Source organism: Paraburkholderia sp. J7 (assembly GCF_905220155.1).
Lineage (GTDB): Bacteria > Pseudomonadota > Gammaproteobacteria > Burkholderiales > Burkholderiaceae > Paraburkholderia.
In genome coordinates, this window is sequence record NZ_CAJMYZ010000017.1 from 115,344 (window position 1) to 169,643 (window position 54,300).

The window sequence follows — 54,300 nt, forward strand, 5'->3', positions numbered from 1 at the left end:
ATCACCGAGCAATCCCGATAGCGCTCTGCGTGTGAAGAGGGCTCTTCCTGCATGGACGGCCTCATCGAGTGCGGCGAAAAGCGCGTCGATCTCTGTCGTGCAATCGGGGAATCGGGATTTCAGTTCACCCTCGAGCGCAGCCCTCGGGCGTGTGAACGGCACGGTGAAATTGTCGGGGAAATGGACGATATCGTAGGCGTTGCCTAGTGGCGCGAACGTCATGGCCCCGCCGGTGAGCCAGTCGAGCACGTTGCGCGCTTCGCCTTCGGGACCCATCTCGCCGAGATAATGAAGACCTACGTCCCACTGAAAGCCGTCGCGGCTGAATGACTGGGTCAGGCCGCCGGCGACGTGCTGCCGTTCCAGCACCAGGGCGGCTTTACCACATCGCGCCAGGGCGGCGGCGCAAGCCAGGCCGCCGATTCCCGAACCAATGACGATCACGTCAAAGCGATTCCAGCTTGATGACATGTTCCTCTCCGTCACGGGCCGAGGCGAGGCACGTTGCCACCCTTCAAGCCAGTATCGGAACGCTATGTCAGTTGAAGGCCGAAACAATTGATTCATATCAATTCGCGGTGGGCCCAGGGTTCGGAATCCCGCAGGAGCGCGCGCCGCGCAGGTTAATGGCTCGGCGTGTCGTGCCGAGCCGACGCTTTGTGGCGGCCCGCGCGTAACTCGATGCGGGCGAGCCAGAAGCCGGGAAGCATGGGCAGCCAGAATGTGAAACCGCGCAGTAACAGCGTGGCCGCGAGTGCCGCTTCGATCGGCACACCCAGCAGCTTCAACATGCCGACCGATGTCGCCTCGAAGGTGCCGAGCCCGACGGGAACAGGCCCGATGGTCGCCGCCATCGAGGCGACCGCGAAGCTCGCGAACGCCACCCAGAACTGCGTTGGGGCGCCGACGGCGCCAAGGGACACCCACAAGGTGCCTGCATCGAGCAGAAAGATCGCAAGTTGCAGGGCGACCATGCGCGTGAGAAGGCGTCGGTTCAGCAGGAGATCGAGCGGGACCTCGCGAAACGATTCAATCAGGCGCGAAAGATGAAGCCATTTGCCGAGCACCGCGACGCGCGGATCGCCGTTCCACCGACGCAACGCGACCAGAAAGGCAGGGACGAGCAGGAGCACCAGCAGGAATACCGCGATGCCAACGAAAAGCGTGGTGCCCGCGGCGTGATGCAGCCACAGGATCGCGGCGCTCACGAACACGACGATCAAAAAAGCGATGTCGCGCGAGAGCAGGCTCGACAACAGTGCGGTCAACGCAATTGAGCGCGGGATGCCGTGGCGCAGCAGCCCGCGAATCGCCATCAGGCTTCCGCCAAGCCCTGCACTCGGCAGCGCCTGATCGGTAAAGACCTTCACGATGCCAAGACGTACGAGCACGCGCATCGGCAACGCATTGCCGGAATCCTGAAGCGGTTGGCGCCACACGAGCGCGGCGCTCACGTAGGTTGCGACCTGGGCCGCGAAAGCGATCAACAGCCAGCCCGGGCGCGCTGCGCGCGCGAGCGCAAGACTGCGTTCGAGTGACCCGGCATGGACGACTACGAGCACCAGCACGAACAAACAAAGGAGACCGACTGCCCAGGCAGCCCGCGCGCGCGCATTTTGCCCGGGCGCAACGCCGACGAGCCTCGCCACACGTGGCGCGAGGCGCCCGTCTGTTTGCAGCGTAGCCGGTTCGCCATCTGCATGGCGCTCTGAGGGCGAGGGGCCAGCGTTCATCGAAGCCTGTGTCGGGGATGAGGCACTGACGCGATGCGTCGTGATCGCGCTTTGGCACACAGATTGTCCATACGCGCGTTCCATCGGGCTTGATTCACATCAACCTGGCGGCCGCGGCCGGCTTGGGCGGCCCCGCGCAGACCCGAAAGGACCGAGGCACGCGTAAATCACAGTGGCGCGAGTGTTTCCCACCCGAATCAGCCGTTCAGCGCGGAGACGCGGACTTCGAACGTTCTGGCGAACGACGTAAGGATCCAGTCGCGGAGCAGTTTGCTGACCAACAGCGTGAAAATGACTTGAACGGCACGAGCCGGGTTGCGGATACAGGCATCAATCTGGTCACTCTTCGCTTGCCCGACCACACACCAGAGACAGAGATGTTCACAATTGTTGGTGAGCAATCGGTAGTTTTGTTCGCCGAGGCGGGATACCGCGCGGCGAGCTACCTCGAACCCCGTGTATCGCGCGTGTGGGTGCGAAACGACCTGGACCCCGGATTTCGCCGAAAACTGCTCGATTGAAACCACCTCGACCGGGCCGCGACCAATATGGCTCGAAAGGCCGGCGTAGTGAATGACTCGGCCGCTCCCGATGTAGATGCCGTGATGCATATAGCCCGGACGCTTCGTGACGAGGTGGGCGCCGATTGCCAGATCGCGCGTGGATGCGCCGTCTGCGAAGCTGGATTGTTCGTGCTGGCTCATGACTCGCTCCCGGGCACTGCGGCGGTGTCTGACCAGTGGGCGCAGCGCCTCCGATGCTGGATTGGCTTGCCGCGTGACCACCGAACACTTCTGCACTCGCCACGCCTGAAGTATTGGTTTTGGCCCGGATGACAACAATCAGCCCCGGCTGAGATTGATGTGTGATCTGTGCGCGGTGTGTCAGAAAAGACTGACACGAGGAGGGCGAAATGCTGAGTCGATCGGGGCGCCGGTTCGCGGGGGGCGATCTTCCAGTTGATGCAGATCAGTCGCAGAAATGCGCTTCATGTCAGGCTCGCCTCAACGGCCCGCGTTGGGCCATTGGATGGAGGCGACAATGAAGACCGATTTGCAACTCAAGCATGACGTGGAAGCAGAGCTGGAATGGGAACCTGCAGTGACCGCCGCGAATATCGGGGTCGAGGTGAAGGACGGGGTTGTGACGCTCGCTGGGCATCTCGCAAGCCTTGGCGAGAAGATCGCGGCCGAACAGGCGGTGCGCCGTGTAGGCGGCGTGCGCGCCCTGGTGGTCGAATTGGATGTGCGCCTGCCGGGCGACGACGTCCGCACCGACGAGGATATCGCGCACATCGCGCGTTCCGTCTTGCGTTGGACGGCCGGACTGAGCGCGGACGCGGTCCAGGTGGAGGTCGAGCACGGTCACGTGGCGCTCAGGGGCACGGTTGACTGGCCGTGGCAGAGCCAGACCGCCGTGCGCGCGATTGCCCAGTTGCGCGGCGTCGCGGGCGTGACGGATCACATCGAAGTTCGCAATAAGGTGGCGCCGGAAAAGATCAGCCATGACATTCTGGACGCGATGCGGCGGCATGCCGACCGTGAGGCGCGGCATATTCAGGTCACTGTGCATGAGGGGACGGTCAGGTTGTCCGGCAAGGTTCACTCGTTCGCCGAACGCTGCGTGGCGCGAGGGGCGGCATGGGCTGCGCCGGGCGTGCGCGCTGTGGTGGACGATCTGACTGTGGAGTGAGGCGGCGGTTGCTGTCTTGTGTGTCTTGTGCGCGTGCCGATGAGCACGAATTTGCCGACGGCGCGCGCTAGCTAGTGCGAGACAGCGGGCGAGACGGCGCGATTTTGCGAGCGGTTGAGCGGCGAATGCCAACGGTCACAAACGGTCACAAACGGTCAACGTGGTGCGCCACTGCGCAAGCGACGTATTTCGTGCGCAGCACGGGCAAGCCCGCGGCTTGCGCGAGAAGGGCGCGGCCACGCGGATGCGCGCCAACGGCGGCGATGACGAAGAACGAACCGGGCAGTGCGAGGATGACCAGGAAGATCAGTCGCTTGTACATGATGGATCTCGCTAACGGGGCAACGAATATGAAATCAGCTTAGGCATGGAGCGAGTCTTCGGCTTGACCTGTATCAGGGGAAAACCAGCTCGCTGCGCCGCCATCGTCGCGCGCAGTCTCATTCCCGCACAGGGCCAACGTGGCAACACGGTGCAGCGGCACGGCGCACGAGCGTCGGGAAATCGAACTGGACATTCGTGCCTTGACGCGCATTCACGAGCACGACGCGAGTCTGCCTCGTTCCCGCCGCGTACGTGGTGACCTGGTACCTGCCGGCTGGCAGCGAGACATAGAGGAACGGACCGAGCGTACGCGTATTGAGTACCGAAGCCCCGGAAGGCCCGATGATCTCCACGTCCACGTCCGAGAGAAATTGGCCGCCTTGTGTCAGGAAGGTCATCCTCAGGCTGTATTGGCCTGCCACGCTGCGCATCGCGGCCGCTTCATCGCTGCCCACTCCCCCGGTGACATAGGCGACGCCGTTCTGCACGGTACGCGTCGCAGCCGCCTCTGTTTCAGCGGGAGTGCTCTGCGCCGCGCAATAGTTAGGTCCAAGGCTTGTTGCCGCGACGAGGGCGACGGTCAAGGTAATTTCACAGGCAAGTTTCACGGAACTCTCCTCGCACGGGAAGCGGCCGGGTTGGCACGGCAACCGCATCATCCCGCTCCTGGCATTGCCGGATCTGATGTAAATCAAGCTATGCCGATGCCACGCGATCGGATGTCTCTTGATGCAAATCAATCGTGTGATGTGGCTCGCTCCGAAGATGTGCGTCAGGCAACGCGATGTGGTGCGGGATATTCCGCGGGTCAGGAGGCGGAGCATGTACGAGAAGATTCTGGTTGCATTCGATGGTAGTGAGACTTCGAAGCTGGCCCTCGCCGAGGCGCTGCGCATGGCGCAACTGACCGGCGCCCGGCTTTGCGTCGCGCACGTGATCGACGTCGTTGCGCCGTTCGGCATGGGGCTAACCTACGTTCCGGTCGAGCTGCTCGCGTCGTATCGCGAAGAGGCCAAAGGGCGGCTCGCAGCGGCACGCTCCGAAGCGAAGGCGGCGGGTGTGGACTGCGAGACGCAACTCGAGGAAGTGGGCGGCGTCACGCAAAGCGTTGCGGACTGTCTGCAAGCCTGTGCGTCGCGTTTTGGCGCGCAGCTCGTGGTGCTAGGCACGCATGGCCGGCGCGGCGTCAGGCGCGCCTTCCTCGGCAGCGTGGCCGAGGAGTTCGTGCGCAATGCGCCGTGCCCCGTGCTGCTCGTGCGCGGCGAGCCCGCGTGAGCCGCGGCGGCCCGCATTCGTTGTGTCGATGTCTTCCCATCTCTACGCGGAGCAACTCATGGAATGCGCTTCCTCGTCCGTTGTCTCGCTCGCACAGGTCACGCGCGCCGATCTTGCACGCGTGGGCGGCAAGAATGCCTCGCTCGGCGAGTTGATCGCGAAACTCACGCCGCACGGGGTCAAGGTGCCCCCCGGCTTCGCCACCACGGCGCAGGCCTATCGCGACTTTATCGAAGCAAACGGTCTCGCCGACGTCATTGCCAATGCGCTCGACGATCTCGCCGCTCACCGCCGCACGCTAGAGGAAACGGGTGCGCTGATCCGCGCGGCATTCCTGCGAGGCGTCTGGCCTGCTGCGATCGCTCAGGGCGTCCGTGTCGCATACGCGGACCTTTGCCGCCAGACCGGCAACGAGAGACTCAGCGTTGCCGTGCGCTCGAGCGCGACGGCCGAAGACCTGCCAGAGGCCAGCTTCGCGGGCCAGTTTGAAACGTTTTTGAACGTGTGCGGTGCCGACGCGGTGCTCGACGCCTGCCAGCGCTGCTACGCGTCGCTCTATACCGACCGGGCGATCAGCTATCGCCAGGCCAAGGGCTTCGACGCGCTTGAGGTCTCAGTCTCGGTTGGCGTGCAGCAGATGGTGCGCGCCGATCTGGGCGGCGCGGGCGTGATGTTTTCGATCGATACCGAAACCGGGTTCGACCGCGTCGTGCTGATCAACGCGGCCTGGGGGCTGGGTGAGAACGTGGTGCAAGGCATCGTCGACCCCGACGAGTATGAGGTCTTCAAGCCGTTGCTGGACGATCCTGCGTTGATGCCCATTGTCGGCAAGACGTGCGGCGCGAAGACGCTCAAGATGACCTGCACGCGTAGCCGGATGCAGCCGACGAAGAATGTGCGGACCTCGCGCGCGGAGCGCACGGCGTACGTGCTGAGTGACGACGAAATCCTCCATCTGTCGCGCTGGGCATGCCTGATCGAAGCGCATTATGGCTGCCCAATGGACATGGAGTGGGCAAAAGACGGCATCACCGGGGAAATATTCATCGTGCAGGCGCGTCCGGAAACCGTGCAGTCGCGCCGCGATGCCGGGGCGCTCAAAACGTGGCGCATTGGCAAGACCGGGCCGAAGCTGCTCTCGGGCGTGAGTGTTGGGGAAGCCATCGGCGCGGGCCAGGTCTGCGTGATCGAGCAGCCCCGCGACATGGCGCGCTTCGTCGACGGCGCGGTATTGGTCGCGCAAACGACCGACCCCGACTGGGTACCGATCATGCGGCGCGCTTCGGCGATCGTCACGGATCACGGCGGCCGTACCTCGCACGCGGCGATCGTGAGCCGGGAGCTCGGCCTGCCGGCGATCGTTGGAACCGGCAACGCGACACGCGTGCTGCGCAACCGTCAGGCGGTCACGGTGAGTTGCGCGCAGGGCGAGGAAGGCATGGTGTATGAGGGCATCGCGGAGTTTCACGCTGACGAGATTGACTTCTCGAACCTGCCGCCTACGCGCACCGGCATCATGCTCAATCTCGCGAATCCGGCGGCGGCGTTTCGCTGGTGGCGTATCCCGGCCGATGGGGTAGGGCTCGCCAGAATGGAGTTCGTGATCAGCAACCAGATCCGCGTGCATCCCATGGCGCTCGTCCACTTCGACAAGCTGAAGGACGAACCGGCGAAGCGCACTATCCGCGATCTGACCGCGGGTTATGAGGACCGCACGGAGTACTTCGTCGAGAATCTCTCGCGCGCACTGGGGCGCATTGCGGCCGCGCAATATCCGCGACCCGTCATCGTGCGCATGAGCGACTTCAAGACCAACGAATACGCAAATCTCGTGGGCGGCGCCCAGTTCGAGCCGAAGGAAGCGAATCCGATGCTCGGCTTTCGTGGGGCCTCGCGCTACTACTCGCCTTTGTATCGCGAAGGTTTCGCCCTCGAATGCCGCGCGATCCGCCGCCTGCGCGAGGCGATGGGATTCACCAATGTCGTCGTGATGATTCCGTTCTGCCGTACGCCCGAGGAAGCCGACCGCGTGCTGGCGGTGATGAGGGAGAACGGCCTCGAGCGCGGGGACCAAGGTCTGGAGATCTATGTGATGTGTGAGATTCCGTCGAATGTCGTGCTTGCGCGCCAGTTTGCGCAGCGCTTCGACGGCTTTTCGATCGGCAGCAACGATCTTACGCAACTCACACTGGGTGTGGATCGCGACTCGGCGCAGCTCTCCGGGCTCTTCGACGAGCAAAGCGAAGCGGTCAAATGGATGGTGCGCAGGGTGATCGCCGAGGCGCATCACGCCGGCGCGAAAGTCGGCTTATGCGGCGAGGCTCCCGCGCATCATCCCGAGTTCGCCGCTTTCCTCGTTGAGTGCGGCATCGACTCGATTTCGGTGAGCCCCGACAGTTTCGTTGCTGTCAAGCGGCGCGTCGCGGACAGCGAGCCGGCGCTCGATGCAGATGCTGGCATGCCTGTGACCCTGGCGGAGCGCTTGCCGTTGTGACCTGCGCATGCTGAATCGTGTCGGGTGTCGGCGTTTCCCACGTTCTCGTGGTGCGCAGCGGCTGTCACATCGATCGCGGCGTAAGACGGATAGCCGTCTTGCGCCGCGCGAAGCTCCAGTTCAACGTGTCGTCATGGCGTCACTGCCTGTCAGGCTGTGAGCGGCCAACGGTGGTTCCACGGGCGCGGCCTGAGCCCCTGCATCAGGCTCGCCGCATTTCGCGAGGAGCGCCGAGCGGGTACGCTCACGCAAGCTGACCATCGCGCGGAAATCGCTTCCCTGTGCGTAGATCGGGTCCAGCATTTCGATCTCGATTTCGCCGCGCTCCGGTATCCAGCTTCCATCGCGCAGCGCAGCGCGTGTGCCGCGCAGGGCGACGGGCAGAACCGGACGGCCTGCCAGGACAGCCGCGCGAAACGCGCCCAATCTGAACGTCCGCAACCCGGCGGCGGCGACGAATGTCCCTTCCGGGAAGAACAGCAGCGTTTCGCCGGCGCGGGCGCATTCGACCAGCTTCGCTTCGTCGGCCAGGCTCTGGCCGTAGTCCTCGCGCGCGACGAAACGGGTGCCCAGCGCGCGCAGCAGGCCGCCGACAAACGGGCGCCGTGCGAGGTCCCGCTTCGCGACGAAATGCACTGGCTCAGGCAGCATGGCCAGCAGCACGACCACGTCGAGATAGCTCGTGTGATTGGTGGCCAGTACGGGATGCGTTGCCGCGTCGAGATGTTCGGCGCCACGCAGCGTCGTGCGCAGGCCGACCGCGCGCAGTACCATCCGGCACGCGCGAGCGGCCGTGCGCCAGCGGCGCGCGGGCTTGCGATCGAGCGTGACCAGTAGCCAGACCGCCGAAAACGCGAGTCCGACGATCGACCAGCACCAGGTTCCGCGGACAGCGCGCCGTAGCCACGCGCCGACCGCATGCACGAACGGAACTGCGTTGGCGGCGGCGAGAGCGAATGTCCGACGCCACGGCGAGAGCGCACGCGTCGGCTGCTCAGGGGCACCGCCTTGGCGCAGGCGCTCGATTGTCGCGGCGCGACGGATCTTGCCACCCGGCGTTCTCAGAATGCTTTGTGGTGCAACGAGCAAGACCCGCTCGGCGGGCGCGCCGCACAGGCGCCTCGCGACAGCGTTGACTCGGGCCTGAAGGTCAGCGCGCCCGGCGGCCTCGTTCATCGACGTTTCGACGATCAGGACGAGGCGCTCGGTGCCTGCCAGGGGATCCGGCTCGCCGCAGGCCGCCACGCCGCCTGGTTCGACTCCGCTCAGCTGCCCGAGCGCATGTTCCAGCTCATCGGGGAAGATGTGGCGGCCGGCGCGAATGATGAGATCCTTCGTCCGCCCCGTCACAAACAGCTCGCCATCGGCGAGATAGCCTAGATCCCCACTGTCGAGCCAGCTATTGTGCGCGAGACGTGCCGTTTGCCCGGGATTACGGTAGTAGCCCGTCGTCGCGCTTGCGCCGCGAAACTCGATATGCCCGATACGGCGCTCGGCGAGCGGCTGCCGGTTGTCGTCCACGATGCGCAGCCCGGTATCCGCGAGCGGATAGCCGCACGCGACAAGCGCAAGCTGCCCGTCTTGTGCGCCCGCCGTTATGGCTTCACCGCACATGCTGAGCGCCTCGCGCTGCACGAGGTCGACGCGCAGGCCACGCGACGGCGCAGGGAACGTGACGGCGAGCGTGTTTTCGGCGAGCCCGTAGACCGGCGTGATGGCGCGCGCGTCGAACCCGAACGGGGCGAAGCGCTCGGCGAACGCCCGAAGCGTGTCGGGATTCACCGGCTCGGAGCCGCAGAACGCAAATCTCAATGACCCAAGATCGAGCCCGGCGAGCTGGCGCTCGGGCACGCGCCGCGCACACCACTCGTACGCGAAGTTAGGCGCAGCGGTGATCGTCGCACGGTATTGCGAGATCGCTTCCAGCCAGGTCGCGGGACGCGCGAGGAACGCAAGCGGCGACATGGCGACGAGCGGAAAGCCGAAGTAGAGCGGGGCGAGCCACGCGCCGATGAGTCCCATGTCGTGATAAAGGGGCAGCCAGCTCACCAGTTTGTCGCCGGGCTGCACATGCATGCGCTCGCCCATCGCGCGGATGTTTGAAAGCAGGTTCGCATGGCTCAGCATCACGCCCTTTGGCTCACCTGTGCTGCCGGAGGTGTACTGGAGCAATGCGAGGTCGTGCGGTGCGGTTCTGACGAATGGCGCGGGCTCGTCACTTTCAGCCGGGGACGGGACAAGCGCCGCGCTGGTGACGAGTTGACGCAGCGTCGGCACGTTCAACCTGAGGATTTGTGCCACTGTGCCCAGCGATGCCGAAGCGATCAGCGCCGAGACTTGCGCATTGGCAAGGATCAAAGCGTAGCGTTCGACGTGTTCCTCGACCTGCGCGAGGCTCGTGGGCGGATAGATGGGCACCGGCACGGCCCCGCAGAGGATCAGCGCAGCGAAGACAACGAAATAGTCGGCGCCGGTTGGCAGCATGAGCGCGACTCGCGCGCCGGGATCGACGCCGAGCGCGCGCAGGGCATTGGCCGCGTGCGAGGCACGCCGAAAGATCGCGCCATAGGAGAGCACCGTAGAAGCGCCGTTCTCGATCAGCGTGAGATGCAGCCGGTCAGGGTGGCGGAGCGCGTGCCAGCGAAGCACGTCGGCCATCGTCTGGGCCTGCTCGGGCACCGCCAGCGTGGGTTCGTCTCGCACTTCGGCCTGCGCCTGGAAATGCGGCGCAGCCGCATGCGGCACGCACTGGGCGCCTTGTTCGATCGCCTTGAGCAGGTCGGCGGGCGTGTCGGCCGCAAACGCGTCGGGCGGCAGGCGCACGGCGAAGGTTTGTTCGATCCTCTCTGCGAGTTCGGCGCGCGCGAGGCTGTCGAAGCCAAGATCCCGTTCCAGCTGCGTCGTCATCGAAACGCGCGCCGGGTGCCGCGCTTCACCATGCAGCTCCGCGGCGAGCGTATCGACAAGACGCAGAAGGCGCACCGCGAGGGTGTCGTCGGGGAGTGTGTTCATGGGGCCGTTGGGGAGGGATTGTCTACCGGGATACCCAGTACATCCCGTCGCGGACGTACAGGCGCTTCACGGCCGCCCACGCAATCCGGCGGGCGGCTTCCTCCCGGCGCGGGTCCAGGGCGTGGTCGGCATAGGCGCGATTGAATGCGGCCCGGAAGATGTCCTGGGCATGCAGCGGCAAATGATTGCGTACGCCCAGAGGCAAGTCGCTATTGGTCGGATAAGGCATGGTGGTGAGGCGCGGGTCGCGCGCATGTCAATCGGAGCAATTCAAAGGCTCGCGCGCCCGGGCACGTCTGCTTCTGATTCAAATCAAGAGAAGCCGGATCCTGTCTGCGCACCTGCGCCGCTAACCCGCCCCCAAAAACTTCTGATGCAGGTCAATTGCGCGCGAAGCGCCCCCATTAGATTGGAGGAGGAACCCGGGGCGCCGTGCCATGCCACGAGCGGTAGATCAGGCAACGGTGCTCAATCGACCAGGAGATCGACATGAAAGACACCCCTCAGAGCACGCAGTTTGCGCCAATGTGCATGATGAGCGCGGGCACGCGCATGGTGGAGCTGGGTCTGGAGGAGCTACAGGCCGCGCTGGGGCTGCAGGCGAAGTGCGTGGAGCGCGACCGTGTGGCCGCGCAACGCGCCTGCGAGGCCCTTCTGGATGCCCGCACGTACGAATCGGGGGCGTTCGTGCAGACGTGGCAAACCTTGATGCGCGAGTACTTCGCGGCCAGCACGGCGCTATGCGAGCAAGGTCAGGATCTGACTGCGCGAAGCCAGGCGGCATACGGGGCCTTGATGCGAGAACTAACGGTCGACTTCGAAAAAGCGTGCGTGCGTGCGCAGGCCTCGCATCCGGCAGCCGCCCTGCCGCCGGCGGCCGACTGGATGACGTATCTCGGCCAGTTCGTGGGCTTGCGCCCGAACGGCGAGGCAATACCGGCGAAACCCGCAGGCGGCTCCGCCTCAGCGAGTGCCTGATCATCAGGAGACCGATTCGATAGACGACGCCCGCGCGAGCGCACCATGAAATCCGATACGCAACTGAAGCAGGACGTGCTGGATGAACTGACGTTCGACTCCGCGCTCGACGCATCGCGCATCCGTGCCGAAGTGGCGAACGGCGTCGTGACGCTTATGGGATCGGCTCCGTCGCTTGCCCAGACACATGCCGCCGAACGCGCCGCATGGCGCGTGAGCGGCGTGCGTTCCGTTGTCGCGCGTACACGGGTCGACGTGCCGGTTACCGACCCGCCCGGCGACGAAGAGATCGCGGATATGGCGCGCGCCGTCCTGCACTGGACGGCAGGGGTGCCGCAACGGGCCGTGGAAGTCGAGGCGGTGAATGGTCATCTTTTCTTGCGGGGCGCTGTCGAATGGGAGTGGCAGCGCGAGCTTGCGATCCGCTCGCTCGTGCGCTTGCGTGGCGTGACGGGGATCACGAGCCGTGTGGCGGCGCACCGGCGTATGGACGCCCGCAAGATCAGCGAGCGTATCGGTCGGGCGCTGCTGTACTACGCCGAGGACGAAGCCACTCGCATCCATGTCGAGCTGAGCGACGGCGTGGTGACGCTCAAGGGTACTGTTGCCTCGGAAGCCGAACGTGCCGTGGCGCGCGGTGCGGCGTGGGCACAGCCTGGCGTGAGCGCGGTCATCGACGAACTCGTGCTCGCATGATGCCGCGGAGAAGCCCTGTGCCCAACAACCATCCCTCGAACGAGACTGCGGCATCTGCCCTGCACGCCGTCGGGCGCGTGAGCGCGTTGCGCGGCGCGGTGCTGGACGTCATGTTCGAAGCTGGGCCGCTGCCACCTGTCGAAGACGCGCTGTCGATCATTCGCGACGACGGCACTCGCGTCACCGCGGAAGTGGAGGCGCATCTCGGCGCCACCGTGCTGCGCGCGCTCGCCTTGCAGTCCACGGCGGGGTTGCGCCGCGGCGCGCGCGTCGAAGCGCACGGCGGCCCGCTCGAGGTTCCCGTGGGCGACGCGGTGCTCGGCCGGCTGCTCGACGTGGGCGGCACGGTGCACGACGGCGGCGCGCCGCTCGATGCAGGCGTTTTGCGCCGCCCCATTCACCGCGCGCCGCCGCCGATGGCGGCGCTGCGCGGTTCCACTGAGATCTTCACGACCGGCATCAAGGTGATCGATCTGCTCGCGCCGCTCGCGCAGGGCGGCAAGGCCGCGATGTTCGGCGGCGCGGGCGTCGGCAAGACCGTGCTGTTGATGGAGTTGATACATGCGATGGTCGAGCGCTACCAGGGCATCTCGGTGTTCGCGGGGGTCGGCGAGCGTTCGCGCGAGGGCCACGAGATGCTCTCGGATATGCGCGGATCGGACGTCCTCGAACGTACGGTGCTGGTGTATGGCCAGATGAACGAGCCACCGGGGGCGCGCTGGCGCGTGCCGCTCACGGCGCTCACGATCGCGGAGTACTTTCGCGACGAGAAGCGCCAGAACGTGCTGCTGATGATCGACAACGTGTTTCGCTTCGTGCAGGCGGGGGCGGAGGTGTCGGCGTCGCTCGGGCGCATGCCGTCGCGGGTCGGTTATCAGCCGACGCTCGCGAGCGAAGTGGCCGCGCTGCAGGAGCGCATCGTCTCGGTGGGCGATGCGGCGGTGACGGCCGTTGAGGCTGTCTACGTGCCTGCCGACGATTTCACCGATCCCGCCGTGACGACGATCGCGGCGCACGTGGACAGCATGGTCGTACTCTCGCGCGCCATGGCGGCGGAGGGCATGTATCCGGCCATTGACCCGATCGCGTCGTCGTCGGTACTGCTCGATCCACTCGTGGTGGGCGCGGAGCACGCGGCGGTTGCGATCGAAGTGCGACGGCTCATCGAGCACCATCGCGAACTGCAGGACGTGATCGCGCTGCTCGGTGTCGAGGAACTGGGCGCCGAAGACCGTCTGCTCGTGCAGCGCGCGCGTCGTTTGCAGCGCTTTCTCACGCAGCCGTTCGCGGTCACGGAAGCATTCTCGGGACAGCCGGGCCGCTCGGTCTCGATCGCCGACACGCTGGCGGGCTGCAAGGCAATACTCGCCGGCGAGTGCGACGACTGGCAGGAGCGATCGTTCTTCATGGTCGGCACGCTCGACGAAGCGCGCGAGAAAGAGCGCGTTTCGGCAACAGCGGCAACTGCGCCCGCACTCACATAGGGGCAAGCATATGGCCGCGTTACTCGACCTGACGATCGCCACGCCGCTGGACATGGTGGTCAATCATGCGGCCGCCGGCTCGTTGCGCGCCGAGGACGAGAGCGGCTCGTTCGGCATACGTCCGGCACACGCGGACTTCATCACGATGCTCGTGCCTTCGGTGGTGCGCTGGATTGGGCCGGACGGCACGCGGCGCTACTGCGCAGTTGACGGCGGCCTCTTGACGGTATCCGGCGGACGCACGGTGGCCGTTGCGTGCCGCGAGGCGATCGTCGGCGATTCGCTCGAGCGCCTCGAGCGCGAGGTAGCCCGTGTGCGCGCGGCGCAGGTCGACGCCGAGCGGCGCATGCGCGTGGAGACTGTGCGCCTGCATGCCCAGGCGGTGCGGCAGATGCTGCGTTATCTGCGCGGCCCAGCGATGCCGGACGGACAGGAGATTACAGCGCCGCAGGAGCGAGGGCGATGAGCGATCCGTCAGGGGAGCACAACCACATGGCGCGGGCCGCACGCGACGCCGCGCAGCGCGAGGCGCGTGGCCGCGCGCAACCCGAGCCGTCGCTCGGCAGTCGGCTCGGGCAGATCGGCATTCTCGGCTGGACGATCGTGTTGCCGACGCTGGCGGGGCTCGCGATCGGCCACATGCTCGACCGGTTTTTCGGTACGCGCGTGTTCTTCTCGGCGCCGCTGCTCATGCTTGGCGCGGCGGCGGGTCTTTGGTTCGCATGGAAATGGATGCATCGACAGGAGCGGGGTCACCAGAATGACTGAGCACTCGACGATCTGGGCATGCGCGGCGGCTCTTACCGCGGGAAGTGCGGCCGGGGCGGCGCACTTCGCCGCGCTGCGCTGGAATGCGCGCTATTTTGCGGTGGGCCGCCTGGGTGTTGCGCTCGGCGCACAGGCCGTGCGCTGCGTGCTGACCGCGTTGCTCCTGTTCGCACTCGCGCGCGCGGGCATTCCGGCGCTGCTCACAGGTATGGCCGGCCTGCTGCTCGCTCGCCATGTCGTGCTGCGCCAGGCGGTGCGGACATGATGAAAGCCTCGCCGCTCGCCACCACACCGCTCTGGCACATTGGCGCGCTCTCGATCACGGCGCCGGTCGTGGTCACGTGGGCCATCATGGCCTGCATGGCCGCCGTCGCGGTCCTGCTCACGCGGCGGCTCGCGCTTGCGCCTTCGAAGACGCAGACCGTGCTGGAACTGCTCGTCACGACACTCGACGCCCAGATTCGCGACACGATCGAAGGCGACCCCGCTCCCTACCGCGCGCTGATCGGCACGCTATTCGTGTTCGTGCTGGCGGCGAACTGGTCGTCGCTGTTGCCGGGTATCGAGCCACCGACCGCGCATCTCGAAACCGACGTCGCACTCGCGCTGATCGTGCTTGCAGCGACCGTCTTTCACGGCTTGCGCACGCGCGGGCTGCGCGGCTATCTGGCGACCTTCGCCGAGCCGACGTGGGTCATGATCCCGCTGAACGTCGTCGAGCAACTCACGCGCACCTTTTCGCTCGTCGTGCGCCTCTTCGGCAACGTGATGAGCGGTGTGTTCGTGGTCGGCATCGTGCTCTCGCTCGCGGGGTTGCTCGTGCCCATTCCGCTGATGGCGCTCGACCTCCTCACCGGCGCCGTGCAGGCCTACATATTCGCGGTGCTGGCGATGGTGTTCGTCGGCGCCGCGGCGGCCGGCGAGCGCTCGGGTTCCGGACATCGCGCACAGGAAAAGCCATGAATCTCATCGAAATCGTCAGCATTGCGGCCGCCGCGCTCGCGGTGTCGTTCGGCGCCATTGGCCCCGCGCTTGCCGAAGGCCGCGCCGTTGCCGCCGCCATGGACGCCATCGCTCGGCAGCCCGATTCCGCGGGCACCGTCTCGCGCACGCTGTTCGTCGGCCTCGCGATGATCGAAACCATGGCGATCTACTGCCTCGTGCTGGCGCTTCTGCTGCTGTTCGCCAATCCGTTCGTCAAGTAGCGGGGCAGCACCATGCACATCGACTGGTCGACGCTCGCGCTGCAGACGATCAATGCCCTCGTGCTGGTCTGGCTGCTCGCGCGATTCTTGTTCCGCCCGGTGGCGGATATCGTTGCAGCGCGTCAGAAAGCGGCGCAGGCGCTGCTTGCGGATGCGGAGGCAAACCGCCGGGCAGCGCAGGCCGAGCACGCCGCCGCACGTGACGAAACCACGCGGCTCGCGGCCTCGCGTGACGCGGCGCTTCGGGCCGCGCAAGCGGACGCCGAAACGCACAAGGCGGCCCTGCTCGTGCAGGCGCGGGCCGAAGCCGCGCAACTGCGCGCGCAAGCTGAGAGCGAAATCGAACGCGGGCGCGCTGCGCAGGCGCGCGACATCGAGGACGACGCCGTACGGCTTGCCGTCGAGATTGCGGGCCGTCTTCTCGATCGCATGCCACCGGAGGCGCGCGTGCAGGGCTTCATTGGCGCGACCGCCGAGGCCCTGGCGACACTGTCGCCCGAAACGCGCGCCGAATTTGGCGCCCAGGGCGAGCCGCTTGCGCTGGCTGCGCCGCGCGCGCTGAGCGCCGCCGAACAGCAAGCCTGCGAGGCAGCTTTCGGCGCGGTGCTCGGGCGCGACGTCACGCTGCGCGTGCGCGCTGATCCCACGCTGATTGCCGGGCTCGAACTCACGGGCGCGCACGCGGCGGTGCGCAACCATCTGCGACACGATCTCGACGCCATTCGCGAGACATTGCTGGAGCAGGGTGGTGTGCGCGGCTGAGTCCGGCGCGCGGAACTGGCTAGCGCGAGCGCAAGACGCGCTCGCTCGCGTGCACATCGCGGCCGAGGCGCAGACCAACGGCAGCGTGGCGAGCGTGGCCGACGGCGTTGCACGCGTCGCGGGGCTCGCCGATGTCGCACTCGACGAAACGGTGCGCTTCGCGAGCGGCGCGACAGGCTATGTGCGCACACTCGATGCGGATCTGGCGCATGTGGTGCTGCTCGACGGCGCGACAGGTGTGGAGGCCGGCGAGCGAGTGGAGCGTACCGGCGCCGTGCTTCAGGTGCCGGTGGGCGAGGCGCTGCTCGGGCGCGTGATCGATCCGCTTGGGCGGCCGCTCGACGGCGGCGAGCCGCTCGCCGCCGAGGCGTGGCTGCCGGTGGAACGCCCCGCGCCCGCCATCGTCGAGCGGGCCGCTGTGAGCGAGCCGCTGGAAACCGGCGTGCTGATCGTCGATGCGTTGTTCGCGATCGGGCGCGGTCAGCGCGAGCTTATTATCGGCGACCGAGCCACTGGCAAGACGTCGCTTGCCGTCGACGCGATCGTCAACCAGCGCGCGAGCGACGTGATCTGCGTGTACGTCGCCGTGGGTCAGCGCGCCACGGCCGTGCAGCGCGTGATCGACGCCGTGCGTGCGCGCGGCACGCCGCAGCGGTGCGTGTTCGTGGTGGCACCTTCTTCGGCTTCGCCTGGCATGCAATGGATCGCGCCGTTCGCAGGGTTTTCGGTCGCCGAGTATTTTCGCGACCGTGGCGAGCACGCGTTGGTCGTCATCGACGATCTTTCGAAGCACGCGGCGACACACCGCGAACTGGCGCTGCTCACCGGCGAGCCGCCTGGGCGTGAGGCCTACCCCGGCGACATCTTCTATCTGCATGCAAGGCTGCTGGAGCGTGCGGCGAGATTGAACTCCGAACTGGGCGGCGGCTCGCTCACCGCGCTGCCGATTGCCGAGACCGACGCGGGCAATCTCTCGGCGTACATTCCGACGAACCTGATTTCGATTACCGATGGCCAGCTCGTGATGGATGCGGCGCTGTTCGCGTCGAACCAGCGCCCTGCGGTCAACGTGGGATTGAGCGTGAGCCGCGTGGGCGGCAAGGCGCAAGTGAGCGCACTGCGGCAGGTGGCGGGGCAGCTGAGGATCGACTACGCGCAGTTTCTCGAGCTGGAGGTGTTCGCGCGCTTTGGCGGTCTCACGGACGCGCGTGTGAGTGCGCAGATTGCGCGCGGCGAGCGCATTCGCGCGTTGTTCGCGCAGCCGCGCTTCAACCCGCTTGGCACTGCCGGGCAGGTCGCGCTGCTCGGAGCGCTCGCCGATGGCGAGTTCGATGCGCTGCCCGTGAGCGCCGTTGCAAAGATCCGCGAGCGTCTTGTAGTTGACGATTCGGATGGCGAATCATCCCAAAACGTTGCCGCGTTGCGTGAACGGGTGCGTGAATGCATCGCGGGCATTGCAGGCGACGAAGCAAGCGCGGGCCGAATCGCGCCTGGCGAAGAGGCGATATGAGCGGCAAGCTCGGCGAGGTCGAAGCCCGGATCGGCGCGACCCATCAGCTCGAAGCCGTGGTCGGCGCCATGCGCGGGATTGCCGCGGCGCGCTCGCGCGACGCGCACGCACGGCTCGCCGGTATCCGCGCTTGCGCTGCAGCGGCGGGTGCAGCGATTGGGGACGTCCTTGCGTTTGACCCATCGAGCGCGTTGCCAGGCGCCGCGAACACGGGCGACGGCACCGAGGTGCGCATCGTCATCGGTGCGGAGCAGGGCTTCGTCGGCGGCCTCAACGACCGGATAGCGGATGAAGCCCTGCTCCGCCATCGCGAACGCGTCAGTCACTGGCTGCTGGTCGGCACCCGGCTCGTGAGCGCCTGCGCGGAGCGTGGTCTCGCGCAGGCCTGGTCGGCGCCGATGGCCGCGCATCCGGCAGCCGTTCCCCATCTCGCGGCCCGCGTGTCCGATGCGCTTTACGCCCGGCTTGCCGATGGCGAGCGCGCGACATGCGTCACGCTCACGCACGCACTGCCTGGCGAGTCGCGCGTGCACGTCGTGCAGCGCACACTCATTCCGTTCGATTTCGCGCGCTTTCACGTCACGCCGCGTGCGTTGCCGCCGCTCGTCAACGTGGCGCCCGCGCGGATTCTTGCGAGGCTCGTCGGACTTTATGTGTCGTTCGAACTGTGCGAGGCGCTGATGCTCGCGTTCGCGGCCGAGAACGAGGCACGCGTACGCGCCATGCTTGCTGCGCGCACGAACGTGCAAGCGCGGCTCACCAGCCTTTCGCAACAGTATCGTGCGATGCGTCAGGACGAGATCACCGCGGAAATCGTCGAACTGACCACCGGACGCAAGGCGGCGCGGCGCGCAATGGATTGATCGATATCAGCCGCGCGGCGTCGCGCCGAGCGATGCTTGAGGCGGAGCAACCGGTCGGAAAGCTCGAGAGGAGGTCGCAATGAAATCCGATGAAGCACTGAGAGACGAGGTGGCACGCGAACTCGCGTGGGACCCCGAGGTGGATATCTCGCGCATCGATGTCAGCGTACAGGACCGTATCGTGACGTTGTCGGGCACGGTGCCCGGTTACGCGCAAAAAATGGCCGTCCGGCGAGCTGTCGAGCGGGTGGCGGGTTGCCGCGCGATCGTCTTCGAGCTTACGGTTGCGCCGCCGCCGAAGCTTCAGCATTCGGATATCGATCTCGCCGAAGCCATCGTGGTCGCACTGCGCTGGCAGGCGGGTCTTGCCGAAAGCCAGGTTCACATAGAGGTGGATCGCGGATGCGTGACGCTCGTGGGCGAAGTGGACTGGGGCTATCAGCGCAATCTGGCCGAGAAGGTCGTTAGCCGAATGCGCGGCGTGATGGGCGTGGTCAACCGGATCTCAGTGCGCAACAGCGACGCCGTGGCCGATGTTGCGGGGCACATCTCGGCGGCGCTCGCGCGCCGCGCACAGCGGGAGTTCGCCGGCATTCATGTCACGGTCGAAGACGGCGTGGCGACGCTCAGCGGCAAGGTGTCTTCGCTGCGCGACCGTCGCGCCGCATGTGGCGCTGCCTGGGCGACGCGTGGCGTGCGGCGCGTAGTGGACGAACTGGTCGTCGAGTGAACTGGAGCGCGCGCGCGGCGATCCTCGCATGGTTGACGTGTGTCAATCGGATGGCGGCGGGCGCGCGCAGGATGAACCTGTTCGTGCTGCGGTTTTTTTAGAAGGAGCTACCGCCATGCAGAAACACCTGATCGTGGTCGCGCACCCGGTGGAAGACAGCTTCACGATGAACGTGACGCGTGACTATGTTGGCGAACTGGTCCGCATTGGCCATGACGTGCGCGTTCATGACCTGTACCGGATGGGGTTCGATCCCGTGCTCTCCGCCGAGGAGCTGACCGAGGGAAGCGATGTGCGGGTTCGCATGGCCGACGTCGTGATCGCGCAGAAAGACGTGCTCGCGGCAGACGTCGTGACGGTCGTCTATCCGCTCTGGTGGATGGCGATGCCCGCGATGATGAAGGGCTATATCGACCGCGTGTTCAGCCGCGGCTTCGCGTACGAGACCCAGCCGGACGGCGTGCACGGCTTGCTGTCGGGACGCCGTGCCGTCGTGGTGACGGTCTCGGCCGCGCCGCTGGCCTCGTTCGTGGCGGACGGCCGGTGGCAGGCGATGCAGCTGTTGCAGGATACGCATGTTTTTCGTGCGTACGGTTTCGACGTGATCGGACACCTGCACTTCGACGAAGTCGGGCCGGCAATGCCTCCCGCTACGGCCTCCGCCAACCTCGCGCGGGTGCGTGAATTTGTGCGCGGGCATTTCGCTTCGGTACCGGCGTAGTGAAACCGCAGCGGCAAGCAATCAGGAGTCGAATGCAATGAAATCAGATATGGAATTGAAGCGTGAAGTCGAGATTGAGATCGCGTGCGATCGGTCTATCCAACCGGCGACGATCGGCGTGGAGGTCTCGAATGGCCTGGTGACGCTGTCGGGCCATCCGGCGAGCTACGCGGCGAAGCTCGCCGCGCAACGGGCGGCCGCCCGGGTTGCGGGTGTGCGCGGCATCGTCGTGGAGATGGAAGTGCGCCTGCCTCGGCACGACGAACGCAGCGATGAAGAGATCGCCGGCACGGCGCGCTCGATCCTCGAATGGACCGTTGGCCTGAACAATCAGGATGTTCAATTGGAGGTCGAAAAGGGTTGTGTCACGTTGCTCGGCGAGTGTGACTGGGGGTACCAGAGCCATGCCGCGCAGCAAGCGATCGCACATTTGCGCGGTGTGAGGGCCGTGAACGACAAAATACGCATCCGCGGCGAAACGTCGGCAGAAGACATCGCACGGGGGATTCGCGCCGCGATCAGTCGGCACGGGGAGCGGGAGGCGAAACATGTCGAGATCAAGATCGATGGCAGTACGGTCACCTTGAGCGGCAAAGTCGCCTCGCACGCGGAGCGCAAGCTCGTCTACGGAGCGGCCAAAGCCACGCCGGGCGTGCATACGATCGTTGACCTCCTGAACGTCGAATGAACGAGGAAACACTCGCATGGAACGCTTCTTCCGCCGATTCGAGCGCCTCGCGTTCGGCGTGGTAACGGCCGCGGCCGTCGTCTGTACCGCCGTTCTTCTGGTCCACCGGTTCGGCGACGCGCTGGTGCGGGACTTCGAGCCCTTGCACGCGACGAGCGCGGACGGCCCGTTCGCGCTCGTGTGTAAAGAGGGGCGTCACGCTGGCTCGTGCGAACAGTTGCTTGCCGTATGGACGGAGGTGCAATGAACGCCGCCACGCTGTGTACACGTGAAGTCGCCACCTGCGACCCGCACACCTCCATCGTCGAAGCCGCGGCGAGAATGCGCGCGCTGCACGCGGGCGATCTGGTCGTCGTGCGAGATGACGGGGGCGTGCGCGTGCCGCTTGGTGTGCTGACCGATCGGGACATCGTGCTGGCGGTGGTGAGCCCTGACGCGGCCGCGGACAAGCTGTACGCCGGCGACGTGATGTCGACGCCTGCGCTGGTCGCCGATGACGGCGACGATATCTGGCTGCTCGCCAGGCGAATGCGCCTTCATGGGGTGCGCCGGTTGCCCGTGGTCGGCGCAGGCGGCGAACTGATCGGCATCGTTTCGCTCGACGATCTGATGCACGCGGCCGCCAGCCTGTTTGACGAGCTGCGCCTCATTTCGGCGCGCCAGCCTCATCTCGAAGTGAAGCGCCGCACGTTGTGCTCGTGGTTTGCATCGGTGAAACATGATGGAGGTCGCCTTGAACGCACCATCTCGCATACTCGTGGTCTTCTATTCGCGCAGCGAGACGACGGCGGAGATTGCCGGGCGGCTCGCTGCCGAACTCGAAGGGGATTACGAACGGCTGTACGAAGTCGAAGTCCGGCGCCGTGCCGGTCCCCTGGGTTTCCTGCTTTCGATCCTCGACGTGGTTCGCAAGCGCCCCGCGCACCTGCAACCGATGAGCCATACGCTCGCCAACTACGACGTCATCCTGGTCGGTACGCCGGTATGGGCGGCGCGCGCTTCAACGCCGGTGGCGACGTGGCTCTCGCTGCACTGGCACCAGATGCGCACGGTGGCGTTCTTTTGCACGATGGGCGGCCGCGGCAGTGAAGAGGCATTCGCGCAGATGGCGCAGCTCGCGCGGCGTGCGCCGATTGCAACCTGTGCGATCTCCACGCGAGACTTGCAGACCGACGCGGCAGTCGAGAAGGTTTCCGGCTTCGTGCTGGCGATCAAGGACGCACTCGCCGCGCACGAGCATGAGGCGGTGCCCAGATGAGCCGTGCTTAGGAGCAAGGTATGCGCGAGCAGCGTTTCGATTATGTGCTGGCAGGCGGCGGCATTGCGAGCGTGACCGCTGCTCGCTCGTTGCGGCATGAGGAGCCGGGTGCGAGCATCGCGATCCTGTGTGGCGAACCCGTGCTCCCGTACCGGCGGCCGCCGCTCACAAAGGGCTTCCTCACGGGCAAGGCCGGTGCCGCGCGGGTCACCATACACCCGGCGGACTTCTACGAGAAACAGAACATTGCCGTGCTGCTGCACGCGCGGGCCGTGGCGCTCGATCGTGACGCGCACCTCGTGCAGCTCGAAGATGGCACCACGGTGGGCTACGGGAAGCTGCTCATCGCGACGGGTGCCTCCCCGCACGTGCTCGATGTTCCCGGTGCCGCGCTTGCGGGCGTGCACGGCCTGCACGATATCGGGGACGCAGCGGCGTTGCGAACGGACGCGGCGGGAAAACGCCGGGCGCTTGTGGTCGGCGCGGGATTCGTGGGCGTCGAGGCCGCGGCGGCGTTGTGCGAGCTGGGCCTCGAGGTCACGCTCATCGAACGCGGCGGGCAGATGCTGCCGCAATTGCATTCCCCCTTGCTCTCGGCGCATTTCAGTCAACTCTGCGCGGATCACGGCATCGAGGTGCTGACCGGGCTCACCGTGGAGCGCTTTACGGGCAACGACACACTCGCGGGCGCGGTGCTCAGCGACGGCCGCGCGCTCGCGTGTGAACTGGCCGTAGTTGCGACGGGCGTGGAGCCGAACTGCGGATTTCTTGCGGGCAGCGGCCTCGAGCTGAACGACGGTGTGATCGTCGACGAGTGCCTGCAATCGTCCGACCCGGACATCTATGCCGCGGGCGATGTGGCGAACTTCCCCGATGCGGTGCGAGGTGCGCGCCGGCGTGTCGAGCACTGGGACAATGCGGTGCGTCAGGGACGCGTCGCCGCTCGCAACATGCGCGGCGCACGTATGCCGTACCGCGATGTTTCGATCTTCTATGGGGACGTTTTCGACGTGCCCTATAACTTTATCGGCGACCCGTCCGATGCGCAGGCAGTTGTCGAGCGTGGCGAGTTTGCGCGGCCGCCATATTTGCTGTTATTCATGAAGCACAATGTGCTGCGGGCGATGTTCTCGATCGGCGCGCCGGCCGACGACGCGGTCGCCGCCGAAGAGATGATCCGCCACCGGCGCAATCTCGCGAACTGCGGCGCGGTGCTGGCGCATGCGGACTCGCGTCTCGGTGCGCTACCTTCGCAGACCGTGCTTATCCTGCAGGGCGGCGGTGCGCTCGGCGCGTTCGAAAGCGGGGCGATCGGTGCACTGGAGTCGCAGGGGGTTCGCCCCGACATCGTATCGGCTGTGTCGATTGGCGCGTTCAACGGCGCAATCGTCGCAAGCCATCCTGGCGAGGCGGTGGCGGCGCTCAATGCCTTCTGGCGCGACCTGTCGATCGAGGGGCTCGCCGCGCCGCGCACGTGCGCGCATCTGCGACAGACCGAACTGGCCTGGCATCTCGCGCTTTTTGGCGTACCGAATTTCATGCGCCCGCGCTGGTGGATGGGGGCGCCTCGCATCGGCAGCATCTCGCCGTGGTGGACGAGCTACTACGACACGCAGCCGATGCTCGCGCTCTTGCGACGCTACGTCGACTTCGATGCGCTGGCTGCGAGCCCGACGCGCCTGCTGCTTGGCGCCGTGGATGTCGCAAGCGGCGAGCGGCGCATTTTCGACAGCTACGTCGACCGGTTGACGCCCGAGCATCTGCTCGCAAGCGGCAGCCTGCCGCCTGCCATGCCGTGGACGACGGTGGAGGGCCGCGCATACTGGGACGGTGGCGTCGTCAGCAACTCGCCGCTCGACCTCGTGATCGAGCGCTGCGGCCAGGTCGCGGGACGCGTATTCGTCGTCGATCTGTTTTCCGGGGCGCGGCCGCTGCCGTCGAATCTCTTCGAGGTGATGCTGCGCCGCGACGAGATTGTCTATGCAGACCGCGTGCGCAACGATTTGCGCTTCGAAGAGAACGCCAATGACTTCCGCGATCTCGTCGAGCGTGTCACCGCCCAGCTCGACGCTGCGGCTGCCGCGCGCGTGCGGCAGTCGCCCGAGTACATCCGTCTGATGGGCAACCACGCGCCGGGCCAAATCCACCGTATATCGCTCGATGGCGCGGCCTTGGACAGATCGACGTTTGCGCGCGACTTCGATTTTTCGGCGGAGTCGATCGCGTCGCTGCAGGCGCTTGGCCGCGCGGCGGCGCTGGCGGTGCTCGACCTGGACGAACCTGAGTTGCGCATGGGGCAGGCGGCCTCGGACTACGAAGACGAGGTGTGCCAATAGCGCGCGCCAACGCGCACGAGCATGCGAGGCACCCGATGCAATATTTCGACGTGTGCAACGGCGACGCGGACGGTTTGTTCGCGCTGCATCAACTGCGCCTCGCAACACCGCGCAATGCGGTGCTGATCACGGGGCCAAAGCGCGACAACGCGCTGCTAGCGCGGGTCACCGCGAGCCCCGGCGACCATGTGACTGCCCTCGACCTCTCTTTCGATGCCAATCGCGCCGCCGTACTCGCGCTGCTGGCGCGCGGCGTGACGATCGACTATATCGACCATCACGTCGCCCGCGAATTGCCGCGGCACCCGTTGCTGCATACGGATATCGATACGGCGTCCGACGTCTGCACGAGCGTCCTCGTCGACCGGCGGTTGCGCGGGCGCTATCGCGCGTGGGCGGTTGCCGCGACGTTCGGCGACAATCTGCCGGGCGCGGCCCACCGGCTCGCACAGCTCGCGGGCATCGATCCGGACGACGAAGCAACCCTGCGCGAACTGGGTGAGAACGTGAATTACGCGGGCTACGGAGACTCGATCGGCGATCTGCTGATTGAACCTGCGGCGCTCTACACGCTGCTCGAGCCGTACGCGCAGCCGCTCGACTTCGCCGGGGCCTGCCCGCTGCTCGCAACGCTTGGGCAAGCGCGGCGCGAGGACCTGACACTCGCGTGCGCGCAGCGCCCGGCGGCAACATCGGCGGGTATCGAGGTCTTTACGCTGCCGGGCGAGCGCTGGGCGCGCCGGGTGCGTGGCGCCTTCGCGAATCAGCTTGCGCTGGCGGCCCCCCAGCGCGCGCATGCGGTACTCACACCCACAGCCGAGGGCTATTGGACCGTGAGCGTGCGCGCGCCACTTGCGACGGCATTTGGCGCGGACAGTTTTTGCCGCCGTTTTGGCGGAGCGGGGCGCGCGGGGGCTGCAGGCATAGGCCGCTTGCCTTACGTGGCGTTCGATGCGTTCGTTGCCGCGTTTCATCAGGCATACGAAATGTCAGCGTGAGTCGGCGTGGGTCGACGTGACCGGCACGCTTGATCCTCTGGCCGCACGCGCAATGCGTGGCTGCGCGCGTGCGGGCGTCAGCGCGCCAGATCGGGGTAGAGCCGCGCGCACACCGCGACGAGCACGACAAGGGTGGCCGCGAGCACACCGGCGTCCAGGACGAGTCCTGGACCTGCGACGCTCGCAAAGCCCGGCAGCAATAGCCGCCGCAATGCGTCGACCTGATAGCTCAGCGGGTTTGCCTCGGAGACGATCTGCAGCGCGCGCGGCATCAACGAGGTCGGATAGATCGCATTGCTCGCGAAAAAGAGCGGCATCGTGAGGACCTGTCCGACGCCCATGAAGCGCTCGCGCGTCTTCACGATGCAGGCAATGATGAGCGAGAAGCTGGAAAAGACCGCCGCCCCGAGCACGACGAAGAACCCGACGCCTGCTATCGAAACCGGGCCGACACGCAAATGCACGCCGATCGCGAGCGCAAGCAGCATGACGACCGCGGCCTGCACGAGCGCGCGCACGCCACCGCCTAGCGACTTGCCGAGCACGAGCGCCGCGCGCGGCGTGGGGCTGGCGAGCAGTTTGTGAACGATACCGAGATCGCGCTCCCAGATCACCGAAATGCCGTTGAAGATCGCGATGAACAACACGCTTTGCGCGAGGATGCCCGGCGTGAGGAAGTCGAGATAGGGCGCGCCGCCCGTGTCGATCACGCGGCCCCGGCTCATGACCTGCCCGAACACAAGCAGCCACAGAACGGGCTGCACCGCGCGTGTCGCCAGTTCGGTCGGATCATGGCGCAGCTTGCGCACCTCCATCGCGCCGATCGCGAGGGTCTTGGCCACGAACGAAACCAGCGGCGCGCGTGGCGCGTCGCCCACACTGGCTTGCATCGGGTCACCCGAGGCGTTGACTGGTTCGGCGGGTCTGGGAGACTTCATCGTAAGCTCCGATGAGGGGTGCCTCGTCGCGCGTGTAGTGCTCGAACACGTCCTCGAAGCTCGCGTTCGGACCGATCGCTGCGCGTAGCGCGGCAGGCGTGCCGATGGCGGCCACGCGCCCACGGCTCATGATGGCGACGCGCCGGCACAAGTGCTCGGCTTCCTCCAGGTAGTGCGTGGTGAGCAAGATCGCGGCGTTAAAGCGCGACTGCAGGCGCTCGACCTGCTCCCAGACCGACTGCCGGGCGACGGGATCGAGCCCGACCGTCGGCTCGTCGAGGAACAGCACGCGCGGGCGGTGCAGCGTGGACTGCGCAATTTCGAGCCGGCGGATCATGCCGCCCGAGTAGGTCTTCACGAGTCGGTGCGCGGCTTCCTTCAACCCCATGAAGGCAAGGGCGCGACCAATACGCTCGGCCCGCTCGGCGCGCGGAATATCGTAGAGCTGGGCAAACACGAGCAGGTTTTCGTAGCCGGTGAGATCGCCGTCTGCGGAAAGGGCCTGCGGAACGTAACCAATCATCTGCCGCACGCGGGCGGACTGGCGCACGATGTCGAAGCCGCATACCGTTGCCGAGCCGGCGCTTGGCGGCAGCAAGGTGGTGAGCATCTTGATGACCGTCGATTTGCCGGCGCCGTTGCGGCCCAGGAGCCCGAAGGTCTCGCCGGCGTCGACTGAAAGCGTCAGCGCATCGACCGCAGTCACCTCGCCGAAGCGGCGGCAAAGCGCGTGGGTTTCGATGACGGGAGGGGACATGGCTCGCTGGCGCGCCGGGCGGTGTAGGGCTACGGTGCTTGCATGGTGGCAGTCGCCGGTGCGCGCCAGTTGATCTGGCTCAACCGCGAGCCACCTCTGCGGCGCGTGTGCGGCCTCACCCCGATACGACGCCGGAATTGCGCGGCATGGCGCGCTGCCGCAGCCGGGCCGCCTCCGCATGCATGAACAGCGCCAGCAGCGCCGGATGCACATCGTCGCGCCAGCGATCGCCCGTAAAGAGTCCGTAATGATCGCAACCCTCTACATCAAGCCGCTGGCGCGCTGCTGCCGCGATGCCACTGCACATCCGCAGAGCCGCATGCGTTTGTCCGGCGCCCGTGACGGCATCGCGCGTGCCTTCGGCGGTCAGCAACTCGAGGTCCCGCAGCGCGGCGGGGTCGACGATCGTACCGCCTACACGCCATGCGCGCTGTGCGAGCATGGCGCGATGGAACACGATGTCCACGGTATCGAGAAAATATTCGGCGGGCATGTCGAGCAGCGCGGTGTACTCGATCAATGCGCGGCGTGCCTCGGCGAGCGCGCCGGCGTCGCCGTGCGCGGTGGCCTTTGCATAGCGGTCGACCAGCGCCACATAGCGATGCGGGTAGACGATCGCGATCTCGGCCCGCTGCAGGTAGGTTGGAAACACGCGCCGGCCATGCCCGGCGAACGCGGCCGGTACGATATCGATCAGGTGGCGCTGGCACCAGTCGAGCGAATGCGATGCGGCCGCGATGCCGAGCGTGCTCGGATTGACGCGCGCGTCGAGCGGGCCGCCTATCAGCGCGACGCTCGCGGGCGGCGCACAAGCGCGTTGCGCGCGCAGCGCCAGCGCGCCGAGCGCAGGAAACGTGGACTGGCACACGGCCACGATATGCAGGGGCCGGGAGTCCCGCGCAAGCGTGTCGATGAAGGCGTCGAGCATCGCCACGTATTCTTCGAGGCCGAAACGGCCGGCGGACAGCGGTACGTCGCGTGCATTGATCCAGTCGGTGAGGTAGACGTCGCCGTCGGCAAGCAGCGTCTCAACGGTCTCCCGCATCATGACGGCCGCGTGGCCGGCCAGCGGCGTGCACAGCAGGACGGTGCGCGCGGACCGCGCGCGCGCAAACCGCCGCAGGTCGCAGAACGGCGTATGCGCGACGATACGTTCGTCAACTTCGCAATGGCGCCCATCGATCGCGATCGAGCGGATCGCAAACGGCGGCGGCTCCTCCACGAGGCCGAGCAGGGGTTCGAACAGATCCGCATAGCAGGACGAGGCGGCATGCGCGAGCGGCGGCGCAGGCCACGCCTCGCACGCATGGCGCGCGTACTGCGCCGCGGCGCGCCATGCACGCAGCCATTCACGCTGTTGTTCGAGAAGGGCGTACCACATTGTTGGCCTCGGACCATCCGATCCCGATTACCGACTTTCCGGGATTTCGTGAACACACGAGCGCATCGTACGTGCAAGCAGCGGCCGCAGCCTCGCAAGCGAGCGCGTGTTCAGCACGTCAGGTTTTCCCAGCCATCCACGGCGTGCCTGGTTGACGCCGTAGCGCAAATTGTCGAGTTCGGCCACGCGATGCGCGTCGGAGTCGATCGAAACCAGAACACCATGATCAGGCCGTCGAGCAGGCTGTCGGACGATGCCTGCAACACGACCGTGCGTGTTGGGCCGCGCAGGGTGAGCAGGCGTTTGTCGCGATCGACCTCAACCGCGGTCGTCACCGCTTCGACGCGGTACATGGACAGTGACGACCGCAAGGACGGGCCCGTTGCGTACCCTTTGTCGATGCGCTCGCGAATGCCACTCGAACTGGACTTGTCGGCGCGTAGCAGCAGCGCACGGCTGAACGTTGCGGACACCATGTCGCCGAGTTGCAGGTTCCCGACATTGCCGATATTGCGGTCGACCATCACTTCGTACGACTCGCCATTGCCTTCGAGCAGGGTGATGCTGTTGCGTCCGGTGTCGATTGGCATGACGACCGCTTTCGCATGCTTGACGCTGGTGCCGGAAAACGCGTTCGCGGACTCGGCGTTCGGCGCGGTTTTGTCGCCTGGCTCAGCCTGCACTTGTGGCGTGCCTGCCGTGGCTATTGCGAGCGCCGCCGCGCCAAGAAGGAAACTGCATCGCCATCCACGGCTCATGGTGCGTTCTCCGTGTTTGCTGTAGCCATTTCGAGCGCGGCCGTGTCGGCGTTCGATGTCATTCGACCGCCGGGAAGCAGGCGAGCGCTTGACCTGCATCAATTCAATCGCCGCGGCTTCGCTTGACGTCCAGACCCTGCATGTAGGCCAACCTTATCCCGGGAAGGGGCGTGTCGATTGACGTGCATCAACGCTCCGGGTCTCCGCAGGGAAAGAATGGAGCAGCAGGTGGCGGAGCGGCTACGCCTCGCGTCGCTTTCCCATCCGTGAAATATCGAGAAAGACACGCTCGTGGACCGATGAAGGTAGACATGATCAAGAACGTTGATACAGCTGAAAAAATCCGCACGGAGATACTGCGCCGAGTTCAGGAAAACGCGGATCTCGGCGATAGGTGCCGTGATTGTGAGATCCCGATTCCGCGCAGAGTCGATCCGGTGGAGAACGGTGGCTGCAATTGGGTCATCGACGAGTTTCGCGGGATTGCGCAGGAGTGCATGGCGCCTTTGAAGGCGGTGATCGCCCAAATGATGCGTGAATACGATCTGCGCTGAGATCACACACGTCGTACGCCATTCGCGGCACGAAATGGCCGAGGAGAACCGATGCACGTCGAAAGCAGGACACGGTCCGACATCTTGATGCAATGGCTCGGCCGCCTGAAGGAACACCCGCTCGCGCGGGTCGGGCCGGGGTTGATCACCGGTGTGGCGGACGACGACCCCAGTGGCATTGCCGCGTATTCCCAGGCTGGCGCGCAGTTTGGTCTTGGCATGCTGTGGACGATGCCGCTCGCCTTCCCGTTGATGGCGGCGGTTCAGTCAATGTGCGCCAATCTCGGCAGTGTTACGGGCGAGGGGCTGGCCGCCAACATCAAGGCCGTGTTTCCACCGATCGTGCTTTACAGCGTGGTGGCGCTGCTGCTCGCCGCCAATACGCTCAACATCGCAGCCGACGTGGCCGCCTTGGGCGAAGCCGCTGAACTGGTGACCGGCGTCGACCGCCGCCTGATGACGACATCCTTCGTTCTGGCGACGCTGCTGCTTCAGGTGTTCGTGCCTTATCACCGCTACGTGTTCTTCCTGAAGTGGCTGACGCTTTCGCTGCTCGCCTACGCCGCAGTGCTATTTACGGTTCACGTGCCCTGGCGACAAGTGGCACTACGCACCGTGTGGCCGCACTTCACGCCCGATGCGTCTTCGGCGGCCGTTGTGCTCGGCGTGTTCGGCACCACCATTAGCCCGTACCTGTTTTTCTGGCAGGCATCCGAAGAAGTCGAGGACATGCAGGCAAAACGCGATAGTGCGCCGCTCGTGACCGATCCCGGTGCCGCTTCCACCGAATTGCGGCGCATTCGTTGGGATACGTGGAGCGGCATGTTCTATTCGGACATCACGGCATGGTTCATCATTCTCGCCACGGGTGTGACGCTGCATATCGCCGGCGTAACCGACATCAACACGGCGGGACAGGCAGCGAGCGCGCTGCGCCCGCTTGCCGGCGACTTCGCGTATCTCCTCTTCGCGGTGGGCATTTTCGCAGTCGGGCTGATCAGCGTGCCTGTGCTTGCCGGATCGGGGGCCTACGCGCTCTCCGAGGCGGTGGGGTGGAAGGAGGGACTCGAGCGCCGTGTGGCCGACGCGCGCGGCTTCTACGGCATCATCGCGGTGAGCGTGCTCGTTGCGCTCGCCCTGCAGTACTCGCCAATCAGCCCCATGCGCGCGCTGTTCTGGAGTGCGGTCATCAATGGAATGGTCGCCGTGCCGCTCATGGTCGTGGTCATCGTCCTCGTGTCGAAACGCACGGTCATGGGTCCGTTCACCGCAAGCCGGCCGGTGCTCGCGCTCGGTTGGGCCGCGACCGCCGTGATGGGCGTCGCGGCCCTCTCAATGTTCATTCCGCGTTAGCGGATGCCGTGGTCGGCGCGCTCGCTCGCGAGGCGAGTCAGGCCGACACGGTCGCCGCGCGATTCGCTGGCGTTTCATGCTGCAGCTGCGCCGCCCGCAACGGCACGAGGAGCACGGGGCGACGGGCGAGGCGCAGCACGCGCTCCGCTACGCTGCCGAGCATCAGCCGACGCACGCCACGCCGACCGTGGGTGCCCATGACGATCAGGTCTGCATGCCAGTTTGCGGCGACCCGCTCGATGCACTCCGCGACGTCTTCGGCACCCAGTTCGACTTCGGCCGTACGGGGCGTGCCGGTTACCCCCTCGCTTGTCATGCGCGCCTGAGCATCGGTGCAGACGATGCGGCCTTGTTCGATGAACGCATCCCGCGCGACGGACGGATCAAAGCCCGGTACCTCGTACACGATAACGGGGATGTCGATCACGTAAAGCGGCTGGAGTTCTGCGCCGGTAGCGTGAGCGAGATCCATGGCGGCATCGAGCGCGGCGCAGGCCGTCTCGCTACCGTCGAGCGGGACAAGGATTCGAGAATACATGGTGTCCTCCTGACTCAATGCGGGTGGGTAGTGCGGTTGCTCGCTGCGCCAGGCAAGCGTGAGCGAGGATCGAGCGTGACCCGTCAGACGTGCCGACATGCAGTTCCGTCGCACACGGCCGGGGCGCAATGCATGCCAGGAATCTTGTCGCCGCGCGCAAGTTGGTGCTTGACGTATATCAACCGGCAGGCGTTCGCGCGCCCGAAAATGGGTTTGCCTGTGCCAGACGTGCAGTCGTACCTGGCTGCGTAGATCGGTACGTTCTAACCGGAGAGCGAGATGCCCGGCACTTTTCTCCCACAGTTCCCGTGTGAAAGAGGGTAAATCATGATCCGCTCGGAATTCAGGATCGCGCTCGCCGCGATTGCCGTCTTCGCTGCGCTAGTTGGGCTCTATCTGGTTCTCGACGGTCTCGTGTTCGACGCCTGGGCGAAGTTTCGCTATGGGGCCGCAATGCTGATTTCCGGTGTGGCTGGCTTCGTCGTGCTGCTCAATCCCGGCCCGACCGACCATGCATAGCCAGCCGCGCCCGGCCGGCGGTCTGCACTTCGGATCGCGTCCATGTTTAAGCGTTCTGTGCAGAACGTCGGAACGTCTGAATGCAAGGTGATCATGGTCGAAGGGAAATAGCCGCGCGGCAGCGCCCCGTTCGCGCTTGACTCGCGCTATTGGCTGGGCGCCATGAATCCCGGCAAACCAACCTGTTCGGGGTGTTGCGGAACGCGCCGCAGGCCTTCAGTGTGGATACCCATTGCGGCAAGCCGGCGTACCAGGCTGGCGTACACGTCGTCATCCATGTCCGGCGTACGGGACAGAATCCAGATCGGGCTGCCATCCTCTGCGCAGCGCACGGTGTAGCGGTAGTCGGGGTCCACGTAGACCGTGAGGACGACCACATCGAACGGCCACAAGATCGTGACTCGCCATTTCCCGCCGCCGCTGCCTGGCACGGTGTGCGCGACCAGTGTGCCGCCGGTCAACGGCTGGTCGAAGCCGTAGCGCCTGCCGTAGTAGTTGTCGTCGATCCTGCCATCCGGGCGCAGTTCCCAGTCCGCGTAGCTGCCAACGTACTCACGTTCGTTCAAGTACGGCACGGTGGCAATGGTGTACCAGCGCCCCATGTAACGCGTCAGGTCGACCGGCACGGCTTGCAGCACCGGCGGCGGCGTTTTTTCGAAGATCGCTTGCGGAGCGTTGCCCGTGCTTTGGGTTGCGCAAGCCGCAAGGAGAAAAGCGAGTCCTGTTATTGCCGCAACGCGCAGGAGATAGCCGGTACCGGCATTGGACCCGGCTGCGGTGCCGGCAATGCTTCGCTCGCCTGAAGATTCGCTGTGCGTTGGCATCGTATTGCGATCGTGGCCGTTGCGCGAGGAAGGTCGGCCGCGCGAGGTGCAATGCACACTCAGCGGCCACCGCGCACGATACGCACACGGCGGGTTCCGAAAAGAAGGGGGCGCCACGTTTCACGATCGGACTACCGTCTGGTGGGTCTCCGCGACGCGGTTGCAGGCCCGATCGGTACGCGTGTCTCATGGCCGGGCCGCACGTCTTAAGCGGAAGGACCGCCTCACAACCGCGCTTCGAGCACAGTGTGACGGGTGCATCCTTCGGTGCTCAGGCATGTCAGGCCCCACGCGGCCAGCGAACGCGCGTTCCCGTAACTTGCCGCTGCCGGGACCGCTTGAATGCGCAGAAACGTGGCGCTTGGTATCAGGATGGATCAGATCGCGGCGCATGAACTGATCCAGGTCAATCGTGTAGCGCATTGTCATGTGAGCGCGTGCTGTGCGGCCAGACTGGGGTAGTCGTTATAGCCCGCTGCACCGCCGCGGAAAGTATGTGGCGGACGTGTTTTACGAGGCACTCCTTGATCACCGCGGCCTTGCGCATGAGAGAGGCCTAGCGTCGCCGATAACCCAACAGGCGTAGCAGCATCAGAAATAGGTTGAGAAAGTCGAGATAGAGCGCGAGCGCGCCAATGATAGCCGTCTTGCCAGCGATGACATCGTCTTCGTCCGCGACATACAGGTTCCTGATTCGCTGCGTGTCGTATGCGGTGAGAGCTGTGAAAACAAGCACGCCGATCACGGAAACGGTGAACTGCAGTGCAGTGGAAGCGAGGAAAAGGTTCACGAGACCTGCGGTCACGATGCCGAGCAGCCCCATGAACAGAAACGAGCCGAAGCGTGAAAGGTCCGCTCGCGTGGTGTAACCGTAGACACTCGTTGCGGCGTAGGTAGCGGCAGCGATCACGAACACGCGCGCGATGCTCTCCCCGGTGTAGACAAGAAATATGCCGGAAAGTGACAGGCCGACCAGGGCGGCATAGGCCCAGAACCCTGTCTGCGCCGCGGCCTCGGTCATGCGCTCGATCCGCCAGCTCAACAATGCGACCACGGCCAGCGGCGCGAGCAGAACGATCCAGAAGAGGGGGGTTGCGGCGATGGAGACATAGACTCCGCTCACTGCCCCGACATAGGCCATGACGCCGGTCAGCACGAGGCCACCGGCCATGTAGTTGTAGACGCGCAGCAAGTGGCGCCTGAGGCCGCAATCGCCTTGCTCCCACCCGCGTGGCAAGTTTCCTGGCCCCGTGCGGCCAGCGAAGTCATTTCCCATCGTCCATCTCCTTTCGTGGGCGGCGACCCATTAGAGCACGGCCGGTCAATGAGACATCAATACCGGTAGCGCCATCGAAGCAAGGATCGCGCGCGTGACGCCGCCCAGGACGAACTCCTGAAACCGGGCGTGACCGTAGGCGCCGGTGACGAGCAGGTCATATTCGCCATCGATTGCGAATTTGAGCAGCGCGTCACCCGTCGATACCGTCAACGGTCGTTCGAAGCGGGCAACGTCCACTGGGCACGTAGTGTGTCGCCTGAGCATCCTCACGAAGTCGGCGCATGATGCTTCGGTCGGCCCCGGCTTGAACACCGTGGAAATGGCGGCGACCGTCACATGCGCCGCCCGCGCGATAAATGGAATCGCGTCGTGAATGGCGCGTGCGGATTCGCGGCTGCCGTTCCAGCCGATCAGCACGTGGTCGCCGACCGCCTCGAAGTAGCCGGTTTCCGGTATCAAAAGAACAGGGCTGCCGGCACCCAGCAGAACCGTCTCCAGAAAATTATCGGCCACGCAGGATTCGGGGTCCTGCGGTCGGGATTGCCCGAGGACCACAAGGTCAGACGTTCTGCCGCGCTGCAGGACCGTGGTAACGGGATAACCGTCCGGTGCATTCCATCCGCCCGGCACCTGGGCACGGGTCAGTTCCGCACGAAACAGCCCTTCTACTTCACGGCGCTTTTGCGCCAGGAATGTGCGATGAGCGTTGTACAAGTCGGCTGCGCCCGTCATCGCGTAGAACCCCACCGGATGCGGATCGAACATGGCAAACACGCCGTCGAGATGGGCGTCGAATTTGTGGGCGAGCTTTAGCGCGAACGAGAGCCGGGTTTGGGTGCCTCTGCTGGTGTCAAGGTGGACCATCATGGTCTTGTAGGTCATGGCGCGGTCTCCGCGTGAGCACTGAGTTTTCCGATCAATGCGTTCGCGAGAATCTCATCGCCAATGACAACCGCGGTCGCGCCGGCATTCTCCAGCAGTGTCTTTCTCAAGTTGTTTTCGCCAGGGACGATGATCGGCAGCGACCGGTTCAGCGAATTCGCCAATAGCGTGATGGCCAGATTGGCGTCGCCGTCGGGGCTCGTCGCAACGAGTGCTTTCGCGCTGTCGAGCCGGGCGCGCCGGAGTCCGTCGTCAAATGCGTCGGGGGCACCCAGGATGACGAGGTTGCCGCGTTCCGCGGCCTTGTCAGCGAGTGACGCGTCGGCTACGAGCACCAGGACGGTTTCACCCGCCTCACGGAGTTTCGCGCTGATGCGTTGCCCGAGCGAGCGGTAGCCCACGACCACGATATGTCCGGCAAGCCGTTCGAATTGTCGTTCCATGGCTCGATTCTCCCTGTATGCGATCACATCGTCGCCGGACAGAATCCCGGTCAACTTCGATACCGCAAACGCAGCGACGAACATTGTCACGAACATGGCCGCGAGTATAAAAATCTTCTGGCGCTCGTCGAAATCCGAAAAGTCTCCGAGCGTCGTCGTCAGGTTGGCCGCGTCCCACAGCGCATTGAACAGGCGCGTATGAAGAGGGGCCGCGGACTGGTCCAGCAACATGAGGCCCGCGGTGGCGGCCGCGAGCAGCAGCACGAGCATGACAATGGCGTGCCGGGCACGACGACGCCATTCACGCACGCGAACCGCGCCGAGGCGCGGTTCGTTGACACGGTAGATCCACATATCGGCTTCTTCAGGCGTGCTCAACGCGGCTTCGCGTCAAGCAGTGCAGATTTGGAAAGGAAGCCCGGTCGCGCCGTCCCCCAGCTCAGAAATCGCGGAGCCTGTGTGAAGGCTAGGGCCGCCGGCGAAGCCCAGATTGATATAGGTCAAGCACCGGTTGGAGGTCAGCACCACAAGCCGTCCGGAGGATGAGCGGCCCAGTGGGGGTTCTTGCTCGTCTGACGAAATGAGCGACCTGGTTGTCGCATACCGCCATTGTTCGTGCCGCTTATGAAGCGCACATAGAAATCGCGTTCTCGGGGATGTGATCCAGGTCAATCATTAACAATATTTCCTTCGCTAATGTCTCTGCAATGAGAGGAGCGTGCGCCGCCAGTGGGAAAACTGGGCACACAAGCGCTCTGTACTTTCCTGATCCGATTGCCATTGCACGTTTGAGAGATCGCTGACATGGGCATATTGAGCTGGTTGACGCCTCGCAAGGAGGCGGGCACTGAGGACGACGCGATTGACAGCGAGCTAATACGCGAAGGAATTGAACGCGTCATCAGGCTGGACCCACCGTTGCGCCTTGCTGCCGGATTCGAGCGGCGGCTATCGCGCGCTGTGCGCGATTCGCTGCACCATCTGAACGATCTGATCGGCAAGTTGCCGCCGGCGCGCAAAGCCAGTCGCGAGACCTGGTCGTCGGATCCTTGTATCCACGCTTATTTTGCTGCGCCGGACGACGTGGCGCAGGCATTGAGCCGTCCGGAAGATCTGCGACGCTTCTTCGAGGAGAATCCCGGCGCGGACGAGGCGTTCGCGGTGCTGGGCATGGCAATGCTTGAACGAAGCACGCTGGGTGCAAAGCAGGAAGGCGAGATGGTGCGCATGGATGCGGTGCGCACCACCGTCAGCTTCACGGACCACCAGGTACGCATCTGCGGGGCCACGGACGCGAGGCTCAGGCGGGAAATCGTGCTGCGCATGCTCGAACAGCTTGCGTTGGAAGGGCTTTCGCGCATCGCAGCCTCCACCGCGCGACGCGACGCACTCGAACAGGAACGCGCGCTCCTGAAAACGCGGCTGCACCTGCTCGAACGACAGGGCGTAGGGATGGGGCTGGTGGTGGGAAGCGCGGCGAGCGCCGACCCTGCAGAACGAGCGCGGCTGAAGGCCCAGATCGAGGAGAACGCACAGCATCTTGCGAAGCTGGGTCTGCGCAGCGACGCGCTGCAAAAAGAGCTCGAACAGATCGGCGAGGTGCTGGACGATCCCGCTGCGCACATGGATGTGACGATCCGACAGGTGCGGCTCGACGCAATGAACGTGGTCGTCGACGCAACGTCGTCGGCGCCTGCGCATGTGCTGGATCTGCGTGTGGCGCGCATTCCGGCGTTGCCCGCGCAATACAAGGCCTTCGATCTCATCCGCTTTGCACGACGCGACCTGCTGCCCGCGCCGCGCCTGGCCGATCAGGCAAACCGCCCGCTCATCTGATTTTCGAGCGAGGAGACATTCACGCGACGCGCCATGCGGCAAGTGCGTGGTCGGCCCACGAAAAGCAAAACGAGCCGCTGGTGCACAACGCGACGAGAGCGGCACCCTGCGCAACAAGGACTATGTGAAGGAGCTTGCGCGACTGCACGTGGAACTCGTGAAGCTTCAACAGTGGGCTGTGCACACGGGGGCGAAGATCTGCATCGTCTTTGAAGGGCGCGACGGCGCGGGCAAGGGCGGGGCCATCAAGGCGATCACCGAGCGCGTGAGTCCGCGCATCTTTCGGGTGATCGCCTTGCCGGCGCCGACAGAGCGCGAAAAGTCCCAGATGTATGTGCAGCGTTACCTTCCGCATCTGCCGGCTGCGGGGGAAGTGGTGATCTTTGACCGCAGCTGGTACAACCGCGCGGGTGTCGAGCGGGTCATGGGGTTTTGCACGGACAAGCAGGTCAAGGCGTTCCTGAAAGATGTGCCGCTCGTCGAAAAGGCAATCATCGATTCCGGGGTGATCCTGCTCAAGTATTGGCTCGAAGTGAGCCAGGAGGAACAGACGCGGCGTCTGGAGGCGCGCATTCACGACGAGCGCAAGATATGGAAGCTTTCGGCCATGGATCTGAAGTCCTATCGCTGCTGGTACGCGTACTCGAAAGCGCGCGATGACATGTTCGCCGCAACGGACACGGAGTGTTCGCCATGGTTGGTCGTGAACTCGAACAGCAAGAAGCGTGCGAGGCTCAATCTCATCAGCGACTTGCTGAGCAGAATTCCCTACAAGCCGGTGCCGCGCGCCAAGGTGACGCTGCCTGAACGGGATATGGCGGTGGGGTATAAGGATCCGGATTACCCGTTTCGCTTCATTGAGGAGCGGTTCTGACCGGCGTTCTGAGCGCTAAAGCGAGCGGGAGCACGCCAGGTCTTGCATGAAGAGGAACAGGGCAAATGAGTGTCGGCTGGCACAAGGCAGGACTCGGTGGAGTCGATTCACACGACGGAGCGGCAGCGCTTCACGCGTGGTCACACGCCCGCTGGATTTTGCTTGCGGGCTGCCTGATTGCCATACCGGCCTTCTATCTCGAACTCCTCGCGACTTCGAATTCCATGCTCCTGACCGCCCGGGCGCTGTACGGCGGCATGGCGGCGGCGTGTGCGGGCGCCATTGCGCGAACGGCCTGGTCAAGCCGACAACCCACACGGTTTCTGGATCGCAATGCATTCGATGTAGCGATCGCTTGTGGCGCGCTCGTCAGCATGATCGGCGGAGCGAATCCCTGGTCTTCGCTTGAATGGGCGCTCAGACTCGCGTTCATGGGGATGATCGCGCTACGTATCGTCTTTGCGCTGCGTGCGTATTTCGAGCCAAACCGGCTTGTGCTGCTGCCGCTCGTGGGCGCGATTGTCGTGTTGCTGGGCGGTGCGGGTTTTTACGCGTTGGAGCCGCATGTGCACAGCTACGCGGAAGGGTTGTGGCTCGCTTTCGAAAGCAGCGCCACCGTCGGCTACGGCGACTACGCGCCTACAACGCCCGCCTCGCGTGTTTTTGCCGTGTTCGTCGTGTTGCTCGGCTACGGGATGCTTTCGCTGGCATTTGCGGGTATCGCCGCCTGGATCATCGGCAAGGAGGAGCGGCGGCTCAGGCGCGAGATGCATCGGGATATCAAGGCGCTGCATGCGGAAATTCTATTGCTGCATCGCGAACTCGAAGGGCTGCGCGATCGGCCCGCGTCCGCGCACAGCGGTTCGCAGGGCGGTGGCCACAGGGCGGCATGACAGCGGGGCTGGCCTTGCTCGTCGTACTTGATTCAGATCAATCGCACGCGCGCGTCTCCAACGCACAGTGATGCGGTTGACGCCGCCGCGCCATACCGCGCACGGACGGCCTGACGAACGAAGAGCGCGCCCATCATGACCGATTCCGCCGTTAGCGTTGAACCCCTGCATGCGAGCCGCGCAATTCGCGGGGCGCCTGTGCGCGCCGTGGAGTGCGGACGGCGGCCGGACGACGCTCCCGCCGATCAATGGAACCGGGCGGCGCATGCCAGTCTGGCTGCGGCGACATTCGGGCTTTCGCCGCTGGCGCTCACGCTGGCGGCGCTCGACTGGGCCGGGCACCTCACAGTCTCGCCCGGAAAATGCTTCGAGCTTGCTGCACATGCATGGCTTGCGCCACGCCGCCGCCCCGATGTCGATGCAGATGGAGGCGGGACGACGGTGTACGCCGGTCATGCCGACCCTCGTTTCACAGCCACTGCATGGTCGAACTGGCCATTCCGGATGTACCGGGACGCATTTCTGGCGACCGAACGCTGGTGGCGCGAGGCGACCCATGGCGTTCCAGGCGTCGAGCGGCACCACGAAGACCTCGTTGGCTTCGCGGCGCGCCAGTGGCTCGACGCGTGTTCGCCGGGCAACTTTATCGCGACCAATCCCGAGGTGCTGCAGGCCACGTGGCGCACTGGCGGCGCCAACCTCGCTGCGGGCATGCGCAACTGGCTAGAGGACGCGAGCGCCATGGCCGACACGATGCGAGGCGCGCGAGCGCGCGTGGCGCAGGCCTGGCTGCCTGGTCGCGACGTCGCAGTGACACCGGGCCGGGTCGTCTGGCGCAACGCGCTGTGCGAACTGCTGCAGTACGCACCCATGACGCCCGGCGTCGCACGCGAGCCGATCCTGATCGTGCCGTCGTGGATCATGAAGTACTACATCCTCGACCTGCAACCGCACGACTCGCTGATCCGCTTTCTGGTCGAACAGGGTTACACGGTGTTCGCGATATCGTGGCGCAACCCGGGCCCCGAAGCGCGCGATCTAGGCCTCGACGACTACCTGCGCGACGGCTTCTTTGCGGCGCTCGAAGCGGCTCGTGCGCGGTGCGGCGAGGCAGTCCACGCGGTCGGATACTGCCTCGGCGGAACGCTGCTCTCGATCGGCGCGGCGGCGCTGGCGCGAGACGCGCCGCACGATACATTGCGTTCCGTCACGCTGCTGGCCGCGCTCACCGATTTCAGCGAACCCGGCGAGCTGGGCTTGTTCATCGACGCAAGCGAACTCGCCGCGCTCGATGCGCTGATGTGGCGCCAGGGCTACCTGGATGGCGCGCAGATGTCGGCGGCGTTCCAGTTGCTCAATGCGCGCGACCTGATCTGGTCCCGCATGATGAGCGAGTATCTGCTCGGCCGGCGCACGAAGCCGAACGACCTGATGTCGTGGAACGCAGACACGACGCGCATGCCCTACCGCATGCACACCGAATACCTCACGCATCTCTTTCTCGACAACGATCTCGCGGCGGGACGCTATTGCGTGGACGGACGGCCCATCGCGCTCTCGGACATCGAAGTTCCGATGTTCGTCGTCGGGACCGAGCGCGATCACGTTTCGCCGTGGCGTTCGGTCTACAAGCTGCATCTGCTCACGCACAACGCGCTCACGTTCGTTCTCACGGCGGGCGGACACAACGCCGGCATCGTGTCCGAGCCTGGTCATGCGCGGCGTTACTTCCGGTGCGCGACGCGCGAACCCGACGCGCCATACCGCAGCCGTCACGAGTACGTAAGCGACACGCCAGTAACCGGCGGATCGTGGTGGACCTGCTGGTGCGACTGGCTGCGCGAGCACTCGACGGGCGAAGTGCCGGCACGCACGCCGGAGGCCGGGCTCGGTCCCGCGCCGGGCGAATACGTGCTCGAACCGTGAGCGGGCGCAGCGGGCTCGCGGACCGGCGGATCGAGGTCAAACGCAGCCGGGTAAGCGGAGGAATGCCGTGGAACACCATGCCGAAGTGCTGAGAGGACTGCGCTGGTACCCACGAATGCCGGGCTGGCGCGACGTGGCAGCCGTGGTTCTGGTGTTCGGCACGATCGTGTTACTGGGGGAGGGCGCGCGCCAGATGTCCGGCCCGCTGACCGGTGGCCACGGCGCGGCCATCTCGCTCTCGCCTGCGGCGCTGCCGGCTTATACGCTGCGCACTGTGCTGCGCATGCTGATCGCGCTCGTCGCTTCGTTCATTTTCACGTTCACGTACGCGACGCTCGCGGCGCGGAGCCGCCGGGCGGAACGCATCCTCATCCCGCTGCTCGACGTGCTGCAGTCGGTGCCGATACTCGGCTACCTGTCGTTCACGGTGGTGTTCTTCATGTCGCTCTGTCCGGGCAACGTGCTAGGCGCCGAACTGGCCTCGATATTCGCGATCTTCACGAGTCAGGCGTGGAACATGGCGTTCAGCTTCTACCAGGCGCTGCGCACCGTGCCCTCCGATCTGGACGAGGCGAGCCGCAGCTTTCGCCTCTCCGGCTGGCAACGGTTCTGGCGGCTCGAAGTGCCGTTCGCCATGCCGGGGCTCATATGGAACGCGATGATGTCGATGTCGGGCGGCTGGTTCTTCGTAGTCGCGTCGGAGGCCATCTCGGTGGGCGACGTGCAGGTCGCGCTGCCTGGCGTAGGTTCGTGGGTCGCGCAGGCGATCATGAAACGCGATCTGACGGCAGTGGGCTGGGCAATACTCGCGATGAGCCTCGCGATCCTGCTTTACGACCAGTTGCTGTTTCGCCCGCTGGTGGCGTGGGCCGACCGGTTTCGTTATGGCGATATCGCGGCCCAGGCTTGTCCGCGCAGCTGGCTGCTCGACCTCTTTCATCGTTCTCCGTGGATGCAGAGCGCGTGCCGCCCGACTGGCGCGGCGCTCACGCGCGCCGCACACCTGCGGCTGTCGCCCGGCGCCCGTTGGGGCGGCTTCGCATGGGCACACCGCGCCTCCTCGCGGCGCGCGGGCGACGTACTCTGGCTCGCGCTGTGCGCTGCGGCCGTCGGTGCTGCGGGTATAGCCGTGCTGCGCTTCGCGGCGCCGGCGCTCGCGTGGGCCGACGTGGTAGAGGCGGTGCGCAGCGGCTTGCTCACGTTGCTGCGGGTTGCGGTGCTCATTGCGCTCGCCTCCATGATCTGGGTTCCCGTAGGCGTGGCGATCGGGCTGCGTCCGCGGCTGGCCGCCTGGGTCCAACCGGCTGCGCAATTTCTCGCTGCCTTTCCGGCCAATCTGCTGTTCCCCGTCGTCGCGTTCTGCATCGTGCGCTTCAGGCTCGCCCCGGAGATCTGGCTCTGCCCGCTGATGATCCTCGGTACGCAGTGGTACATCCTTTTCAACGTGATAGCCGGCGCCACAGCCTTGCCGAGCGATCTGCGCGAGGCGGCGACGAGCCTGCGGCTGCGGCGGCGCGCGCGGTGGCTGCAGGTCCTGCTGCCCGGCATCTTCCCGTATTACGTGACGGGCGCGATCACGGCGAGCGGCGGCGCCTGGAACGCAAGCATCGTGGCTGAAACCGTCAGCTGGGGGACGACCACCCTGAGCGCAGGCGGCCTCGGCGCCTACATCGCGCAGATGACGGCAAGAGGCGACTACCCGCGCATCGCCCTCGGCATTGCTGTCATGTCGATCATGGTCGTCGCCGCCAACCGTTTGATCTGGCGGCCTCTCTACGCTTTCGCCGAACGCCGCACGCGGCTCGCCTGAACCTGTCGCCATGGAAATCACTGCAATGCCAGTTCTCGCACATCCCGCAATGGCGCTCGACGGCGCGAAGCCGCATGGCCCTGCTGCGCCAATACTAAAACTCGACCGCGTAGGCATGGCGTTCGCGCGTCCCTCCGGCGAACCCCTGCCGGTGCTCGTGGATATCGACATAACGCTGGGCAAGGGCGAAATCCTCGGGCTGCTCGGGCGCTCGGGCTCAGGCAAGTCAACACTCTTGCGGGTGGCCGCAGGCCTCGCGCGCCCCACGTCGGGCGGCGTGCTGTATCAGGGCGCGCCGCTTGAGGGCCCTGCAGAGGGTATCGCCGTGGTGTTTCAAACCTTCGCGCTCTACCCGTGGCTCACGGTGCTCGCCAACGTCGAGTTGGGGCTCGACGCGTCTGGACTCGCGCCCGGCGTGGTGCGCGAGCGCGCGATGGCCGCTATCGAAATGATCGGGCTCGACGGCTTCGAATCCGCGTTTCCGCGCGAACTCTCGGGAGGCATGCGCCAGCGTGTGGGTTTTGCGCGGGCGCTGGTGAGCGAACCAAAACTGTTGCTCATGGACGAACCGTTTTCGGCGCTCGACGTTCTCACCGCCGAAACGCTGCGCAGCGACTTTCTCGACCTTTGGACCCAGCGGCAAACACCGATCGAGGCGGTGCTCATGGTTACGCACAACATCGAGGAAGCGGTGCTGATGTGCGACCGTATCCATGTGCTTGGTGGCCATCCGGGCCATGTCGTGGCAACGCTGAATGTGCCGCTGTCGCGCCCGCGCAACCGGCTCGACCCGGCGTTTCGCGCCATCGTCGACACGCTTTACGGAATCCTGACCGCTCGTCTTGCCGAAGCGGCCAACGGCGCAGGCGCCGTGCGCGGCGCGTTTGGCCTGCGACTGCCGGCGGTGTCGAGCCACCGTCTTGTCGGCTTCCTCGACACGCTCGCGGCGGCCACGCACGATGGCCACGCTGAACTGGCTTCGATGGCCGCGGCGCTGATGCTCAAACCCGATGAGCTCTTTCCCGTGGCTGCGGCGTTGCACCTGCTGGCCTTCGCGGAGTTGCAGGAGCGCGCGATCAAGCTCACGGCGGCCGGACGCATGTTCGCCCACGCCGACGACAGCGAGCGCAAACAGCTTTTTCGCGAACATGTGGTGCAGTTCGTGCCGCTCTTGGCCCACATCCGCGAGGTCCTTGACGAACGGGAAGGGCACCGCGCGCCGCGTGCGCGCTTCGAGCTCGAACTGGAGGACCACCTCCATCGCACCGATGCCGAAACGACGTTGCGCACCGCGATCGACTGGGGCCGGTACGCGGGTCTGTTCAGCTACGACGACCACACGCGTACGTTTGGCGATTGAATCTGGCGGGCGGGCAAACGCTTGATCGATATCAAATGCGTAGCCTCGCCGCCCTTCATCATGAGACAGGCGTTTATACCGTCGCGGCCACAGTGGCCGTCGTTCCAAAAATTCCTGGAGGAACCATGAAAGCACTGGTCTACAACGGACCGGGCAAGTTCGCGGTCGAATCGCGGCCCATGCCCGCCTTGCAGGGACCCGGCGATGCCATCGTCAAGATGTCGAAAACGACGATCTGCGGCACCGACCTGCATATTCTCAAGGGCGACGTGCCGAGCTGCGAGCCGGGCCGCATTCTCGGCCACGAAGGCGTGGGCGTCGTCCATGAAATCGGCAGCGGCGTGTCGACGCTGAAAGTCGGCGATCACGTGCTCGTCTCGTGCATTTCGAGCTGCGGGCAGTGTGAATACTGCCGGCGCGGAATGTACTCGCACTGCAAGACGGGCGGCTGGATTCTCGGCAACCGCATCGACGGCACGCAGGCCGAATACGTGCGCACCCCGCATGCGCAAACGAGCCTTTACCGCATTCCCGACGGCCTCGACGAGGCGGCGCTCGTGATGCTCTCGGACATCCTGCCGACGGGTTTCGAGTGCGGCGTGCTCAATGGCCGGGTCGAACCGGGCAGCACGGTCGCCATCGTCGGTTCGGGACCGATCGGGCTGGCCGCGCTCCTGACCGCGCAGTTCTATTCGCCCGCGCAGATCATCATGATCGACATGGATGCCAACCGTCTGGAATGTGCGAAGCGATTCGGCGCGACGGCGTGCATCGATCCGCGCGCGGGCGACGCCGTGGAGGCGGTGATGAAGCTCACCGAAGGCGTGGGCGTGGATTGCGCCATCGAGGCCGTTGGCGTGCCTGCGACGTTCGAACTCTGCGAGCAACTCGTCGCACCGGGAGGCACGATTGCGAACGTCGGCGTGCATGGCGTGCCGGCGTCGATCTTCCTCGACAAGCTGTGGGACCGCAACGTGGCGATCACGACACGCCTCGTCGATACGGTTAGCACGCCCATGTTGCTCAAGACCGTGTGCGCCGGACGAATCGACCCGAGCCGCCTGATCACGCATCGCTTTGCGTTCGAGGACGTGCTCAAGGCCTATGAGACGTTCTCGCACGCGGCGAGCACGCAGGCGCTGAAAGTCATCATTGAGATGTGACGTTCCATGAGCACCCGTGGGGTTCCCACAGCAGTGCGCGCCGGCCGTGTCGAGGGTCGCGCGGCGCGCCCATCGCGGCGCAAGCGCCTGCCGGCACATAAGCAAGCACTAGGGTTGGCACCGCGCGTGCGCCAGCTGATCGAAAGCCAGAGCTACGTTCAGGCCGACGAGGACGCTGCGTTTCTGCGGCGCCCGGAAATGTGCGGTGTGCGCCTTCAACTCGACTACTGGAAAACCGAAGCGCGACTGCAGCAACTCGGCATCGCGCATACCGTGGTCGTCTACGGAAGCACACGCGTCGCGAGTCCGGCGGCCGCGCGCAAGCGCCTCGCCGCGGCGCGCCGTCTCGCCCTGGCCGACACCGGAGCCGAACCGCAACGCGAACTGCGTGTGGCGCAATCGCTCCTTCGACGCAGCGTCTACTACGACGTCGCGCGCAGGTTCGGTGCGCTAGTCGGTCATGCGCCGGGCACCGACAAGCTCCCCAGGCTCACCGTGGTGACGGGCGGCGGCCCCGGCATCATGGAAGCGGCCAACAGGGGCGCGTTCGATGCGGGCGTGCCCACAGTGGGGATGAATATCGCCTTGCCGCACGAACAGTTTCCCAACGCGTATCTGACGCCGGAACTGTGCTTCCGCTTCCATTACTTCGCCATCCGCAAGCTTCATTTTCTGGAGCGCGCGAAGGCGGCCGTGTTCTTTCCCGGCGGATACGGAACCTGTGACGAACTCTTCGAAGTCCTGACGCTTTCGCAAACGGGCAAGATCGCGCCTATTCCCGTTGTCCTCGTGGGAGAGACGTGGTGGCGCAGCGTCATCGATTTCGATGCAATGGCCGAGGCCGGAATGATCGACCCGGACGATCTCGCGCTCTTTCGCTTCTGCGAATCGGCCGAGGAAGTCTGGGGCGCAATTCGCAACTGGTATGGAGACGAGGACTGAGGCGCCATGCCTGACTGTCCGACGCAAGGAGAGAGAGAGATGAACTGGCTCACGGATTACTTCGCCCAACGCACACCTGAACTGTGCCTTTCGCTCGCGGCGTGGCCGCCCCTGCGCCTCGGGCCCGAAGGGCCGATACCGCAATCGCCGCGCTGCCTGCCGTATCCGGGCGCGACGCTGGTTTTTCGGCCTGCGGAACGGATTTCCCACGGCGGCCGGACCATCGAGTTGCCGGCGTGCTACGAGATGCGCAGTCCCACATCTTCGCAAGCGACAGAATGGGCGCGTAATGCGGATGGCGCTGCGTTCTTCGAGTCGGTGAAGATTATTGCGCCCTCATGCTACAACCCCGACTTCCTTGTCACGATCAACGACTCGCTTTCGTTCGTGCCGGTGTTTTCGGCCGACGGCGCGCCGGGCTTTTTCGGCTCCTGCATGGCATGCGCGCCCGCCACGACAGAGATATTGCACATGGAGCTGCCATGGTGCTTCCAGGGCTACATCACGATCTAGCTCGCCCGCGAGCGACCCATGCGATGGAGTGCACCAGCATGAACATCATCTTTTCCGATCGCTTGCCGCACTATGACGCCAACCGGCTCACGTTGACCTTTCCCGCCACGGCCGGCGAGCTGCAAGTCGAATGCGCGATCACGGCCGAGGCGCTCGAAGATCATTTCGGCGCCGCGTCGCTGCGCGAAGCGGATTTGCGCGAGGCATTCCTGGCCCATCGGGACGCGATCGAACGAGCGGCGGCTCGCATGATCGACGCGACGCAGTCGGAGGCGATCACGCTTCACAGCGGCTACTTCCGCATGTACGAGGAATCGGACGATGCCGTGAAAGCCCGTTCGAAGTGAGGCCGCGCGCTTGATTCAAGTCAAAGTGCACAGCCCGGCAAGCTTTAAATTGAGTCACATCGGGGCGTTGGCCCTTAACGGAGGACCTCATGCAAGCATCAGACATCATGACGACGGACGTCGTCACCGTTCGCCCCAATGCGTCGATTTTCGAGGCGGCGACGCTCCTCACCGAACACCACATCAGCGGCATTCCGGTCGTTGACGATGGCGGGGCGGTCGTCGGCATTCTCAGCGAAAGCGATCTGCTGCATCGCGTGGAAACGGGCACCGGCAAGCCGCAGCGAAGCTGGTTTGGGGAATTCCTCCATTCGACGCGCAAGCTGGCAGGCGAGTACCTGAAGGAAAACGCGGCGAAAGTGGAAGACGTCATGACGGACAATGTCGTTTCGGTTTCGCCTGCCACGCCGCTCAGCGAGATCGCCGATGTGCTCGAACGCCTTCATATCAAGCGAGTGCCCGTGCTGGATCAGGGCAAGCTCGTGGGTATCGTCAGTCGTGCGAACCTGATACGCGCGCTGGCGAGTGCCGCGCGGCCGGATCAGGCGGGGCTCGCTTCGGACGAGACCATCCATCGCAATGTGTTGCACGCGCTCGATGGGCATCGCTGGGCTATGGCGGCGGAAAACGTCGTCGTCAAGGAAGGGATCGTCCACTTCTGGGGCACCGTGAATTCGGAGGAAGAGCGCAAGGCGATACTCGTTTCCGCGGAGCGTGTGGCGGGCGTCAAGGGTGTCGAGGATCACCTCGGCTACCCGGTGGTGTTCACGCCGATGTGAGGAATGTGGCGGTTTAAGGCGTGGGGAAGGCTGGGCCAGCAACGTGACTGGCCCAGTTTCTTTTTGTCGGCCTCGCTCTCGTCGGCCAGCGTCGCGGCGAATTCGCTTTCTTGCGCAAGGGGAAGTCAGGGGGAAATCGGGGATGGCATGGACCGCACCGCCGGAGCCATGTCGGGAAAACGTGGCTCACGCAGACGTGGCTATCCGCGCGAGATGATTTACGCCGGAATGCGCGCGTCGTTTGCCTGCTTTTCCTGCCCGGATGGCGCCGTACGCGCAGGCACGAGCAAAACGGGACAGCGCGCGCAGCGCAGCACGCGCTCCGCAACGCTGCCCAGCATGAGGCGGCGCACGCCGCGGCGCCCATGCGTGCCCATGACGATCAGATCGGCTCGCCAGTCAGCCGCGGCCCGCTCGATGCATTGCGCCACGTCTTCCGCAGGCAGTTCGACCTCGATCGAGCGCGACGTGCCTTTCACGCCTTGCTGCGCCATACGCGCATCGGCATCGGCACGAATCACGCGACCTTCCTCGATATAGGCGTCGCGCACGATCGAAGGATCGTATCCCGGCACGTCGTACGCGATGACAGGGAGGTCGACCACATAGAGCGCTTGTAGTTGCGCCCCGGTTTCGAGTGCGAGCCTGATGGCGGTGTCGAGGGCGTGAGAGGCGGTCTTGCTGCCGTCAAGGGCAACCAGAATGCGCGAGTACATGGTAAGGGCTCCGTTTGTATCCGTCTGATAACGACGCGAGGCGTGTGGCGCTTCGTCAATGGGACATGAGTACCGGCACGGTCATCGTGGCAAGGATCGAGCGCGTGGCGCCGCCGAGGACGAGTTCCTGCAGGCGCGCGTGTCCGTATGCACCCATCACGAGCAGATCGTAGCCGCCGTCGGCCGCGTAACTGAGCAGCGCGTCACCGGTGGATTCAGTTGCGGCGCGATCGAGTCGCGTGATATCGACTGCTGTTGCGCCATGGCGCGCAAGCATGGCCGCGAGGTCGGCACACGAGGCCTGGGACTCGGCGGGCGTGAAGGTCGAGGAAGCGGCCACGATGGTCACGTGGGCCGCCCGGGCGATGAAAGGCAAGGCGTCGTGAACCGCGCGAGCGGCCTCGCGGCTGCCATTCCAGCCCACGAGCACGCGTTCGCCGATCGACTCGAAGCTGCCTGTGTATGGCATCAACAGCACAGGGCCGCCCGCACCCAGAAGCACGGCTTCCGGAAAGTGTTCGGCAATATAGGATTCCGGATCGTCCTGATCGGTTTGCCCGAGGATCACGAGGTCAGCGGTCCGGCTGCGCTGCATGACCGCCGCGACCGGGTCCCCCTCTGGGGCCACCCAGCTGCCATCGACCTGCGCGCGCGACAGTTCGGCGCGAAAGAGGCGTTCGATTGCGCCGCGTTGTTCGCGGCGCAGCTTGCGGTGCGTGTCGTAATAGTCGGCCGTGCCGGCCATCACGTAAAACTCGCGAGGGTGCGGCTCGAACGCTGCGAAGAGTCCATCGAGATGCGCTCCGAACGTGCGGGCCAGCTTCAACGCAAGCGAGAGTCGCGCGCTTGCGCGTGCGCTCGTATCCATGTGCACCATGATTGTCTTGTAGCTCATCGTGATCTCCAGCGAACGGGGTGGTCGCGCCGCCTTTGGGGGCGGAGAAAGTGATTCGAGTCTAGAAACGGAGGGCTTATTGCGCTTGATTTGAATCAATCATCTCTTCGTATAGAGACGCGGCACGCCACGGATTTCGGAAAAAGGAGACATTGAGGCAGATCAATCGGAAACGGCAGTCCGTGCCTAGATTGAATACAGCGCGACTCATCGCAGGGTTGTGCGCCACGCAAGCCTAAAGGAGCAAGGCAATGAGCAATCTGACACGTTATGACCCGTTTTCCATGGAGCCTGTTTCGGACCTCTTCCAGGGGCTGTTTCGGCCGATGCGCGGCGCGCTGGCCGCCGAGGAGAGCGAACTCTCGACGATCAAGCTCGACGTCACCGAAAACGACAAGGCCTACACCGTCAAGGCCGAGATGCCGGGCATCGACAAGAAGGACATCGACGTAAAAATTGACGGGAATGTGGTTGCGATTCACGCGAAGGTCGAGCGCAAGACCGAGCAGAAGGAAGGCGAGCGAGTCATTCGCCGCGAACGTTATAGCGGCTCCTTTGCTCGCAGGTTCTCGCTTGCCAGTGATATCGACGAGAGCGGCGCAACCGCGCAGTATCAGGACGGCGTACTCTCGCTCACGCTGCCGAAAAAGGTGGCCGCTGAACAGAAGCGGCTGGAGATCCAGTGAGCGTCTGACGTCGTCGAGACGGGGGAGAGGGCGCGTCGATCCGTGCATGACAGCACGGTGCGCGCCTTTACGGCGCAGGGGCATTCGCTTTGCGCCTTTTTTGTGTTTGTGCAGCCCGGCTTGCTCGCGGCGCAACGCGTAGCGGGAGCATGAACGAGGGGGCAAATAATGAAACGATCGACTGCCACGGCCGCCGGAATGCAGCACGTTGCGCCCTATTCACGCCTCTATGTCTTGTTTACCGGAATGGAGCGCGTAGCCTCGCTGCTCGAATGCGTAGCGGGCTGGGCCGCTCATGGCGCGCACGTGCGTCTTGCGGGTCTTGCCCCTTCGGCCTCGCTGCCGGATTCGGATCAGCGGCCCGCGCAGCAGTGCTCCAATCGGATCACGCTGGCCGCGACGCTCGAAACCGCTCGCGAACTGCTGGTGCTACGCGGAATCGAGGCGGACTGTGAATTCCTCGGTACCGGGCCTGACAGCGCGGCGCGCAATGAAGCACTGGCGCGCGCAGTGCGCCTCTGGAAAGCCGACTTGACGATCGGGGCACCGGCCAATCCGGTAGCGCTCGCGGGCGAAACGGCCTCCCCGGTGCTGATGCTGCCCACACCCACCGCGCGCCACTGCTCGGTCCCACCCGGCCGCGTTTTCGTGGCGAGCGATGCAAGCGCGGCATCGGCTTGCGCCGTGCGTGAAGCGGCAAGGCTGGCCGCGCCGGGTACGCCAGTGCGCGTGGGTTATCTCGCGTGTGACCCGGCGGCGGCACAGCATCCCGAGGACTTCGACGCAGTCATCCTCGAAGCCGGGCACGAAGGCGAGTCAACGGCGCACGCGATCATTCAGGCGGCATTGCAGTGGCACGCGGATCTGCTGGTGCTCGGCACGCGTGGCGGCCATGAAGGTGGCCGGTGGCGTTACGCAAGCGTCGCTGCCGAAGTCGCGCAGCGCACGGTGCTGCCGCTACTCCTCGTGCCGCAAGGCTCGACAACGTTGATGCTGACGTGACTGCAGACCCAGGACGCGGCCACGCATTGTGCCGCGATGGTTGTCGTCCGGCTGAACTGGATACGTTCATGGAACTCCGCTCGAAACCCTTCCAGCGCCTCATTGCCACTGCCGAGGGCGGGGGCGGTCTCGCTCCGCTTGCGGCGTTTGCCAGCCGCCTTGCAAGTCGCGATGCGCCGATCAGGCTCGTCGAACTCGTCGCCGATCCCGCCGCCCTGTTTCCCTCGCTCGAGCTGGGGCTGCCGGGCCGTGCCGGGACCCACGCGGCCATGGTCCGTCACGCAGAACTCGACTTGCGCGACGCGTCGAATGCATTGGCATTCGAGCGGCGCGAACCGGACGTCCAACTCCTTGATCTCTCGGTGCTGCATACCAAAGCGCCGGTCGCCCTTGCGCGCGCTGCCGACGCTTTCGACGCCGATCTGGTAGCACTCGCCGCGCATCACCGCGGGCAACACTGGGCCTGCAGGCTCGACCCCGAGGAAGTCGCGTACGCGACGAGGCGCACGTTGCTCTATGTGCCGTCGCAATTACTTGCGCTGGACGAACCTCCGCTTGCTCGCGCGTTGATTGCGGTCGACGGAAGCGCGAGCGCCTATGCCGCGCTTCAACTCGCAGTTGGATGCCTGCCGACCGAGGTGGAATTGCGCGTGATCTACGTCGTGGAACGCACACTCCGTGTGGCAGGGCGAGGACTCGACCATCTGTTCGAGGACGACCGCGCCAGTACGCTTGCCCGTGCCGAAGCGCTCGTTGCGTCCTGCGGCACCCGGGTATCGCTTGCGGCGCTGGCGACGTACGACGAATTCGACGACGTCGCCAGCACGATTCTGCGCGAGGTGCGTGGCTGGCGCGCGGATCTTCTCGTTATCGGCTTGCAAGGGCGGCGCGTGCGGGCGCAGGCGTTGCCCGGCAGCGTGGCGTCACATGCCCTGCGCGACGCTGGCTGCCCGGTTTTCGTTGCGGCGCCGGCGAGTCGCGCAACGAAACAGGCGCTGGCGACGCACGCCCTCGGTATCGCAGCGCGGTGAGCGGCGCGAGTCAGGTTGACGTGCATCAACTGCCGCAGGCTGCCCGGTCTTATTCTGAAATCAATCGCAGGTCCAGTCGCTTACCCTCACGTCTCAAGGAGAACGCAATCATGTCACTTACCGGCCATGTCGATTCGGACGCCTGGAGCGTCCAGGCCATCACGTCGCCGGATCCGCACGGCGGTTTTCACTGCGAAGTGAGCGTTATGCATGGTCCGCAAATGCAGCGCTTCTCCCACGCATTCACGCATCATCGTGTGTTCGAAACCGAACGAGAGGCGGTGCTCGAAGGGCTGCGCGAAGGCATGGTGTGGATCGACCTGAAAATCCGCCACGCGTTCGAACTGTAGTCAGACCTGGCTGGTGGCGTGAACGAGCCATCGGGCAGCGACAATGCTGTTTTTTGAAGGGGCGCGGTGATGGGACTCGGGATGCAAATCGTTTATCTGGGTTTCGCCGGTTCATCTGCCCTCGAGGCGGAGGCGGGCATTCAGTTGCTGCGCCTCGAGCGGTTCAGCGGCGTGCTGGCAGGTTGTCATCTCGCGATCGAGCGGATGCACCCCTTGCAGCGCGGAATCTGCCAGCCGGCCTATGACGTTCGTCTCGACCTCGTTTCAACTGCGAGGGAACTCGCGCCGCTCGACCATTGCGAGGGTGACGACCCAGTGGCCGCCATGCGCGCGGCATTCGACGCGGCCGAGCGCCAACTCAATTCAGCCGCGCCCGCACGTGTCGTTTACCCAGGCGGTGCATCGCGCCGCGATCACTGATCAACGCGACGCCTGCGAGGGAAGCACCATCAGGCTTCGTCGGCGAAAAGGCCATCTTCGGGATCGGGCACGCTCTCGTCAATACATTGCACGCGCCAGCGTGCTTCGAGCGGCCCGGCGCTCGTGCCCGCATGCAAGTGTGCGGCGCCACCTTCGCCTTCGAATGGACCGTCGCTCGCTCCAAGGTCCAGCGCTTCGAGCAGGCAAACCTCGCGCTGGTCTTCGCACGCCAGCAGGCTCGTGCCGCGCGGGGATGAGCAGCATTGCCCCCATTCGGGCAGCGTCACGCCCGCATGACCTTCGCGGGACCATTTCCTCTCCTCCGTGTCGATCCAGATGATCGCGTAAGCAGAAGGGTCGAACTGCTCGAAACTGTCGAGATGGACTGTGACGCGCATGGAGGCACTCCTTTAGAACCGTTGTGCAGTTACTGGCTCAGTACCCACTGAACGAGCGTATGCGCGTCCTCGCCCGATAGCGGGCCGCCGCGGTCTGCGGGCAGGGGCATGGCCATATCGCCCCAATGTGCTTTACCGCCATGCCTGAGCTTGTCTTCAAGCATGACGTTGGCATTCGGCTTGTCGCGGTAACGTTCGGCAATCTGGTGAAACGACGGCGCGAGAAATGGCGCATCTGACGTGTGGCAGAACATGCAGTGCTGCTGATCGACGAGTTCGGTGGGTTCGACGACCTGTGCGTGCGCAGCAACGGTATACAACGCGGCAGCGCACACCGCTGCGGCGTAAAACAGGGTCACGCTCGCGCGGCGGTAGAAAGACGGATTCACCGGGACGCAAGCAACAGGCATGGGAATGCGTGGCATTGAATCTCTCCTCGAGTGTGGCCGGAAGACCGCCGGCCAGATTCATGGTGTCATCGGCGCCCTTTATCCCGTTGATATGTGTCAATCGCCAGCGGATTCCGCTTACAGGTGTTTGCGTCAGGATGTCATGAAAAAAAGCGGCGCCGGGTACCAGGCGCCGCAAAAACATACGCATCAGCGA

General features: G+C 65.2%; 59 protein-coding genes and 2 pseudogenes (1 of these 61 cut by a window edge). 41 read left to right on the forward strand and 20 right to left on the reverse strand.

Annotation, left to right across the window (positions count from 1 at the left end):
• From U5A58_RS26060 to U5A58_RS26070, 3 genes are all read right to left on the reverse strand, one after another.
• Positions 1-471 carry the 5' portion of an NAD(P)/FAD-dependent oxidoreductase gene (locus U5A58_RS26060; protein WP_321963593.1) on the reverse strand. It extends 798 nt beyond the left edge of the window, so only the first 471 of its 1,269 coding nucleotides appear in the window; its start codon is at positions 469-471; its stop codon lies off the left edge, out of view.
• Positions 472-623: 152 nt separating this feature from the next.
• Complete coding sequence (locus U5A58_RS26065; RefSeq protein WP_321963594.1) at positions 624-1,817, reverse strand: lysylphosphatidylglycerol synthase transmembrane domain-containing protein; 1,194 nt, start codon at positions 1,815-1,817, stop codon at positions 624-626.
• A 113-nt stretch (positions 1,818-1,930) separates the two neighbouring features.
• Entirely contained in the window at positions 1,931-2,437 is a 507-nt protein-coding gene (locus U5A58_RS26070) for a lecithin retinol acyltransferase family protein (protein WP_321963595.1), read from the reverse strand.
• A gap of 337 nt (positions 2,438-2,774) precedes the next feature.
• Here U5A58_RS26070 and U5A58_RS26075 point away from each other — a divergent pair, with 337 nt between their 5' ends.
• Positions 2,775-3,425 carry a BON domain-containing protein gene (locus U5A58_RS26075; protein WP_321915704.1) on the forward strand — a complete coding sequence of 217 codons (651 nt, stop codon included), beginning with the start codon at positions 2,775-2,777 and terminating at the stop codon, positions 3,423-3,425.
• Between the two features lie 145 nt (positions 3,426-3,570).
• Here the strand turns inward: U5A58_RS26075 and U5A58_RS26080 are convergent, their stop codons facing one another.
• On the reverse strand, positions 3,571-3,747 hold the full coding sequence (locus U5A58_RS26080) for a hypothetical protein (RefSeq protein ID WP_321915703.1): 177 nt from the start codon (positions 3,745-3,747) through the stop codon (positions 3,571-3,573).
• Positions 3,748-3,865: 118 nt separating this feature from the next.
• Complete coding sequence (locus U5A58_RS26085; RefSeq protein ID WP_321915702.1) at positions 3,866-4,357, reverse strand: carboxypeptidase regulatory-like domain-containing protein; 492 nt, start codon at positions 4,355-4,357, stop codon at positions 3,866-3,868.
• A gap of 214 nt (positions 4,358-4,571) precedes the next feature.
• Here U5A58_RS26085 and U5A58_RS26090 point away from each other — a divergent pair, with 214 nt between their 5' ends.
• Positions 4,572-5,024 carry a universal stress protein gene (locus U5A58_RS26090; protein WP_321915701.1) on the forward strand — a complete coding sequence of 151 codons (453 nt, stop codon included), beginning with the start codon at positions 4,572-4,574 and terminating at the stop codon, positions 5,022-5,024.
• A 58-nt stretch (positions 5,025-5,082) separates the two neighbouring features.
• A complete protein-coding gene (ppsA, locus tag U5A58_RS26095) occupies positions 5,083-7,518 on the forward strand; it encodes a phosphoenolpyruvate synthase (RefSeq protein ID WP_321915700.1) in 2,436 nt (811 codons plus the stop codon).
• Positions 7,519-7,638: 120 nt separating this feature from the next.
• Here the strand turns inward: ppsA and U5A58_RS26100 are convergent, their stop codons facing one another.
• Positions 7,639-10,530, reverse strand: coding sequence for an AMP-binding protein (locus tag U5A58_RS26100; protein ID WP_321915699.1), 2,892 nt, complete (start codon positions 10,528-10,530; stop codon positions 7,639-7,641).
• 22 nt (positions 10,531-10,552) lie between these two features.
• Positions 10,553-10,759: a ChaB family protein gene (locus tag U5A58_RS26105; RefSeq protein WP_321915698.1), complete on the reverse strand. Its 207-nt coding sequence runs from the start codon at positions 10,757-10,759 to the stop codon at positions 10,553-10,555.
• Positions 10,760-11,019: 260 nt separating this feature from the next.
• On the opposite strand from U5A58_RS26105, the gene U5A58_RS26110 reads away from it, so the two are divergent.
• The 19 genes and pseudogenes from U5A58_RS26110 (at position 11,020) to U5A58_RS26200 (ending at position 25,527) form a co-directional block, all read left to right on the forward strand.
• Entirely contained in the window at positions 11,020-11,508 is a 489-nt protein-coding gene (locus tag U5A58_RS26110; protein WP_321915697.1) for a hypothetical protein, read from the forward strand.
• 45 nt (positions 11,509-11,553) lie between these two features.
• The gene (locus tag U5A58_RS26115; protein WP_321915696.1) at positions 11,554-12,204 is read left to right on the forward strand and encodes a BON domain-containing protein; all 651 of its coding nucleotides are present in this window, start codon (positions 11,554-11,556) and stop codon (positions 12,202-12,204) included.
• 17 nt (positions 12,205-12,221) lie between these two features.
• Positions 12,222-13,688, forward strand: a complete 1,467-nt coding sequence (gene atpD, locus U5A58_RS26120) for a F0F1 ATP synthase subunit beta (protein WP_321915695.1) — start codon at positions 12,222-12,224, stop codon at positions 13,686-13,688.
• A gap of 10 nt (positions 13,689-13,698) precedes the next feature.
• Positions 13,699-14,154 (forward strand): F0F1 ATP synthase subunit epsilon, encoded by a 456-nt coding sequence (locus U5A58_RS26125; protein WP_321915694.1) that lies wholly within the window; start codon positions 13,699-13,701, stop codon positions 14,152-14,154.
• Positions 14,151-14,456 carry an AtpZ/AtpI family protein gene (locus U5A58_RS26130; RefSeq protein WP_415774292.1) on the forward strand — a complete coding sequence of 102 codons (306 nt, stop codon included), beginning with the start codon at positions 14,151-14,153 and terminating at the stop codon, positions 14,454-14,456. The genes U5A58_RS26125 and U5A58_RS26130 overlap by 4 nt, the downstream gene beginning before the upstream one ends.
• The gene (locus U5A58_RS26135) at positions 14,449-14,721 is read left to right on the forward strand and encodes an ATP synthase subunit I (protein WP_321915693.1); all 273 of its coding nucleotides are present in this window, start codon (positions 14,449-14,451) and stop codon (positions 14,719-14,721) included. The genes U5A58_RS26130 and U5A58_RS26135 overlap by 8 nt, the downstream gene beginning before the upstream one ends.
• Positions 14,721-15,419, forward strand: coding sequence for a F0F1 ATP synthase subunit A (locus U5A58_RS26140; protein WP_321915730.1), 699 nt, complete (start codon positions 14,721-14,723; stop codon positions 15,417-15,419). The genes U5A58_RS26135 and U5A58_RS26140 overlap by 1 nt, the downstream gene beginning before the upstream one ends.
• On the forward strand, positions 15,416-15,661 hold the full coding sequence (locus tag U5A58_RS26145; RefSeq protein ID WP_321915692.1) for a F0F1 ATP synthase subunit C: 246 nt from the start codon (positions 15,416-15,418) through the stop codon (positions 15,659-15,661). The genes U5A58_RS26140 and U5A58_RS26145 overlap by 4 nt, the downstream gene beginning before the upstream one ends.
• 12 nt (positions 15,662-15,673) lie before the next feature.
• The gene (locus tag U5A58_RS26150) at positions 15,674-16,423 is read left to right on the forward strand and encodes a F0F1 ATP synthase subunit B (protein ID WP_321915691.1); all 750 of its coding nucleotides are present in this window, start codon (positions 15,674-15,676) and stop codon (positions 16,421-16,423) included.
• Positions 16,410-17,933, forward strand: coding sequence for a F0F1 ATP synthase subunit alpha (locus U5A58_RS26155; RefSeq protein ID WP_415774293.1), 1,524 nt, complete (start codon positions 16,410-16,412; stop codon positions 17,931-17,933). Before U5A58_RS26150 ends, U5A58_RS26155 begins: the two co-directional genes overlap by 14 nt.
• On the forward strand, positions 17,930-18,796 hold the full coding sequence (locus U5A58_RS26160; protein ID WP_321915689.1) for a FoF1 ATP synthase subunit gamma: 867 nt from the start codon (positions 17,930-17,932) through the stop codon (positions 18,794-18,796). The genes U5A58_RS26155 and U5A58_RS26160 overlap by 4 nt, the downstream gene beginning before the upstream one ends.
• Positions 18,797-18,875: 79 nt before the next feature.
• Positions 18,876-19,526 (forward strand): BON domain-containing protein, encoded by a 651-nt coding sequence (locus U5A58_RS26165; RefSeq protein WP_321963596.1) that lies wholly within the window; start codon positions 18,876-18,878, stop codon positions 19,524-19,526.
• Positions 19,527-19,641: 115 nt separating this feature from the next.
• On the forward strand, positions 19,642-20,247 hold the full coding sequence (locus tag U5A58_RS26170) for an NAD(P)H-dependent oxidoreductase (protein WP_321915687.1): 606 nt from the start codon (positions 19,642-19,644) through the stop codon (positions 20,245-20,247).
• A 37-nt stretch (positions 20,248-20,284) separates the two neighbouring features.
• The gene (locus U5A58_RS26175) at positions 20,285-20,935 is read left to right on the forward strand and encodes a BON domain-containing protein (RefSeq protein ID WP_321915729.1); all 651 of its coding nucleotides are present in this window, start codon (positions 20,285-20,287) and stop codon (positions 20,933-20,935) included.
• A gap of 16 nt (positions 20,936-20,951) precedes the next feature.
• The gene (locus tag U5A58_RS26180; RefSeq protein ID WP_321915686.1) at positions 20,952-21,182 is read left to right on the forward strand and encodes a hypothetical protein; all 231 of its coding nucleotides are present in this window, start codon (positions 20,952-20,954) and stop codon (positions 21,180-21,182) included.
• Positions 21,179-21,496 (forward strand): annotated as a pseudogene (locus U5A58_RS26185) (CBS domain-containing protein); the annotation flags it as partial. The gene U5A58_RS26180 and the pseudogene U5A58_RS26185, both read left to right, overlap by 4 nt.
• A gap of 172 nt (positions 21,497-21,668) precedes the next feature.
• A complete protein-coding gene (locus U5A58_RS26190; RefSeq protein WP_321915685.1) occupies positions 21,669-22,193 on the forward strand; it encodes a flavodoxin family protein in 525 nt (174 codons plus the stop codon).
• A gap of 20 nt (positions 22,194-22,213) precedes the next feature.
• A complete protein-coding gene (locus U5A58_RS26195) occupies positions 22,214-24,529 on the forward strand; it encodes an FAD-dependent oxidoreductase (protein WP_321915684.1) in 2,316 nt (771 codons plus the stop codon).
• Positions 24,530-24,564: 35 nt separating this feature from the next.
• Complete coding sequence (locus tag U5A58_RS26200) at positions 24,565-25,527, forward strand: acetyltransferase (RefSeq protein ID WP_321963597.1); 963 nt, start codon at positions 24,565-24,567, stop codon at positions 25,525-25,527.
• A 77-nt stretch (positions 25,528-25,604) separates the two neighbouring features.
• Here U5A58_RS26200 and U5A58_RS26205 read toward each other — a convergent pair whose 3' ends face one another.
• From U5A58_RS26205 to U5A58_RS26220, 4 genes and pseudogenes are all read right to left on the reverse strand, one after another.
• Positions 25,605-26,465, reverse strand: a complete 861-nt coding sequence (locus U5A58_RS26205; RefSeq protein ID WP_321915682.1) for an ABC transporter permease — start codon at positions 26,463-26,465, stop codon at positions 25,605-25,607.
• Positions 26,422-27,222 (reverse strand): ATP-binding cassette domain-containing protein, encoded by an 801-nt coding sequence (locus U5A58_RS26210; protein ID WP_321915681.1) that lies wholly within the window; start codon positions 27,220-27,222, stop codon positions 26,422-26,424. Before U5A58_RS26210 ends, U5A58_RS26205 begins: the two co-directional genes overlap by 44 nt.
• 115 nt (positions 27,223-27,337) lie before the next feature.
• Entirely contained in the window at positions 27,338-28,603 is a 1,266-nt protein-coding gene (gene phaZ / locus U5A58_RS26215; protein ID WP_321915680.1) for a polyhydroxyalkanoate depolymerase, read from the reverse strand.
• 27 nt (positions 28,604-28,630) lie between these two features.
• A pseudogene (locus U5A58_RS26220) lies at positions 28,631-28,825 on the reverse strand (hypothetical protein); the annotation flags it as partial.
• An 847-nt stretch (positions 28,826-29,672) separates the two neighbouring features.
• Here U5A58_RS26220 and U5A58_RS26225 point away from each other — a divergent pair.
• Complete coding sequence (locus U5A58_RS26225) at positions 29,673-29,915, forward strand: hypothetical protein (RefSeq protein WP_321915679.1); 243 nt, start codon at positions 29,673-29,675, stop codon at positions 29,913-29,915.
• 51 nt (positions 29,916-29,966) lie between these two features.
• A complete protein-coding gene (locus tag U5A58_RS26230) occupies positions 29,967-31,268 on the forward strand; it encodes a divalent metal cation transporter (RefSeq protein ID WP_321915678.1) in 1,302 nt (433 codons plus the stop codon).
• A gap of 37 nt (positions 31,269-31,305) precedes the next feature.
• Here U5A58_RS26230 and U5A58_RS26235 read toward each other — a convergent pair whose 3' ends face one another.
• Positions 31,306-31,806 carry a universal stress protein gene (locus tag U5A58_RS26235; protein ID WP_321915677.1) on the reverse strand — a complete coding sequence of 167 codons (501 nt, stop codon included), beginning with the start codon at positions 31,804-31,806 and terminating at the stop codon, positions 31,306-31,308.
• Between the two features lie 327 nt (positions 31,807-32,133).
• Here U5A58_RS26235 and U5A58_RS26240 point away from each other — a divergent pair, with 327 nt between their 5' ends.
• A complete protein-coding gene (locus U5A58_RS26240) occupies positions 32,134-32,325 on the forward strand; it encodes a DUF2964 family protein (RefSeq protein WP_321915676.1) in 192 nt (63 codons plus the stop codon).
• A 146-nt stretch (positions 32,326-32,471) separates the two neighbouring features.
• Here the strand turns inward: U5A58_RS26240 and U5A58_RS26245 are convergent, their stop codons facing one another.
• The 4 genes from U5A58_RS26245 to U5A58_RS26260 form a co-directional block, all read right to left on the reverse strand.
• Complete coding sequence (locus U5A58_RS26245) at positions 32,472-33,149, reverse strand: lipocalin family protein (protein ID WP_321915675.1); 678 nt, start codon at positions 33,147-33,149, stop codon at positions 32,472-32,474.
• Between the two features lie 556 nt (positions 33,150-33,705).
• Positions 33,706-34,425, reverse strand: a complete 720-nt coding sequence (locus tag U5A58_RS26250; RefSeq protein ID WP_321915674.1) for a Bax inhibitor-1/YccA family protein — start codon at positions 34,423-34,425, stop codon at positions 33,706-33,708.
• A 45-nt stretch (positions 34,426-34,470) separates the two neighbouring features.
• Entirely contained in the window at positions 34,471-35,310 is an 840-nt protein-coding gene (locus U5A58_RS26255; protein WP_321963598.1) for a universal stress protein, read from the reverse strand.
• Positions 35,307-36,131: an NAD(P)-binding protein gene (locus U5A58_RS26260; protein ID WP_321915672.1), complete on the reverse strand. Its 825-nt coding sequence runs from the start codon at positions 36,129-36,131 to the stop codon at positions 35,307-35,309. Before U5A58_RS26260 ends, U5A58_RS26255 begins: the two co-directional genes overlap by 4 nt.
• Positions 36,132-36,557: 426 nt before the next feature.
• Here U5A58_RS26260 and U5A58_RS26265 point away from each other — a divergent pair, with 426 nt between their 5' ends.
• From U5A58_RS26265 to U5A58_RS26315, 11 genes are all read left to right on the forward strand, one after another.
• Complete coding sequence (locus U5A58_RS26265; protein ID WP_321915671.1) at positions 36,558-37,589, forward strand: hypothetical protein; 1,032 nt, start codon at positions 36,558-36,560, stop codon at positions 37,587-37,589.
• Between the two features lie 106 nt (positions 37,590-37,695).
• Positions 37,696-38,463 carry a polyphosphate kinase 2 gene (gene ppk2 / locus U5A58_RS26270; RefSeq protein ID WP_321963606.1) on the forward strand — a complete coding sequence of 256 codons (768 nt, stop codon included), beginning with the start codon at positions 37,696-37,698 and terminating at the stop codon, positions 38,461-38,463.
• A 65-nt stretch (positions 38,464-38,528) separates the two neighbouring features.
• Positions 38,529-39,356, forward strand: a complete 828-nt coding sequence (locus tag U5A58_RS26275) for a potassium channel family protein (protein ID WP_321915669.1) — start codon at positions 38,529-38,531, stop codon at positions 39,354-39,356.
• 135 nt (positions 39,357-39,491) lie between these two features.
• Positions 39,492-41,282 carry a PHA/PHB synthase family protein gene (locus tag U5A58_RS26280; protein WP_321915668.1) on the forward strand — a complete coding sequence of 597 codons (1,791 nt, stop codon included), beginning with the start codon at positions 39,492-39,494 and terminating at the stop codon, positions 41,280-41,282.
• 67 nt (positions 41,283-41,349) lie between these two features.
• A complete protein-coding gene (locus U5A58_RS26285) occupies positions 41,350-43,092 on the forward strand; it encodes an ABC transporter permease (protein WP_321963599.1) in 1,743 nt (580 codons plus the stop codon).
• Positions 43,093-43,117: 25 nt separating this feature from the next.
• Entirely contained in the window at positions 43,118-44,452 is a 1,335-nt protein-coding gene (locus U5A58_RS26290; protein ID WP_321915666.1) for a nitrate/sulfonate/bicarbonate ABC transporter ATP-binding protein, read from the forward strand.
• A gap of 125 nt (positions 44,453-44,577) precedes the next feature.
• The gene (locus U5A58_RS26295) at positions 44,578-45,615 is read left to right on the forward strand and encodes a zinc-dependent alcohol dehydrogenase family protein (RefSeq protein ID WP_321915665.1); all 1,038 of its coding nucleotides are present in this window, start codon (positions 44,578-44,580) and stop codon (positions 45,613-45,615) included.
• A 6-nt stretch (positions 45,616-45,621) separates the two neighbouring features.
• Complete coding sequence (locus U5A58_RS26300; RefSeq protein ID WP_321915664.1) at positions 45,622-46,557, forward strand: LOG family protein; 936 nt, start codon at positions 45,622-45,624, stop codon at positions 46,555-46,557.
• A 39-nt stretch (positions 46,558-46,596) separates the two neighbouring features.
• Positions 46,597-47,070: a hypothetical protein gene (locus tag U5A58_RS26305; protein ID WP_321915663.1), complete on the forward strand. Its 474-nt coding sequence runs from the start codon at positions 46,597-46,599 to the stop codon at positions 47,068-47,070.
• Between the two features lie 38 nt (positions 47,071-47,108).
• Entirely contained in the window at positions 47,109-47,417 is a 309-nt protein-coding gene (locus tag U5A58_RS26310) for a DUF1488 domain-containing protein (protein ID WP_321963600.1), read from the forward strand.
• An 89-nt stretch (positions 47,418-47,506) separates the two neighbouring features.
• Positions 47,507-48,196, forward strand: coding sequence for a CBS domain-containing protein (locus U5A58_RS26315; RefSeq protein WP_321915661.1), 690 nt, complete (start codon positions 47,507-47,509; stop codon positions 48,194-48,196).
• Between the two features lie 218 nt (positions 48,197-48,414).
• Here U5A58_RS26315 and U5A58_RS26320 read toward each other — a convergent pair whose 3' ends face one another.
• Together U5A58_RS26320 and U5A58_RS26325 are read right to left on the reverse strand one after the other, a co-directional pair.
• Positions 48,415-48,912: a universal stress protein gene (locus U5A58_RS26320; protein ID WP_321915660.1), complete on the reverse strand. Its 498-nt coding sequence runs from the start codon at positions 48,910-48,912 to the stop codon at positions 48,415-48,417.
• Positions 48,913-48,967: 55 nt separating this feature from the next.
• Positions 48,968-49,807 (reverse strand): universal stress protein, encoded by an 840-nt coding sequence (locus tag U5A58_RS26325; RefSeq protein WP_321915659.1) that lies wholly within the window; start codon positions 49,805-49,807, stop codon positions 48,968-48,970.
• Between the two features lie 251 nt (positions 49,808-50,058).
• Here U5A58_RS26325 and U5A58_RS26330 point away from each other — a divergent pair, with 251 nt between their 5' ends.
• From U5A58_RS26330 to U5A58_RS26350, 5 genes are all read left to right on the forward strand, one after another.
• Entirely contained in the window at positions 50,059-50,493 is a 435-nt protein-coding gene (locus U5A58_RS26330) for an Hsp20/alpha crystallin family protein (RefSeq protein ID WP_321915658.1), read from the forward strand.
• Positions 50,494-50,661: 168 nt separating this feature from the next.
• Entirely contained in the window at positions 50,662-51,495 is an 834-nt protein-coding gene (locus U5A58_RS26335; RefSeq protein WP_321915657.1) for a universal stress protein, read from the forward strand.
• Between the two features lie 68 nt (positions 51,496-51,563).
• Positions 51,564-52,526 carry a universal stress protein gene (locus U5A58_RS26340; protein ID WP_321915656.1) on the forward strand — a complete coding sequence of 321 codons (963 nt, stop codon included), beginning with the start codon at positions 51,564-51,566 and terminating at the stop codon, positions 52,524-52,526.
• 110 nt (positions 52,527-52,636) lie between these two features.
• Complete coding sequence (locus U5A58_RS26345) at positions 52,637-52,876, forward strand: UDP-glucose 4-epimerase (protein WP_321915655.1); 240 nt, start codon at positions 52,637-52,639, stop codon at positions 52,874-52,876.
• 81 nt (positions 52,877-52,957) lie between these two features.
• The gene (locus U5A58_RS26350; protein WP_321915654.1) at positions 52,958-53,296 is read left to right on the forward strand and encodes a hypothetical protein; all 339 of its coding nucleotides are present in this window, start codon (positions 52,958-52,960) and stop codon (positions 53,294-53,296) included.
• 29 nt (positions 53,297-53,325) lie between these two features.
• On the opposite strand, the gene U5A58_RS26355 is transcribed toward U5A58_RS26350, so the two are convergent.
• Both U5A58_RS26355 and U5A58_RS26360 read right to left on the reverse strand, forming a co-directional pair.
• A complete protein-coding gene (locus U5A58_RS26355) occupies positions 53,326-53,694 on the reverse strand; it encodes a DUF3564 family protein (protein ID WP_321915653.1) in 369 nt (122 codons plus the stop codon).
• Between the two features lie 29 nt (positions 53,695-53,723).
• Positions 53,724-54,119, reverse strand: a complete 396-nt coding sequence (locus U5A58_RS26360; protein ID WP_321915652.1) for a cytochrome C — start codon at positions 54,117-54,119, stop codon at positions 53,724-53,726.
• Positions 54,120-54,300: the final 181 nt, after the last annotated feature.

What these genes read in the sequence shown, in the direction of transcription:
- U5A58_RS26195 (WP_321915684.1), top strand. Translation starts at nt 22,214, where the DNA reads ATGCGCGAGCAGCGTTTCGATTATGTGCTGGCAGGCGGCGGCATTGCG.
- U5A58_RS26140 (WP_321915730.1), top strand. Translation starts at nt 14,721, where the DNA reads ATGAAAGCCTCGCCGCTCGCCACCACACCGCTCTGGCACATTGGCGCG.
- U5A58_RS26180 (WP_321915686.1), top strand. Translation starts at nt 20,952, where the DNA reads ATGGAACGCTTCTTCCGCCGATTCGAGCGCCTCGCGTTCGGCGTGGTA.
- U5A58_RS26245 (WP_321915675.1), bottom strand. Translation starts at nt 33,149, where the DNA reads ATGCCAACGCACAGCGAATCTTCAGGCGAGCGAAGCATTGCCGGCACC.
- U5A58_RS26225 (WP_321915679.1), top strand. Translation starts at nt 29,673, where the DNA reads ATGATCAAGAACGTTGATACAGCTGAAAAAATCCGCACGGAGATACTG.
- U5A58_RS26200 (WP_321963597.1), top strand. Translation starts at nt 24,565, where the DNA reads ATGCAATATTTCGACGTGTGCAACGGCGACGCGGACGGTTTGTTCGCG.
- phaZ (WP_321915680.1), bottom strand. Translation starts at nt 28,603, where the DNA reads ATGTGGTACGCCCTTCTCGAACAACAGCGTGAATGGCTGCGTGCATGG.
- U5A58_RS26255 (WP_321963598.1), bottom strand. Translation starts at nt 35,310, where the DNA reads ATGACCTACAAGACCATGATGGTCCACCTTGACACCAGCAGAGGCACC.
- U5A58_RS26235 (WP_321915677.1), bottom strand. Translation starts at nt 31,806, where the DNA reads ATGTATTCTCGAATCCTTGTCCCGCTCGACGGTAGCGAGACGGCCTGC.
- U5A58_RS26105 (WP_321915698.1), bottom strand. Translation starts at nt 10,759, where the DNA reads ATGCCTTATCCGACCAATAGCGACTTGCCTCTGGGCGTACGCAATCAT.
- U5A58_RS26240 (WP_321915676.1), top strand. Translation starts at nt 32,134, where the DNA reads ATGATCCGCTCGGAATTCAGGATCGCGCTCGCCGCGATTGCCGTCTTC.
- U5A58_RS26125 (WP_321915694.1), top strand. Translation starts at nt 13,699, where the DNA reads ATGGCCGCGTTACTCGACCTGACGATCGCCACGCCGCTGGACATGGTG.
- U5A58_RS26330 (WP_321915658.1), top strand. Translation starts at nt 50,059, where the DNA reads ATGAGCAATCTGACACGTTATGACCCGTTTTCCATGGAGCCTGTTTCG.
- U5A58_RS26110 (WP_321915697.1), top strand. Translation starts at nt 11,020, where the DNA reads ATGAAAGACACCCCTCAGAGCACGCAGTTTGCGCCAATGTGCATGATG.
- U5A58_RS26315 (WP_321915661.1), top strand. Translation starts at nt 47,507, where the DNA reads ATGCAAGCATCAGACATCATGACGACGGACGTCGTCACCGTTCGCCCC.
- U5A58_RS26320 (WP_321915660.1), bottom strand. Translation starts at nt 48,912, where the DNA reads ATGTACTCGCGCATTCTGGTTGCCCTTGACGGCAGCAAGACCGCCTCT.
- ppsA (WP_321915700.1), top strand. Translation starts at nt 5,083, where the DNA reads ATGGAATGCGCTTCCTCGTCCGTTGTCTCGCTCGCACAGGTCACGCGC.
- U5A58_RS26310 (WP_321963600.1), top strand. Translation starts at nt 47,109, where the DNA reads ATGAACATCATCTTTTCCGATCGCTTGCCGCACTATGACGCCAACCGG.
- U5A58_RS26340 (WP_321915656.1), top strand. Translation starts at nt 51,564, where the DNA reads ATGGAACTCCGCTCGAAACCCTTCCAGCGCCTCATTGCCACTGCCGAG.
- U5A58_RS26080 (WP_321915703.1), bottom strand. Translation starts at nt 3,747, where the DNA reads ATGTACAAGCGACTGATCTTCCTGGTCATCCTCGCACTGCCCGGTTCG.
- U5A58_RS26210 (WP_321915681.1), bottom strand. Translation starts at nt 27,222, where the DNA reads ATGTCCCCTCCCGTCATCGAAACCCACGCGCTTTGCCGCCGCTTCGGC.
- U5A58_RS26130 (WP_415774292.1), top strand. Translation starts at nt 14,151, where the DNA reads ATGAGCGATCCGTCAGGGGAGCACAACCACATGGCGCGGGCCGCACGC.
- U5A58_RS26175 (WP_321915729.1), top strand. Translation starts at nt 20,285, where the DNA reads ATGAAATCAGATATGGAATTGAAGCGTGAAGTCGAGATTGAGATCGCG.
- U5A58_RS26305 (WP_321915663.1), top strand. Translation starts at nt 46,597, where the DNA reads ATGAACTGGCTCACGGATTACTTCGCCCAACGCACACCTGAACTGTGC.
- U5A58_RS26100 (WP_321915699.1), bottom strand. Translation starts at nt 10,530, where the DNA reads ATGAACACACTCCCCGACGACACCCTCGCGGTGCGCCTTCTGCGTCTT.
- U5A58_RS26065 (WP_321963594.1), bottom strand. Translation starts at nt 1,817, where the DNA reads ATGGAACGCGCGTATGGACAATCTGTGTGCCAAAGCGCGATCACGACG.
- U5A58_RS26090 (WP_321915701.1), top strand. Translation starts at nt 4,572, where the DNA reads ATGTACGAGAAGATTCTGGTTGCATTCGATGGTAGTGAGACTTCGAAG.
- U5A58_RS26300 (WP_321915664.1), top strand. Translation starts at nt 45,622, where the DNA reads ATGAGCACCCGTGGGGTTCCCACAGCAGTGCGCGCCGGCCGTGTCGAG.
- U5A58_RS26170 (WP_321915687.1), top strand. Translation starts at nt 19,642, where the DNA reads ATGCAGAAACACCTGATCGTGGTCGCGCACCCGGTGGAAGACAGCTTC.
- U5A58_RS26275 (WP_321915669.1), top strand. Translation starts at nt 38,529, where the DNA reads ATGAGTGTCGGCTGGCACAAGGCAGGACTCGGTGGAGTCGATTCACAC.
- U5A58_RS26355 (WP_321915653.1), bottom strand. Translation starts at nt 53,694, where the DNA reads ATGCGCGTCACAGTCCATCTCGACAGTTTCGAGCAGTTCGACCCTTCT.
- U5A58_RS26295 (WP_321915665.1), top strand. Translation starts at nt 44,578, where the DNA reads ATGAAAGCACTGGTCTACAACGGACCGGGCAAGTTCGCGGTCGAATCG.
- U5A58_RS26075 (WP_321915704.1), top strand. Translation starts at nt 2,775, where the DNA reads ATGAAGACCGATTTGCAACTCAAGCATGACGTGGAAGCAGAGCTGGAA.
- U5A58_RS26115 (WP_321915696.1), top strand. Translation starts at nt 11,554, where the DNA reads ATGAAATCCGATACGCAACTGAAGCAGGACGTGCTGGATGAACTGACG.
- U5A58_RS26165 (WP_321963596.1), top strand. Translation starts at nt 18,876, where the DNA reads ATGAAATCCGATGAAGCACTGAGAGACGAGGTGGCACGCGAACTCGCG.
- U5A58_RS26250 (WP_321915674.1), bottom strand. Translation starts at nt 34,425, where the DNA reads ATGGGAAATGACTTCGCTGGCCGCACGGGGCCAGGAAACTTGCCACGC.
- U5A58_RS26160 (WP_321915689.1), top strand. Translation starts at nt 17,930, where the DNA reads ATGAGCGGCAAGCTCGGCGAGGTCGAAGCCCGGATCGGCGCGACCCAT.
- U5A58_RS26290 (WP_321915666.1), top strand. Translation starts at nt 43,118, where the DNA reads ATGCCAGTTCTCGCACATCCCGCAATGGCGCTCGACGGCGCGAAGCCG.
- U5A58_RS26335 (WP_321915657.1), top strand. Translation starts at nt 50,662, where the DNA reads ATGAAACGATCGACTGCCACGGCCGCCGGAATGCAGCACGTTGCGCCC.
- U5A58_RS26350 (WP_321915654.1), top strand. Translation starts at nt 52,958, where the DNA reads ATGCAAATCGTTTATCTGGGTTTCGCCGGTTCATCTGCCCTCGAGGCG.
- U5A58_RS26345 (WP_321915655.1), top strand. Translation starts at nt 52,637, where the DNA reads ATGTCACTTACCGGCCATGTCGATTCGGACGCCTGGAGCGTCCAGGCC.
- U5A58_RS26145 (WP_321915692.1), top strand. Translation starts at nt 15,416, where the DNA reads ATGAATCTCATCGAAATCGTCAGCATTGCGGCCGCCGCGCTCGCGGTG.
- U5A58_RS26280 (WP_321915668.1), top strand. Translation starts at nt 39,492, where the DNA reads ATGACCGATTCCGCCGTTAGCGTTGAACCCCTGCATGCGAGCCGCGCA.
- U5A58_RS26325 (WP_321915659.1), bottom strand. Translation starts at nt 49,807, where the DNA reads ATGAGCTACAAGACAATCATGGTGCACATGGATACGAGCGCACGCGCA.
- U5A58_RS26205 (WP_321915682.1), bottom strand. Translation starts at nt 26,465, where the DNA reads ATGAAGTCTCCCAGACCCGCCGAACCAGTCAACGCCTCGGGTGACCCG.
- U5A58_RS26360 (WP_321915652.1), bottom strand. Translation starts at nt 54,119, where the DNA reads ATGCCACGCATTCCCATGCCTGTTGCTTGCGTCCCGGTGAATCCGTCT.
- U5A58_RS26070 (WP_321963595.1), bottom strand. Translation starts at nt 2,437, where the DNA reads ATGAGCCAGCACGAACAATCCAGCTTCGCAGACGGCGCATCCACGCGC.
- U5A58_RS26150 (WP_321915691.1), top strand. Translation starts at nt 15,674, where the DNA reads ATGCACATCGACTGGTCGACGCTCGCGCTGCAGACGATCAATGCCCTC.
- U5A58_RS26135 (WP_321915693.1), top strand. Translation starts at nt 14,449, where the DNA reads ATGACTGAGCACTCGACGATCTGGGCATGCGCGGCGGCTCTTACCGCG.
- U5A58_RS26265 (WP_321915671.1), top strand. Translation starts at nt 36,558, where the DNA reads ATGGGCATATTGAGCTGGTTGACGCCTCGCAAGGAGGCGGGCACTGAG.
- U5A58_RS26230 (WP_321915678.1), top strand. Translation starts at nt 29,967, where the DNA reads ATGCACGTCGAAAGCAGGACACGGTCCGACATCTTGATGCAATGGCTC.